Consider the following 57,364-nt stretch of genomic DNA (forward strand, 5'->3'; position numbering starts at 1 on the left):
GCTCTGTAAACCCATAGGCGTAGGACGCCACTCGGTGTGAAAGCCTGAACGTTGCAACCGCCATGTTCTCAAACTCAACGCTGGGCAGATCGTCCGAGGCGATAAACTCCAAAGCAAAGGGTAAGTCTAGCTGCATGGCTTCGCAGGTGGCCTCCAACCAGGTTTTGATGCCTGCGGGCGCGACAATGGTAAGCGGCGCTTTCCGTCCACCCATTCCCGCACTCGCCAATATGCCCGGCAGTCCATAGCAGTGGTCGCCGTGCACGTGAGTAATCAAGATGGCTTTCAATGAATGGAACGAAAGCTTCGTGTGCAAGACCTGATGCTGGGTGCCCTCACCGCAATCAATCAGGAACCAGCCCTTGCCTTTGCTCTCGCGCAAAGCGACGCCGGAGACGTTTCTTGATTTGGTGGGTACACCGGCGGAGGTGCCGAGGAAGAGTAAATTCATATCGCGTCCGTGCTTTCTCTTTAGAAACCTGAAGCTAGGCTGCTGACGCCACACAGATTTCCAATAAGTTGGGTTGCTCAGTTTTTTTACGACAGGATGGCCAACGACAACCGTAGCTATCGTTAAGCGGCTTCAAAATCCAATGGCTGAAGATCGTCTAAATTAATTGTGCTGCGAGCCATCCATAGGTCATACATATCTTGCATGGCCAGCCAGCTCTCTGGGGTGCGCCCGAGAACCTTCGACAAACGCAGAGACATTTCGGGGCTGATACCGCTATCCCCTTTAAGTAACCGCGAAAGCGTTGAGGGTGAAACGCCCAAACTGGAAGCAAGCTGACGGGAGCTGATACCAAAGGGTGCTAGGTAAACCTCTCGGATAAATTCGCCGGGATGCGGTGGGTTATGCATTGTCATCAGTGATAATCCTCATAATCAAGAATGTAGGCGTTGCCATCCCGAAATTCGAACGTCATGCGCCAATTTCCGTTGATCCAAATCGACCATCGCCCTTTGTCTTTCCCATTCAATGGGTGAAGCCGAAATCCGGGAATATCCATGTCTTCCACTGAAATAGCCGTATCCAGAGCAGCAAGCTGCATGCGCAACTTCTTGGCATGATCTATCTGTATGCCAGCGGTGCTGCCAGACGAGTAGAACCTTTTCAGTCCTTTGTGACGAAATGACTTAATCATGAGGAAACTATAGCCTGTTGCGCATCAAGCAACAACCAGGTTTCATAATGATTGATTTATCCTTTTCAGAACCAAAGACTCTGAACACAAAATACGCACTGTAAGTAGGCAGAGCAATGACTACGACGCAGGATAGCGTTTGAATCCAGAGACTTGCGTCTTCTGCCATCAAGCGTTAACCGCCGAAAAGGCTTCAATTAGACAGGCCACAATCCGATCAGCGCACGCTCCGGTAGGATCAAGATCGGGGTCATAGATGGTGACCTCCATGCCAACGCATTTGGGTGATGAGAGGAGTTTCTTTAAGAGCGCGGTGATCAATGCAAACGGCGGCCCCTCAGGTTCTGGGCAATCAACGGCCGGCATTTCCGAAGAGTCAACTACATCTAGATCGAGATGTATCCAAAAGCCATCGGTATACGCAGTCGTCGTCTCCAATACGCTATCAACCACCTCTACGCCACGCTCCACGACTTCATGGCTTGTGGTAATGCTGATTTGACTGGCTGCAAGCTCATCAAGATATTCGTCGCTTGGGCGCACACCAACAACGTGTACGTCTTCATGACGTACATAGGGCCCCAATCCATCAAGATTAATCAGGCGCGCATCTCCATGCCCGGTCACTATGGCGAGGTCTTCTCCTGCCGCCGTCTCAATTTCCGGCGCGTTTTCTGGATGCCGAAAATCACCGTGAGCGTCCAAAAAGACCAGCCCATAACGACCGCGGCGCTTCAAGGCCAGCATGGTTCCAAGAAGAATACTGCAATCGCCTCCCAACACTAAGATTTTGGAATGCGATTTCAAAATGGATTGAAGGCGGTTCGCCAACAGAACTGAATAGCTAGCAATCCCTTCAGCATTACGGTCTCCGTCACCTAGTGCCCATTGTGAACGATATCGCGGGGGTACCAGACCACCGCCATCTTCAGCGCCTATTGCCTTTAGCAATCCACGATCCCGGAGTGCCCAAGGCAGCTTATAGCAACCAGGTACGGCACCATTCTCCGGGGGACGCAAGCCAAGATTAGAGGGTGCGTCGAGGATCATAATGTTTTGTTCAGTCACCAGAGCTCCCAGTTCGAAGGCTGCCGCCTAAATTATGCCCCATCGCGAAGCGGTGTTGGTTTGAAGAAGGTGTTAAAAAAGTCGGGTGAAGGCTCTTGCCGCGACTGACCTGCGCTGCAAGCACTCAAGGAACGGCGGGATGAAATCGGCTATTCGCCCGCCAGTTCAGAAAAGCGGCCCGATTTATCCACGTTGTATTCGCCAAAATCCTGCGCCAGGTAAAGCGAGCCCGAATAGACGCTCTGGGCTTCTTTGCGGATATCTTCGATGGAAGGCGCCGCATGGGGGTTGAGCTGGTAACGGGGGCTAAAGTGCGTCAGCACCAAGTTGGGAAGCTGCACCGATTCGGCAAATTCGGCGACAAGTTTGGCGTAGCTATGCCCCACATCACCGGCCTTTTGGGCCATCTCTTCGGTGTAGGTGGCTTCATGCACCAGCACCTGTGCCCCTGCGCAAGCATCCTTCAACAAGTCAGGCTGGTCATTGTCCCCAGCGATCACTATTTTCCTGGGCTTGTTTTTGAAGATTAAGAAGTCCTGGCTTTTTAACTGCTCGCCCGCAAACTCAACATCAAACCCTTGCTTCAACTGCCCCCACAACGGCCCTCTCGGAATGCCCTTTTGGGTCAGCTTTTTAATATTTAAATCAGCGTCGACCTTTCGCTCCGTAAATCCATAAGCGTAGGACGCCACCCGGTGCGAAAGCGCGAACGTAGCCACCGCCATGTTCTCAAACTCAACACTGGGCAGGTCTTCCGAGGCGATAAATTCCAAGGCGAAGGGCAAGCATAGCTGCGTAGCCTCACAGGTGGCCTCCAGCCATACCTTGATGCCTGCGGGTGCCACAATGGTCAGCGGCGCTTTCCGGCCACCCATTCCCGCACTCGCCAGTATGCCCGCTACCTATCCATTGCACTTTTACTATAACAACAATTTTAGCACTTTAGATAACACTTAAAAAGTAATCACTGCAATTTCACAAGTGCACACTTTACTCCAAACTAAACACTTATATTCAGCTTTTCTTTATAAATTTTAAGCCTACTCTCAGCTCTATCAATAAATTGTTTGTAAAAAAGAACCTCAGAATATAGCTCTCCATACTGAATTCTTGTTACTGGATCTACTATTGGATCCGTACTAAAATAACCTAACCCACTGGGAAATCTTGTGTAGTTCAAGGGCATTCTTGACTCATCCATTGTATCGCCTATTAAGTAACCATATATCTTTTTTATACGCCCGTTTGATTTTGCAGAAATAAGTCGAGCATATTGCGCAAGATCTGAGATATGCTCTTGAATTGGAACCTTTGGCGCTTTAAATTCAATAATTATTGCTGAACCTTCCTGGTTAAAAATCGCAATATCAGGCCTTTTAAGGCTATGATCTTCATTATTTTTCGCAAACAACTCTTCTAGCTGTTTATCTATATCACCTTCAAACAGGTGTTCATTTTCATTCCAAGGTATAGACGCCAATGGCTTATCTGAAGCTATATGCTCAAAGTAATGGTATTCTTCATTTAAAATCCAAATATCATGATCAATGGAGTCTTCGCTACTTTTACCTGATGGAAAAAAAACATTATGAATCATTCTCTCATTTTCTTTTCTACCACCTCTATCATTCTGGCAAATAAGCATCGAATCAACAGCTAGCTTAAGAACTTCAAGCATTGAGGTTCTTCGAACAACAAGTTGCGAAAGATTCGCCATATCCATCTTTTTAATTGTTGATGTATACATCCAAGAAAGATTATTCACCTTCTCTCTAAAATCTTGTGTTCTTGGATCCAGCTTCAACAATTCTTGTTTAAGGTCGAATATTTTTGATGTTTCACTTACAATTTCATCCTGATATTTTCTCAGTACACGTTTAGCAATATTTTGCTCAGTATCACTATAATGAACTTTTACTTTCGCTTGTTCTAACATTGAACGAGAAATTCCAAACTTAATCTCCGTAGAAGCAATCAGCTCTTCCCTATCAAAGTCAGCAGGAGTTAAAATACCAAAAACATAATCTTCTAACGACTCAACCACATCTTGCATGGAAAAATAATTATCGAAATCGTTATTAACAGAACACTCCAGCGAAACATTAAAACCATCTCTTTGCTCATTCACCTTATCTTCTAGAAAATCACTTTCTACAAGCAGAAGCTCAAAACTATCATTTATTGGACGGCGCCTATCCTGACTATTCCTAAGATAATAGTTAGTTATTGATTTTACTAATGCAGAGTTCGCGCACAGCGCGACTTCGTGTTCAGTATCTTTAAAAGATGCATATGGGAGTGAATATCTGGTAATTTTTAAATCGACACTACTATCTGCAACTTCTCGCCCATGGGAGCACGATAGAGGAATCGTTTTAACAGAAATAGGCATTGGCAAGTCTTCCGAAAGGATTTCTTTTTGTTCGGATTCATCCCCTTCCGTAGTAACTATTTTGATTTTGAAGTCACCAGAAATCTCTTTGATTATGATAAATCTTTGCATAAACGTGATATACAAATAACGATATAAAGCATCAACTGAAAAATCGGCTTTTACGTTTTGATATGTAACACCTTTATTATAAAAAAACTTTTTCAAAGAACTAACAGAAACTCGTGTACTCAAAAAACCTTCAACTGAATCCTCAGTATTAAAACTAGCTTCAGTTATTTCATGCACATTTTCATCCGTACTTAGAGTGCGCCGTTTAAGCTTTCCTTGTTGTTCAAAAACACTATCTATTTCAAAATTCTTAAAGAAATGAAAGTACTGTATTCTTCCAGCTCCTTTACACTTTCCAATGCCTTGAATATTTAGATAATCTTTATAAGTAGAGTCTTTTGTAACAAAAGCTCGAATTTGCTCTTCTCCAAATCCCGCTCCGTTATCAACACATGAAATTTTTAAATCATATCTATCATCTTCTAACAAAGACACTGAAAAAAAATCGACATTCAATTCAATTAATAGATCAGGGACATTTTTGACTCTACTTTTTCTAATAAGATATGAATCAATTGCGTTAGAAATCATCTCTTCTACAACTACGTATATATTTGAACTAATACTTGTATTTTTCAGCCCACCTCTTATATCAAGAGTCATAAAATCTCTCTCACAATTAAATTAAGACATTGAAAAATCAATTACTTTCCGCATGAGCGGCTCTCGTACAACAGTTATATAGCCACTTTGTTCGACTCTAACCTATTGATTCACTGCGAGGCAAAGAAAATATTGTCGATAGAATCAAAATTCGTGTACCTGCGCATTTTGTTATCTTAACTATTACCCTAGCGCCAGACACCCCACCCCACCACCAAACCACTGCTGCTTGAGCCCGTGCTGCTTTTCCAGTAATAGTGTCAGGTAGTCGCGCAATGGATGAACTGATGGCAGCGCAGCAAGGTGTTTACGCAGCCGCCGCTGATAAGGAAACTGTTCAGCAGGCACGTGCAATGGTGTGGCGTGTTGAGTAAGCCATTCAATACTGGGCAGAAGCAAATGGGTAGCGCAGCTATCAAGCGCTAGCGTAACGCCTTTTACATCAAAATCACCAGCGTAAATATGCGGTCGATGGGTTTTGCGCCACGCCTCGGCCAGTAACGCAAAGCCGCCGCCGTAGTGGCTGTCGCCGCGGTAGACGACCAGCGGGTTTAGGTAGCCGCTTAGCGCTGCAATATCCGGCGAAAACTCATAGAAGCTGTCCAGGTTTTCGACCTGAATCAAGGCGCCAAACGCGCTCAGTTTTAGCGTGTGTACATCCACATCGCGAATGGCGCGCGGCTCGTTGGCAAGCCCTGTTATTAGCTGCGGCGGAAAGCTGACGAGTACCCGCCTTGCGCGGGGGCTTTCGCGGATTGCTTTGTCTTCTTCTACGCCCTCTTTCGCCTGGGCGGTACTGGTCAGGCCGCTGAGGGAGCGGCCTAGCGGGGCTATTCGGGCGCTTTCTAACACGTCATCAATTTGCGCCAGCAGGGCGGCGTCAAAACGTAGCGTTTTGCCGTTGATGCGCGTGGCTAGGTCAATATCGTGCTGGTGGCACCAGGCCACCACGTCGTCTACCCACTGGCGACGGGGCTTTTCTACCGTGGGCTGGCGGAGCAGTTCGCGGGCGACGCCGTTGAGCCCATTGCGGGCACGACCGGGTAGGTTCATACGGCTAGCTGCAGTTCAACGTCGTGGATCAGCCGCAGGTGGTTAAAGCGGCTGGCCTGGCTCTCCTGCTGTTTGAGTCGAAATGCCTTCTGATCGCTGCGCGGCAGGCCCTGGTATTCGGAAATCACCTGGAAGAGCCAGATCTCATCCGGCCATTCCAGCGGGCTCGCGCGCAGGTATTCAAGGGCGCTGACCGGCTCTGCCTGGGGTTGATCGATTACGCTTAAATAGAAGTGCTCTACATCTTGCTTGAGCGCCTGCTGGCGGGCGGCGGCCAGGCTGCTCTCTTGTGCTTGAGCAGGGGCTGCGGCTTCTACGGTTTGCGTGGTGTGGCGCGGCTGGGGAAGCTGGTGGAGCAGTTCGGCGAGTACTTGGCTATCAAGGTTGCGATCCAGCGCCGGGGCGGCAGCGGCACTTAGTGGGGCGGCTTGGTTCACTAGCGTGGGCACCTCGCTGCGGCGGGCGTAGTTGCCGGGTACAAAGCCGGGGTGTTCGCGCATAAAGGCGGCCATGCCGCTCATCAGGCGGCTGCGGGCCTGCTGCTTACGAAAGCGCGCCATCAGTTCGATCAAGCGCCGCTGCACTTCGCGCAGGCCGGTGTAGTGGTTGCTCAACTGCTGTTGAAGCTGGCTGATCAATAGCTTGCGCAGGCTGCCGTCGCTGCCCACCAGCTCGATCAGTTCGTCGAAGTCGATTAGCGCCAGGCCATCCAGCAGGCGGGCGATCTGCTTCTGAGCGCGGTCGTTTTCGCGGATCTTGTCGTTGAGCTGGCTGACGAAGCCGAAGTCGCTATTGAGCCGCTGCCACAGGCTATCGATGGCATCGGCGAAGCGCCCGTTCAGGTCGTCGATCTCCTGACGCAGGCGCATCAATTGCTGCTCCAGCCGCCAGTGCTCGCCGCGGCTGCGCGCTTCCCGGTAGCTGTGCACCAGGGCGCGAATCAGCTCCAGGGTTTCCGCTACGTCGGCGTTGACGTGGCGGCGGGTCTCGTCGGCGAGCATTTCGGCAATCAGTTCGCGCACCTTGGGCGCCAGCTTCACGCCGCTCTGCTCGTCCGGTCGCCATAAAATACGCGCCGCCAGCAGCTTGCGCAGGGCGCTATCGCTGAGCGATTCCAGCGGCACTTCATCGCGAGTGTAGGCCTGCATCAGCGCTTCAGAATGCTTGCCCAGCAGCGCCAGCCGTTCGCTGCCGGTTTTCAGCAGGCGGCTTTCCAGCTCATTCCCACTGCTGTTCACGCTCTTGTTCACAACAGGGCCTCCTGGGCGCCGGAGCCCTCCTCTTTGTCGGCGTCGATGGGCAGGTTCTCTTCATCGCGGATAAAGCGCACCAAGTCCACCAGGTAATCGATCTTGCCGGTGACCACAAACACCTGCCGCTCTGAGTGTGGTTGGAGCAGGTAGCCATGCTCCTTCAGGCGCTTGAAGACCTGTTTTACCTGGGCATCCAGCTGATCACTTTGCGAGCCGAAAAAGCTGTCGGTGGCCAGGCGCTCCAGGCGCTCGCGCAGGCTTTGGTTGTCTTCGCACTTGGCGCTGAATTCCGCCGGTTTGAGCACGTCGCCGGGGGCGGCCAGGGTGTCGCGGCCTAACGCTTCCTGAACCAGCTGCAGCCACTCCAGCAGCGGCAGCAGGCTGTTGAGCGTATCGCCCAGCTGGCGCGAGAGCTGATCCCGGGCGCTGTCATTAAGCTGCCGCCAGGCCAGAAAGTAGACGCTGCCGTCTTCATTGCTGGCTAGGCGGCGATTCAGGGGGCGCAGATAGACGTCAATCGACTCTCGGGTCTCTTCATCGCTGAGGTGCCGATAGCCGCTTTCATCGCTGATGGGGCAGATAAACTCCCCCGCCAACAGGCGCTCAAGCAGTGGGCCGTGTTCGATCATGCTGTCACCTCCTGCTGACGTTCCTGGAGTCGTTCGGCCAGGCGGCTTAGCCGCGGCTCAATGCGTTTTAGCACCCGCTTATTGGGGTTGGCCTCATCGCGGTCGATCAGGTAGCGGTTGGCGAACAGCAGCAGTACGTCGGATTCCGGGTTGGGGAAGGCGCCGACGATATGAATGCGGTTGCTGTCGCAGGCGTCGAACAGCTTTTCGACGTTGTGGTAAGCCAGGGTACCGATCTCATCAATCGGCCAGTGGATGGCGATTTCCGCGTCGCCGCGCAGTAGGCGGGTAAACGCCAGCAGGAATTTGCACAGAATCAGGTAGGCCATGCCGTGGCTGGAAGATTCCAGCAGCTGACGGTCGTTTTTGATTACCAGATCGGTGCCGCCTTCGTTGAGGTGCAGCTCCAGGCGCAGCAGGCTTTCGAAGCTGTACTGCTGGTCGCTGCGCAGCAAGTCGACCACGTCCGCCAGGGTGTTTAAGTAGTCGTCGCTGGGCAGCGTCTGGCCGGATTCCCGCCACTCTTTGTAGCGTTGGGCAAACAGCTTCAGCGGCTCCCAGAAGCCCAGCTCATCGATGGTGGACTGGATACGCACTTCGGCCTTGCTGATGCCTTCCAGGCGCAGGTCATCGGCGACCTCTTCCGAAAGCCGACGGCTCTGGGCGCTGATGCGGCGGTTCAGATCGCGGAACACGGTAAAGAATTTATCCAGGTCGTCGCTAAGGTTGCGGCCTTCCTGAATCAGCTGTTGCTGTTGGTCTTCGAGCAGTTTGAGCATGTCGCGCAATAGCGGCAGCTGTAGGCGTGGGTTGTCGCTTTGCAGCTTGCCGCGTTCGCTCTCCAGCGCTTCGGCGAAGCCGCTGCTGGCGTCCTTGATCAGCTGGCTTTCGACTTCAAGGCAGCCACGGCGCAGCTGTTCGATCTGCTGGTGGCGATTGCCCAGGGCCTGGCGGGCGCGCTCGATGCGCTCGTCCACATCGCCCAGGGGCGCGCTGGGGGCTTGGCCGTCGGGTTCGATGGCCAGCGTTTCCAACTGGGTGAGCAGTGGCTTCAAGGCTTCCAGGCAGGCGTGTTCGCTCTCCCGCTGGGTTTTCAGCGTGCTGACCGCGCTTTGGTGGGTTTTGCGCGCCGCCTGGAAGTCATTTTTTAGATGCTCTTTATCGCGCTGCAGCTTCTGTTCCGCCTGCTCCAGTTCAGCCTCTTGGGCGACCAGCTGCGGTTTATGCTGGCCCCACTCCACGCGCATAAAGCGGGTGTACTCGGTGAGCTCATCCTGACGGGCGGCGGTGACGCGGATGCGTTCGTCCTGGCTGGCCAGACGCGCCTTGGTATCTTTGAGCTTGGCGGGGTCGACGCCCTGCTCGGCCAGCTCCTGGCTAAAGGCTTCTTCCAGCTCCTCCCGCTGGCGCTGGTGCTCGGCGTTGGCGTCGCTTAGCTGCTGCTTATACTGACGCAGTTGGGCATCCAGGCTATCGACCTGGCTCTGACCGTCGGCTTTTAGCTCTAGCAGTTGGCTTTGATGGGTCTCGCTAAGGGCGGCGAGGGCCTGCTGCTTCTCTTCGCGCAGCTCTTTTTGCGCCTGCTCCTGGCTGGCTAACGCGGCCTGATGGGCGGCGCGGCGCTCCTGCTGGCGCTTGGCGTGACGCTCCTGCTGCTGGCGGCGCGCTTCTATCGCAAACTCCACCTCCTGCTCGGCGCGCTTGTGGGCCATACGGCCCTGATCCTGGGCTTCATCGGCCTGCTGCACGCGCTCGTTGTGCTGCTTGAGCGCTTTCTCGGCAGCTTGGCACTCTGAATGCACGCGGCGCTTGGCGCTATCTGCTTCTTCAATGGCGGCCAGCAGGGTGGCTTCGTCCTGGGCGTAATCCGGCAGGGCGATGGCGGAGAGATCCAGCGCCAGCCCAAACAGATCATCGCTGGCGCCTTCGGCCAGCTGCGGGGCGAGATCGCGGCGCTCCAGCAGCTCCGGGGCAATTACCTTGCCTAGCTGCTGCTCCCAACCGGGGCGGTGGTAGCGCAGGAAGTGGCGCAGGCTGCCCTGTTCGGGGTCGCGCTGCTGATAGAGCGCGTAACAGCGCTGCTCGGCGCGTTCAAGCTGCTGGCGAAGCTGCACCAGCTGCTGTTCGGCGTCATCGCGGGCGCGGCGGCAGCTCTCAAACTCCCGTCGCAGACCATCCAGGGTGGCCGCCGATGCGTTACGCTCTTGCTGGGCTTGATCCAGGCGCGCCTGGGCAAGTTCTGCATCAGCAGCTTCTTCGGCGGTTTGGGTGGATAGCGAGAGCTGCGCTTTGAGTTCGGCGAGCTGCTCAACGCCCAGTTCCAGCTGGGCCTGATACTCGCCTTCAAGGCGTTGGCGCTCCTGCTGGTAGCGCTCATTGAGCTGCTGCTCGGCTTCCCATTGCTGTTCACGACGCAGAGCTTTCTCTTCGACCAGGGCATCGATCAGCTCCTGGGCCTCGCCGGTCTGGCGGGCCAGCGCTTCAGACAATTCGCGCAGGCGACCGTCGAGTCGCGCTTGGCTCTCTTTGACGGCATCCTGCATCACGTTCAGGTGCTTTTGCAGTTGGTCGCGCTGTTCGCGCCACTGGGGCAGCGCATTGATATCCCGTTCCAGGGCGGGCATGTCTGCATCAGAATATCGCTCGTACTGGGCTTGCAAGTCGTTCAAGCGGCGCTGGGTCTGCTGCAGATCGCTGACCACTTCGCTGTGGCGGTCGTTTAGCGCGTCCCGGGCCTCACCGTAGTCGCTCTCCCGCTGTTGGAATTCGCGCTGGTGGTGGGCCAGTTCGGCATCTAGATCGGCCATTTGCCGCTCGGCGCGCTGGCGGTCATCTTCGAGCTGGGGCTTGAGCTGCCAGAGTGTGGCGTCAAGATCGGCCAGTTCGCGGTCAATCCCGCCCAGCCGGGCCAGCGATGCCTGCAGCGGTTCCAGACGCATGGATTGGCGCATCTGGGCAATCCACTCCCGCGCCTTGGTGTTGCGAATCCGCGTCACCGGCAGTTCGACGCCGTCCTCTTCAAAAATCGCCGCCAGCATGGTTTTGAGGGTGTCCATCTTGCCCTCTTTGGCGTGTACCGCCGAGACCAGCTTTTCGATATGACGGATGCGCCGCTCGGGCTTGACCAGGCTGAACTGCGCGGCGATCTGGCGCAGTTTGAGGCCGTCGCGGCTGTTGCCGTGGAGCTGGGTAAAGTCGTTTTGAATCACCGAGCGAAATTCAGAGGTAGCCCCCAGCTTGGGCGACACTGGCGTGCCGCTGCGGCGCAGGCCGCTGGCCCACTGGGTGTAGTCCAGCGCGGCCACGCCCGCCTCGCTCTCCACCAGGTAATCTTCCGGCTGGTAAGGCCCGCCAACAAAGCGGTATTCCACTCCGCCTTCCGCTTTACGGGTCAGCACCGCCTGGCAGATGTTGCCCGCTTCGCGGCGGTATTCGTACACCAGGTAGCTGTTGCGGTTGGGCAGGTAAAACGCATCAAACTTCATGCGCGTTTTGGGCACGACCTTGTTGGGTAGCTCGCCGTAAAACACCGGCACCAGCCGCTGAAGCGTGGTTTTACCGGAGGCGTTGGTGCCGCAAATATTGGTGTGACCGTCCACACTCAGTTCGACCACCCCTTCCAGGTGGCCGTGAATCATCACGATGCGTAGCAGGTGGGCCATGCCGTGTCCTTTCAATGACGATTTCAAGGGCGATCCGGATCGTTTGCTGATCGCTGAAAGCAGCCATTTTGCCAGACACTTTGATGGCTTGTCTTACTGATTAACTCTTAGCGAGCAACCCCTCAAAAAAACTCACCGCATTGGCTTCCAGCCCTTCCAGGTAGTACCCGCCTTCCTGCACTACCAGCGTGGGTACGTTCAGGCCCGCGACCGTGCGGCCCAGTTCACCAAACCCCGCGGTTGAAACGGCCACCTTGGCTTGGGGGTCGCGCTCGTAGATATCAAACCCAAGCGCCAGCACGATGGCGTCAGGCTCAAACAGGCGAATGGCCTGGCAGGCTTGTTCCAGGCGGTCGAAGAACACCGACTCCTCTGACCCATGAGGCATCGGCAGGTTGAGGTTATAGCCCAGCCCTGCGCCCTGCCCACGCTCGTTTTCAAAGCCGGTTACCGCCGGATAAAAGTTGGTGGTATCGCCGTGGATTGAGATATACAGCACATCGTCGCGCTGGTAGAAAATCTCCTGAATGCCCTGGCCATGGTGCATATCGGGGTCGAGTACGACGATGCGCGGGTAGCGGGTTTTAAGGTGCTGCGCGGCAATGGCGGCGTTGTTAAGGAAACAGAAACCACCGGCGGAATCGATACCCGCGTGGTGGCCCGGCGGGCGCGATAGCGCATAGGCAAACCGATCGCCCGCCAGCAAAGCCTCAGCGCCGGCGACCGCACTTTGCGCCGACCAATAAGCAGACTGCCAGGTATCCTGCCCCACGGGAGCGCTACCATCGGCCAGATAGCGGCCTGCTTCCGCCAATATGCCGTGCAAGGCATTGGGCGAACGCACAAAAATATTGGAGATGACCTCTTCACCCCAATCTTCACCAAGGGCATGCCAGCGCCGATGGGCGCTCTCCAGAAAGCGCAGATAGGCCAGCGAATGCACCGCCCTTAACGGCGCTACCCCATAATCCTCGGGTGCTTGAACATCAAACCCCAGCCGCTTGGCTGCGGCCAGAATATGCGTGGCACGCTCGGGCACTTCCTGGGGGGTGCGCATTTTGCCCCGGGAGAAATAGGTTTGCGGCTGATGAAGCAGTTGATCAGCGTGGAAGAACGTCTTCATCGCTATGATCTCCAGTTTCGCCCACGCCCTTGACCACAAATTTACGAGCAACACCGATATGGTAGTCGATCGCCTCAAGGCAGGCGTCAGGGCTGCCGCTATCTAGCGCGTCGAGCAATTTGAAGTGGCTGGTCGCAATAGTGTCGGGGGCTTCATGGGTTTTGGTAATTAGGGTGATGCACAGGCGCAGCTCGTGAGTCAGGTCATCAAAGGCGCGCAGCAGCCGCTCATTGCCTGCGTGGTGCAGTATCAAACGATGAAACTGCAGATCTTCCTCAATGCGGCGAGTGCCATCGTTGCCTTCTGCTGCCTCACACAGCACATCCACCTGCTGCTCCAGCGCGCGCTTAGCCTCAGGCGTATAGCGCTCAGCCAAGCGGTGAATCGCATGGCGCTCAAGGCACAGCCGCAAATCAAAGACATCTTCGAGTTCAACGGCATTCAACGCGCGAACAAAGAAGCCCCGGCGAGGTTTTGAAATTAATAAGCCGCGGCTTTCAAGCAAACGCGCGGCCTCACGCACCGGCGCGCGGCTCACGCCCAAGTCTCTGGAAAGTTGCACTTCAGAAAGCCGTTCACCGGGTAAAAAGTGTTGCTGAATAATCGCTTGGGTCAAATAGTCAGCCACTTGCTCGACCAGGTTTTGCTGTTGGATAAAGGCCCTGGGAGCCGCCGTTGGTAAGGCCATCGCATTCACTCATGGGTATGACATGTTCTTTCCAGTATGACGAAAAATGCTTACTTGTCGACGAACGATTGCCGACTGTCGACAGTTTTACCGCATGCTGCTATTTTTTTAAGAGCTGGCTTTTAAGTGCTAGCTTCTAAAGGCCTCCAACAATCATCACAACAGGGCCTGACACGCCATGCCTCGCTCGCCTAACGACTGCGTAAATTTATTACGTGCAAGGCTTTATCCTAATAAACGAGGAGCAGGAAACATGAAGACACCTTTAGCTTTGGCTATTTCCGCTGCAGCACTCGCTTTTGCCACCGCCGCTCTGGCCGATGACCCCAAGTCGGGAGGAACGGTTAATACCATTATCCAGCCCGAGCCCCCCGGCCTGGTGCTGGGCATGGTTCAAAACGCGCCTACCCGTACCGTGGCAGGTAATATCTACGAAGGCCTACTGCGCTACACCACCGACCTTGAACCCATGCCCCAGCTAGCGGAATCCTGGGACGTCAGTGAGGATGGTCGCACCTACACCTTCCACCTGCGTGAGGGCGTGACTTGGCACGACGGCGAACCTTTCACCGCCGACGACGTGGTGTTCTCTGCGGATGTGTTTCATCGCGAGCTGAATCCTAGCGCCAGGGCAGTCCTGCAACATGTAGAAAGCATTGAAGCCACCGATGACCACACCGTGGTGTTTACCCTCACTCAGCCTTTCGGCCCGTTCCTGCTCTCTTTTGAAGCGGGCACCTTCACCATGGTGCCTGAGCACTTATACGCAGGCACTGATTTCCGCGATAACGAGCACAATGACCACCCGATTGGCACCGGCCCGTTTAAGTTTGCCAACTGGGAGCGCGGTACCGTTATCGAGCTGGTTAAAAACGACGATTACTACGAAGAGGGCCTGCCCTACCTCGACGGCGTTAACTGGCACATCATTCCTGACGGCGCTTCCCGCGCAGTCTCGTTCGAAAATGAAACCATTGATGTGCTGCCCAGCGGCACCGTCGAGAACTTCGACATTCCCCGCTTAGCAGCGATGGATAACGTCTGCATGACCGAAGAAGGCCACGAGTACTTCAGCCCCTTCGCCATGCTGTGGATGAATAACCGCGAAGGCCCCACCGCCGACAAACGCTTCCGCCAGGCAGTGATGTACGCCATGGATCGCGAGTTTGCCAAAGATGTGCTGTGGAATGGCCTGGGCAACGTGCCGCTCTCTGCCTTTGGCTCTAATGCCCGTTTCCAAAACGATGACCTGGAACCCTACGACCACAACCCGGATCGTGCCCGCGAGCTGCTTGAAGAAATGGGCTACGACGGAGAAGAGATCACCATTCTACCGCTGCCCTATGGCGAAACCTGGACGCGCTGGGCCGAAGCCGTGCAGCAAAACCTACGTGAAGTAGGCATTAACGTCAGCACTCAAGCCACCGATGTGGGCGGCTGGAACCAGCGCCTGGGTGACTGGGACTACGATCTCGCCTTTACCTACCTGTTCCAGTACGGCGACCCGGCTCTGGGTATTTCACGCACTTACCTTTCCGACAACATTGCCAAGGGCTCGCCCTGGAATAACGTCGAAGGCTACGAAAACGAGCGCGTTGACGAGCTGTTTAACGAAGCAGCGACCGCCTTCCCCGACGCAGAGCGCGAAAAGCTTTACCGCGAAGTGCAAGAAATCCTGCACGAAGATGTGCCCGTTGGCTGGCTAATGGAGCTTGGCTTCCCGACCCTTTACCGCTGTGATGTGAAAAATCTGGTCACCTCCGGCGTGGGGGTTAACGACGGCTTTAAGGATGCTTGGCTAGACCGCTAAACCCAAGTATACCCAGGCAGCGCGAGCTGCCTGGGTGTTTTAGCCATGTCATGAAGGTATCCGTCAGGAAAGTATCTGTCAGGAAAGTGCCCGTCAGGAAGGTGTCTATGGTCTACGCTCGCCTAATACTTATGCGGCTGTTTAAAGCCGTGATTGTGCTGTTTTTAATCGTTATTTTTAATTTCCTGCTGATTCAATTGGCCCCCGGCGATCCGGCCGCCATTCTGGCGGGACAAGCGGGCGCCGCTGACCAGGAATTTCTTAATCAGCTGCGCGAGCGCTTCGGCCTTGATCAGCCGATGTACGTGCAGCTGTGGCGCTATGTGTCGGGCATTGCGATGCTCGATTTTGGCTACTCCTATCGCTTGGGCGTACCAGTATTTGATCTGATTATGGCGCGTCTACCCGCCACCCTGCTGCTCACCGGCACCGCCTTTGTGCTTTCGCTGGTACTGGGCATTGTGGCGGGTTCTATGGCCGCGGCGCGGGTCAAGAAACCCTCCGGCTCGCTGATTATGGCGCTAGCGCTGGTGTTCTACGCTACGCCGCTGTTCTGGGTCGCGCTGATGTCGGTAGTGGTGTTTTCGGTGTATCTAGGCTGGCTACCCGCCTACGGCCTTTACACCGTGGGTGCAGGCCATACAGGGTTTGCCCTGGTGCTCGATATTGCCAAGCACTTAGTGCTACCGGCAACCACCTTGGCGCTGTTCTTTATGGCGATTTACACCCGCATGACGCGCACCTCCATGCTCGATGCCGCCCAGCAGGATTACGTTAAAACCGCCCGCGCCAAAGGTTTGAAACCCAGCATTATTCAGCGCCGCCATGTGCTGCGTAACGCACTTCTACCCATTATTACTCTTGCTGGCCTACAGGCGGGGCAGATGGTCGGCGGGGCGATCCTGACCGAAACCGTGTTTGCCTGGCCCGGCATCGGGCGGTTGATGTTCGAAGCCCTTGAGCAGCGCGACTATAACCTGCTGCTGGGAATTTTCTTCTTCTCGGCGGCGCTGGTTATCGTCTTCAACATCATCACCGACTTGGTCTACAGCCTGGCTGATCCACGCATCAAGAAGGGGGCCGCATGAGCTTTTTCGCACGCTTCGCGCAAAACCGTGGCGCCCTGGTGGGGCTGATTATCCTGCTGGTAATTATCGCCATGGCGATACTCGCACCGCTGCTGTTCCCTGAATCACCTTGGAGGATGGTGCAGCGGCCTTTCTTACCGCCGCTTTCACAGGATGGCTTTCCGCTGGGCACCGACACCATGGGCCGCAACGTGGCATCCGGCCTTATGCACGGTGCTTGGGTGTCGCTGCTGATTGGGCTGGTATCCACCAGTGTGGCGCTGCTGATTGGCGTACCGCTGGGTGCCATTGCCGGTTACTACGGCGGGTGGATTGACGACCTCCTGATGCGCTTTACCGAGTTCTTTCAGACCATTCCCAACTTCGCGCTGGCAATCGTGCTGGTGGCCATCATGCAGCCCAGCATCAGCTCGATTGTGTTGGCGATTGCGATTGTCAGTTGGCCGCCGGTGGCCCGCTTGGTACGCGCCGAGTTTATGTCGCTGCGTAACCGCGAGTATGTCGAAGCCGCGCGCTTGGTCGGCCAGTCCAACACCACGATTATTCTGCGCCAGATTCTGCCCAATACCCTGTCGCCGATTATCGTGCTGGCCTCGTTAATGGTCGCGACCGCCATTCTGCTGGAATCGGCGCTGTCGTTTCTGGGCTTGGGCGACCCCAACGTGATGTCCTGGGGTTATATGATTGGCGCGGCGCGCACGGTAATTCGTCAGGCGTGGTGGCTGAGCTTCTTCCCCGGGGTGGCGATTCTGCTGACGGTACTGGCGCTGAATCTCGTCGGTGAAGGACTAGATGATGCGCTTAACCCCAAACTTTCACGCGAGCGCTAGGCGTTTGTTATGGCTGGAGAGCTTGTTATGAATGAAGCATCAACAGAAACCGTGCTTAGCATTCGCGACCTTCATATTGCGCTGCCCAAAGGGGCGGATCGTGCCCTGGCGGTGGAAGACGTTAGCTATGACGTTAAGCGCGGGGAGATCATGTGCGTGGTGGGCGAGTCGGGCTCGGGCAAGTCAATGGCTGCCAACGCCGTGATGGGGCTGCTGCCCAAGGGCGTGCGCGCCACCCAGGGCGAGGTGCTGTTTGAAGGGCAGAACCTGCTTGCCATGACCGAGAAGCAGCACCGCGCCCTGCGTGGGCTAAAAATCGGCATGATATTTCAGGAGCCGATGACCGCCCTCAATCCACTGATGCGGGTTGGTGCGCAAATTGCCGAAGTGTTCGAGGCTCACGGCCAGTTCAATGCCAAAGAGCGTCAGGCCCGCGCCCTGGAGCTGTTGATTGAAGTGGGTATTCCCCAGCCGGAAAAGGCCATTCGCGCCTACCCTTTCGAGCTTTCCGGCGGCCAGCGCCAGCGGGTTATGATCGCCATGGCATTGGCGCTGGAACCCATCCTGCTGATTGCCGACGAGCCTACCACGGCGCTGGATGTGACTACCCAGGCGCAGATTCTTGAGTTGATTCGCGATCTACAGCAGCGGCGCGGTATGTCAGTGATGTTTATCACCCACGACTTTGGCGTCGTGGCTGAAGTGGCTAACCGCGTCTGCGTGATGCGCCACGGCAAAATTGTCGAACTGGGTGACGCCAAATCGGTGCTTGAAAACCCTCAAGATGCCTATACCCAAGCGCTGATTGCCGCCATCCCCAGCAATGCGGTGCCGCCTCACCGCGAGACCAGCCAGGTGGCGCCGCTGCTGGAAATCAAACAGCTTAATAAAATCTTTCGCTCCCGTGGCGGCTGGCTTAAACCCTCCCGCGAGGTTCGCGCACTGGAAGATGTCTCGCTCACCCTCGCCCGCGGCGAAACCGTGGGGATTGTGGGCGAATCCGGTTCAGGAAAATCGACGCTCGGCCGTTGCGTGGTGCGTTTGGAGCACCCAGACAGCGGCGAGCTGCTGCTGGATGGTATCAACCTTTCTCAGCTTAAAGGCGATGCGCTGCGCCGTGAGCGCCACCGGGTGCAGATGATCTTTCAAGACCCCTACGCCTCACTTAACCCACGCACCAAGGTGGGTATGGCGATTGCCCAGGGGCCGATTGCCAACGGCACATCCAAAGCCGCGGCGCTCAAACAGGCGGGCGAGCTTTTAGATATGGTTGGCTTGGGCGCCAGCGCCGTGGAGCGCTTCCCCCACGAATTTTCCGGTGGTCAGCGTCAGCGTATCGGCATTGCCAGGGCGCTAGCGCTTAACCCTGAGCTGATCGTGGCGGACGAAGCCGTGTCAGCGCTGGATGTATCGATTCAAGCCCAGGTACTGGAACTGTTGGAGGAGCTAAAACAGCGGCTCTCCCTATCGCTGCTATTTATCACTCACGACCTACGCGTCGCTGCGCAAATTTGCGACCGTATTGTGGTGATGCAGTATGGCCGTATTGTCGAGCAAGGCAGCGCCGAGCAGATTTTCCTCGCCCCAAAAGAGGCGTATACCCAAGACTTGCTCAAGGCGATTCCCGGCCGCGAAGCGCCCGTGGCGGCAACTGCATAAGTTTGCAAAGCAGGTTTTTCAAAAGCTAGTTTACCGAATGGACAAGACACGTTAAGGAACACACATGCACATAACCCTGGAGACGCTGCGCGCCATAGTCGGCCCGACCCACGTATTAACGGGCGACGATGTCAGTAACCGTAGCGTCGATTGGATGACCGGCGCGCCCTGCCAGGCTGGCGCCATTGTACGCCCCGCCAACACCGAGCAAGTGGCTTCAGTAATGAAGGCTTGTCACGACGCTCAGCAACCGGTGGTGACCCACGGCGGTTTAACCGGCCTAGTGCACGGCGCGGAAGCAAGCCCTGCGGAGCTGGTAATCTCTCTTGAGCGGATGACGGCGATTGAAGAGATTGATCAGGTGGGCGGTACGCTTACCGTGCAGGCCGGGGCACCGCTGCAGCGGGTTCAAGAGGCGGCTAAAGAGGTCGGCCTGCAGTTTCCGCTGGATCTGGGCGCCCGGGGCAGTTGCACCATTGGCGGCAATATCGCCACCAACGCCGGGGGCGTTCGGGTCATACGCTACGGCATGATGCGCCAGCAAGTCTTAGGGTTAGAAGCCGTCATGGCCGATGGCCGCGTGGTCAGCTCCATGAACCGTATGCTGAAGAACAACGCCGGTTTCGATTTAAAACAGCTGTTTATCGGCAGCGAGGGCACCCTGGGCATTGTCACCCGGGCGGTGCTGCGCCTGCAACCGCCTACTCCCAGCGAGCAAACGGCGATGGTGGCCTGCCCTTCGTTTGAGGCGCTCACCGGGCTGCTTAGCCATATGGGTAAAGCGCTTGGCGGCAGCCTGGGCGCCTTTGAAGTGATGTGGCAAAACCACTACCGCCTACTCACCGAAACCCTGGGTCGCCACACCCCGCCGATTGCCACCGAGCATCCGTTTTATGTGATCATTGAGTCCCTGGGCAGCGACGCCGAGCGCAATGCTAACCAGTTCAGCGAAGCATTAGAAAGCGCGTTAGAGAAAGAGTTGATTGTCGATGCGGTGATTGCCCAATCCAGCACCCAGCGCGACGGACTATGGGCCATTCGAGAAGATATTGAAGGCTTGGTCAAAGGCCTCGCGCCGGTGCTCACTTTCGATGTCAGCCTGCCGATTGCCGATATGCAGCGCTATACCGATGCCTTAGAAGCACAGCTAACCCAGCGTTGGGCCAATGCACGCATGGTAGTGTTTGGCCACCTGGGCGACGGCAACCTGCATATTTCCGTCAGTGCGGGCAGCGCTGAACCCGAGGTGCGCCGCGAAGTGGAAGCCATGGTCTACGAGCCACTTCGTGTTCTGGGCGGCTCGGTCTCTGCAGAGCATGGTATTGGTTTAGAAAAGCGCCCCTGGCTAAGTACCTGCCGCTCAAGCGCCGAGATCGAGCTAATGCATACGCTCAAGCAGGCCCTCGATCCGCTTAATCTGCTCAACCCCGGTAAAGTACTTTCATAAACGCTTTAAGTTAAACATTCACTGCATTGTTAGGAATCACCATGCCCCGCTACCCCAACCACTTACTCAGTGAAGGCCCTGTTAATCCGTTTCCGGGCATTAAGGTGCTGGAGCGCCGACTTGGCAAAGAGATTCCCCATCGGCTGGGTTCTAACGAAGGCCTGGACATGCCCCACCGCGCCCTGCGCGAGCATTTTGGCGATGCGCTGGCTGAACACGTTTACTGCTACGGCGATTCTGAAGCGCTCGGTGTTCGCCAACGCTTGAGTGCTCAGCAAGGTATTGCGCTGGAAACGCTGCTGGTAGATGCCGGTGCCGATAGTTTAATCGCCCTGGCCCTTCGCACCACCTGCGAACCTGGCGAAACCGTAGTGAGTACCGCAGGCACCTATCCCACCTTGGGCTATTTTGCCAAAGGCCAAGGCTGTCGTTTGGTGGAGCCCAGCTATTTTGAAGCGCCCGGCGTGCTGGCGCCTGATATGGAAGCCTTAGCAGCGGCGGCCCATCAGGAAAACGCCCGCTTGGTCTATCTGGCTAATCCGGATAACCCCAGCGGCCATTTACATAGCGACAGCGCCATCCTCAAGCTGCGCGAAGCGCTGCCCGACACTTGCTGGCTGCTGTTAGACGAGGCGTACGGAGACTTCCGCGACGACGCCAACAGCGAGTTCGCCGCTAAAGCCATACCGGGAGTGATTCGCCTGCGCACGCTCTCTAAAGCCCACGGCTTGGCGGGGCTGCGCATTGGCTACGCGATTGCCGACCCAGACGTACTGGCGATGATGATGAAGGTGCGGATTCACTACGCGGTATCGTCGCTGACCCTGGCCGCCGCCGAAGTGGTGCTCGATCATACAGATGAGGTGAATCAGCACGTCGCCGATGTAAAAGCCCGCCGTGAGCAATTGGCAGCGCACTTTCGCGCCCTAGGGGCCGATGTGTTACCCAGCGCCACCAACTTTATCGGCATTCGCCTACCCAGCGCCGAACTCGCTGCCGAGGTGCACCAGCAGCTCCTCGCCGAAGGCGTGTTAGTCGCTCGACTCGCACACCCTGAGCTGGCCAATGTGATTCGTATTACCGCCGTGCAAGCCGCGCTCAAGCCTGGACGATTGGCGGCGTTAGAGAATGCGATTAAGGCTTAAGCTGACGTTAGCCAGTGATGGAAGTCATCCAACTCACCCCGCACTGCTTGGCGATATAAGCCCTGCAGTTGAGCCGTCACGCTATCTGGGCTGATCGGCTCATTGACAGGCGGCGCACCCGCGCGGGTGCCGATATGGCGACCATCTAACTCCCTCAGCGGCAGTATCTCAGCGGCGGTGCCGGTTAAGAACGCCTCGTCGGCTGTATACAGCTCGTCGCGGGTAATCCGCCGCTCGCGCACTTCGATGCCCAGTACCTTTTGCGCCAGCTGAATCACACTGTCCCGAGTGATGCCTTGCAGGCAGGAGGTCACTTCCGGGGTGTGCAGCACGCCATCGCGGAGTAAAAAGACGTTGGCCGCCGAGGCCTCGGCCACATAGCCTTCCGGGTCGAGCATGATGGTTTCATCGAACCCGGCTTTGATCGCCGTGTTCAGTGCCAATATCGAGTTAACGTAGTGGCCGTTGGTTTTCGCCCGACACAGGCTAATATTGACATGGTGGCGTGCCCAGGATGACGTTAGCGCACGCAGGCCATGGGTCGCGGCCTGGGGCGAAATATAGGGGCCCAAATCCCAAGCGGCCACCATGACATGGGTGGTTAACCCCTGAGCACGCAACCCCATGCCTTCCGCGCCGAAAAACACCGTGGGCTTAAGGTAGGCGCTATTCAGGTTGTTTTTCGCCAGGCACTGGCGCTGGGCTTCTATCAGTTCCGCTTCGCTAAACGGCAGCGGCATATCCAGCGAATGGGCGCTCTCCGCCAACCGGCGGGTGTGCTCGGCAGCACGAAAAAGATGCGTGCCGCTGGGGCCTGCGTAGGCGCGTACGCCCTCGAAACAGCCCATGCCGTAGTGCAATGTATGGGACAACACATGCACCTTGGCGTCGCGCCACGCGCGCCACTCACCATCCTGCCAAATCCAGCCATCGCGATCATAAAGCGGTGTCATTGTTTGCGTTGCTCCCACTGTAGGCACCAGTCATCGATTAAGGCTTGCTGGTGTGGTTGCAGGGCCTGATAGCCCCAGGCGGCAATTTCATCGTTTTGCGGGTCGGGCACGCTAATCGCACTGCCCGCCAGGGTTTGGATCACTGCGTGGCCGCAGAGCGGCACATAGCCTTCCGAATAGCCGCCTTCGTGAATAAATACCAGCTTGCCTTCACAGCAGCGCTCGGCCAGCGCTTTCAGTTGGGCGGTCATGGTGGCGAACGCCTGGCTATTGAGCAACATTTTGCCTAATGGATCTTTGGCACAGGCATCGTAACCACAGGCCACGACGATGAGTTCGGGGTTGAAGGTTTCCAGCGCAGGCAGCACGAGTCTTTCCATGGCGTAGGCGTAAGCCCCCAGGCCACACCCCGGCGGCAGAGGTAAGTTAAGGTTGGCACCCAGGCCTGCGCCTTCGCCCTGCTCGTCAAAGCCGCCGGTTTCCAGCGGATAGTTGGCCGCCTGATGAATCGATATAGTCAACACATCCGGCTCGCCATAAAACGCCGCCTGATGACCGTTGCCGTGATGAACGTCCCAATCTAGATTGTATACCTTGTCTGCAAACCATTGATAACAAAGGATTAAATTGATAAGTAAGGATTTTATACCCCTTTTTGTACCCCATTTTGATAACCATAGAAAAAGCCCCACTGAGGGGCTTTTTCAAAATGGTAGGGTGACCATTTCGATTATAGCAAAATTGCTGCTTTGAAATTTTCGTAAATTGCATGCATGAGTGATGCGTTTTGTGCAACACGAATGTCAGCTTTCGCTTTGATGCGTTCGATCTCTATCTCATGCGTATGTGCACAACGTTCAGAATGCCGCTGTATGACGTTTTCGCACAGTGTCGCAATGTCTATATCAAGTACATCAGCTTCCGCTTGTAGCAGTGCCCCACCGCCGCCTTTGGCTTCTATCAATTTTTGGCGGTATAAGTCAGCTTGAGTAGCATCAATTTTGCGTGCGTCTGCTGCTGCATCATCGATCTTTTGAAGATATCGCTTTTCAGCATCATCCCGATTTTGATAAGTATGCGCGTTAAGCCGTGCCATTATTCGCCCCCTTCCACTGGGGGTTCAACCACTGGTTCTGGTTCTGATACTTCTACATCAATTGTTGTTTCTAAATATTCAGCACGTCCAGAAATTTCAATTTTATAAAGCCCTGGTATATCATATTCGATAATCAAATCTTCATTATCTGTTTGAGTATGCATGTTATTAGTGTAAACATTTAAATCAGTCGGCAATCCAGTTATTGTAACTTCTAATCCATTAATTTGAATGTCATATTGTAAATCCATTTTATGCTCAATCTCTTGAGAATCAGTATTATAGTAATGCGTGATATCACTAACAGTATCAATACACTCAACATATAAATACGGCGTAGTCATCATCTGCATAATTTCTTTATCTTGCACAACTGCGTATGTGTAATTCATTATTTAATTATCTCCTTTTATTATAGTTATCGTTGAACGCCCATCACATTTATATACCTGCTGTTTACTGAATGCCCGCCAAATTGATCACCATTGACTCTTCTAATTTGTAAAAATATTGCTTTACCACTATAAGATGACGGTAATTGAATTGATGCCGAAAATGAACCGCATGTATCCCGCTTACTAGTAAACGCACCATTGAAACTATCAGTCGTACCAATATCAAAATAAGTCGGCGAAAATAATTCTGTTGTACTTGTAAGCAATCGCACTTGACAACTGATATCCCCAGGCGGTGTAGTACCAAACGCGAACTGATGTCTATATAAAAATCCAAACGTAACATAAAACTTTCCGTTTGAATCAATAGTTGGTAATATCATAGATTGTACATTTAACCACCCCCCGCCAGTTGGTGTTCCAATAGTTCCCGCTGTTACAACCGCCATTGGGATTACAACAGCATTACCCTTAATTTGTAATGTATCGACATATGCGTCACCTGTCCAAATTTTATTTCCGTATATTAAAGTTGTGTTAGGTCTTGTCCAGTTGGTCACTCGGGCATGAGATAAGTTTGCACGCTCTAGCACGATAGGGGCAGTGCCACCCATTAGCTCTTCATACGTTATACCATTTTTACTTGCTAAATCACCTGCACCTGAAACATTCCCGAAACTAATAGGGAAATTAATCTCACCACCATTTAAGCCCAAGCGCCAACCTTGTTGTCCTGCAATATAATTATTTGACTGGCCCTGATTTACTACTAGAGAATTTACGTTGATGTAATTAGCATTTAATTTACCACCTGCAAAAACTAATGAACCATCGCTTGAGCGTAATTTAGTAAATAAAAGCTTATCGATAATTGCATCATCAATAATTACTTTATTATTAGTAACAATAAACGGCGCTACTTTGTTGTTAAGGTCACGACCAATATAGAATTTATCAACATTGAAACCTGCATCTATAGTATTGCCATCATTATAAACACCGAACCCCCCTACTAGCCCATTTGTTTGAACTTGCGCAGTCCACGAACTTCCAGCAACAATGTCAGTACGTGATGCAATAATATTAGCTAAAAATAAAGTACCGCTGCCGTTTGTTAAGCGTCGGGGCCACATGTATGCTTCTATAGCCCCAGGCGGTGCTGTTGCACTTGAAACGCCGCTGTTAACCCAGTTGGTTGATGTTACTGTTGCTTGATGAACTCGTTCTGTGATTGTGCCCCCGCCTTCTAACAACCATACAACATACATTTGAATATTAATATTAACGCCGCTGCCGCCACCCGCATAATCATATTTAAAACTATAAGATTCACCCGCTACCGCTGGAAATATATCGCCCCGCATATAACGTATTGCATCCCAGCCATTTCCCGCAAATGATGCAAAATATTTGGTCGGTGCTGTCTTAATAGCATTAGTTCCCGAATTACCATTTCGTTGACCTATCGAAATTCCTGACCAAATCGAACGCCATCCGGTAAAATCGCCAGTATTAAAGTCGCCGTTTGTAACTAGCCCACCAGTTCTTGCTATTGCTTCAACTTTAACAGCAGTTAAACCAGCCCCTAAATCCGCTTGAACATTTTGAACTGCTGATGCATTCGCTTGCACACTACCATTTAAATTTGAAATACTTGTGTTTAGTTGGTTTTGTGCTGTTGTTAATGCATTATTCCACTGCGTCTGTGCTGTAGTAATAGCATTTGAATTAGCAGTAACTTTATTATCTACAATCTGAACTTTCGCATCCATGGATGTACTAACACTTGCTAAGCTTGAATAAAATTGTGATTGTACTGATGTTATTTGTAATGCTAATGCATTATCTGCATCAACACGTGCATCTTCTTCAGTTTGAATTAGTGCTGTTATATCATCATCAATGCTCGCTGATAAAGTATCGACACGTGTTGTTAATGCATCGACATCAGTTACAATTGCATTTGTTTTATTAACAGCGAATGCATGATTAGAATTAACAGTTGATTGTAAAGTATTAGTTCTAGTCGTTTGCGCTGAATTATTACTAACAACTGTTTGTTCTAAATTAACAATGCTAGAAGTAGCATCATCAATTTGAGAAATGATAACAGTTTGTTGTTGTGCTAATGCATCATCTTCACTTTCACGAATCGTAGCTTCATTACTTATTAGTGCTGATAAACTATCACTTGCTGCAAGTATTGCTTGCGCTCGATCTTGTGCCTCTTCTGCAACTTTATAATTTACAGAACCAACTAGTGATTCAGGGCCACTTATTTTTTCAATTTCAGCATTTAATGTTTGATATAGATGTGACTCACGAATTTCACCTGTTAGCATTTCAATGTATTCTGAAATGTTATTATCAGTTGTTACTTGCAATGGATAGAAGTCAGAAACGCCATAAGCATTCCAGCCCCTGATATAATAAAAATATGTGGTATCACGTTCTAGATTATTATCAGCAAGTGTTGTTGATCTGCCTAGATTTACAGCATTCGATAAAATATATTCTGTTTGTAACGCAACATCAGAACGATAGAATTCATATAGCTGGCCGGGATGAGTGGCGGAAATAGGTATCAATGTAATATTAAAATTACCTCTTTCAACTTGCACATCGTCGGGCATCACTGGCAATAACAAAGAATCAAGTGATACTGTTCTAGTGGTCCATGCACTACGATTACCGATTGAATCGACCGCTGCAACGCGGAAAGTATATTCACCGTTGGTGATTCGCTGAACGTCTACTGATGTTTTTGATGTATTAGCAATTGTTTCAAAAGTGGTGGATGTCGGCCTTAAAATCTCTGCAATATATGATTTAGTTCTAGGATCGTCAGAAGGTGTCCAACCGACTAAAGCGCCCTGGTGTTCTGTACCACCTTCAAGATATTTGTAAGTACGGACGTTGATATTAAGAGGTGGTGATAAGCGCCCGCTTGGTAGCAAAGTTGTCGGACTATCAGGAATTATTAAGCCTTGCTCTACCCTAGCGTACTTATTCTTGTTGTGTTCTAAGCACGAAATTGTAAACGTATTATCATTGTTATCTGTTACTGCTAACACTCTAAATTCTTGCAATGCAATATCAGAACTTGATAGAGCAAATGCAGCATTATCTAAAGGTGCTTCATTCAGAGATTGTGAAAGCGTAACAACATTATTTGAAATATTAGAAACGGCTTTATGAACTAAAGAACCATCTGGCATTTGAATACTGATAGTTTTATTGTTACCCGTGAAATTTTCAGGTGCTTTATCTAGATATAATGTGTTTGCTGTATTGTTAGACTTTAAACGACCACCCAAGCGATATCCGACATGACTACTATCATTAATACTAATTACGTCACCGGGGCGCACATCAGCATCAGCAACACCAACTGAGAATTCAACAGTTTCAGTTTCTAACTGTTCTGTATATAGAGTCCATAGACCTAAACGTCTAGCTTGCCCGCGTGATGTACAACCGAAAGCTGTAATTTCTTTTGTTTGAATTCCATATTTTTGTAGTGCATCACTATCTTCAACTACTTCGGTTGTTAATTTATAATTATTAGATGGATCATTCCAACTAACTGCACAGCGAGTGTGCCTTGTACGTATATCAGAATCAGAACGTTTAAATTCTCCATTTATTACATTTGCATCAGTGAATACCCGCGATGAATTTTTGGGAGCATCTTGAACAGCAGTGATTGTGCCTGCGCCATAATAAGTCATCCCCATAAACGCGGATGATAAAGAATTTAAGACGTTGTAAACATCGTCACGTGTATTAAGAACAGTATTGATAGTAAAACGTGGTTCTGTAGAGCCATACCCATCATCTACGTATTCATCACAATAACGACCTATCTGATACAATGACCACTTATCAACATCTTTAAGCCCAGCGCCATAGCGCGTATTAGTAGCTAAATCGTAGAAAATCCAAGCGGGGTTATTAGTCCATACACGCTTAAAGTTACCACCCCACAAGCCGCTATATGTACGTGTTTCAGGATTATAATTATCAGGAACATTTACAATTAATCCGCGAACATGATAAGCCCTCTCAGGAATTGAGTTACCAAATTGCTTAGCATCAACTTTAAATGCTATATATGCTGTGTCAGGATATGTAAGTTTAGAATCAATTATTGTTGTATAACTTGCAAAGTAAGTCTTGTCGTTAATAAGACTAGAATCACTATCATCAGTAATACGACGAAAGCGAATATCCCACGGCCCAACGCCATTAAGATCGATTCGATATGAACGTTGATAATGACTAGTTGTTTTACCGCTTATTGTGTCTTGTTTTACCTGATTCCAATTGCCACCATTTTCACGCACATCGATAGCAACTGATACTTCACTTTCATTCAAGTCACCATTTTCAGCGTTCTGTTTAGACAACGCTGGAATTTGTAAAGTCATACGAACAGCATCAGCACTTAAATTAGAAATGGTTCTAATTACAGGATCAGCAGTTGTTATTTCAGTTGATACATCTGTAGTGGCCTCAATCCCGTCAAATCCACCTACATGATTTTGAACTGTTAAACCAATGCGCTCATCTATTTCAACACCTGAAAAATTGTAACTATCATCATCATTCTGAAGAGGTGTGTTATCGATAAAGACAGACTTTAAGCCATCAACTAAGCCATAGATTTCGCCCTCGCCAATTAAATCAATAATCCGTGCGACTGCATTAGACTGTAAATTGTTTGGGTCTTCTTGTGCTATACGTGCACTACCACCACCGCCTTTACCACCACCACCAGCACCTTTAATTTCTATATTGTTTTTGTTATCAACATTCATTGTTTCACGTGTTCCATTTTTATTATTCTTTATAATTGTTTGTGTTCTTTAAATTAGTTATATGAAATATTAAAGCTGTTCTGAATCCAAACCGCTTGATACAACAATCGATCCTGTCTTTACCTCACCTATAATTAAAGGAATTGCTATACCTTCCCCTGCCCGATTTACGGGGCCATCAAATAGATAACTTGCTCTTTGATCAGGTTTTTGCTGGGATTCATAATCAGAGTTCGATTGAGGTGCTAGTGATTGCGCTACACCTGTCAGCATTAACGATGTACCCACTACTGCGACTGTTGTTGCTGATAGCGCTGATATGCCTGCAATGCCCGCCCCAGGCACAAAGAAAGACGCACCGATTAACGCAGCCCCAGCTATGATTTTGCCTGTGTTACCGCCCGCACCTGACGCGCTAGGGATGATATGCAGTTCTTTATTTTCAATATTCAGTGATAGTGATTCTTCATCTAGTTCACGATTACTTTTTAAATCACCCCAGACAAGGCGTACATCTGACTTAAACATTTCATCATTAAAATTTTCTAATTGAACTGATAAAGCGCGTATGCATTCACGTGCATCAGTTGCATTCAATTCGTAAGATTCACCAAATTTCTTTTTAAGCTTTCCATATAATTTAACATTTATCATATTTATAACATTCCCTCTTATTGTTAGTATTTAGGAATTTATTATAGAGCGAACATAAGAAAAGCCCCTTTAGGGGCTTTTCTGTAAATGTTTTCAATGAATGAAATGTATTATTTGAACATTGATTTATGTCTATAAAAATGTGTGATGAAATTCCTATATCTAAAAATAGGTTCTTGCGTTGATATGCGTGTAGAGTCAACAGCTTTAGAACTTGTTATGTGATGTAAGATTAGATCATTGCCGACATAGATAGCACCATGATTTGGCACATCAGAACGGATTTGCATGAATATCATATCGCCAACTTGTGGCTCTTCAACTCTTATAAAACCTTCATCAAGTACATTCGATGAATATAAATCTTGTCCATTATTCCACCATTCCCACGAACGCGGGAACTCATTTAATTCAATATTAAGTTCTGATGCGTAATAGTCTTTTATCAATGAATAACAATCTTGAATTCCATGAATAAAACCACGTCCGATTAATGGCGCTTTCTCAATACCACCACCCCAATAATTAATATTCGATGCATTAAAACCATCTGTTGCACATATACCATAAGTTACATCAACAGACATTTGAGAATGCATATCCGCTTCACTGGGGCATGCTTCAAAATCGGGATGACTATGTATTACAGCTAACAGATTTTCAGACAATGCTTGTTGCATATCACTTGATGAAACACGAAACTCTTTAGTCGTGTCATCAGCAATATTAGTAACTTTATATAGTTCCTTATCTTCAGTTAACAAGAAAATAATTTCATTGGGATATGCTTTAATCGACTCATCTTGAACGTATTGTGTTTGTTCATTTGTTAACATATTAGAATCTACCTGCGCCGGGAAAGCCACCGAAAGGCAGAGGACTATCACCATATCTTAGCTTGCAGCCCTTCAAATCTTTTGAGCATGCGTCTTTATCTGCTGTTGTTGCTGTGCCATTCCTATCAAAATAGTTAGAACCACTATACGGGCATGTAGCATTCACGTAATTGAATTGATTTGTCTCAGCATTCCAAACTCGATAAGAAAACATACACGTACCTTTTATTATTTGTCTGCCAGGGATTTGCTTACCCCTCATATCGATTTTGCTAGCTAGTGTAAATGTTACAGATTCTTTTGTTTTAGCTGACATACGTGCAATGTAGAATTCATCAACAACTAAAGTGGCAGTGGGTTGTGGATCTGAGCCATCATCTAAAAATTTTCTATATGTCTTGATACGTCTAACATCACAATTTTCTAAGTTATTAGCGCTTAATAGTTGCGCAGTGAATGCTAAATCAAGTACGGATGCTGTTAAAGTTGGTTGTGGTGCTTGCCCCCTGCCCGTATATTCAAACCCTGATGCTGTTATTGGATATGGAAAATATTCATAACCATTAAACATTAAAGTTTCATTGCTACTACTTTGAAAGCGCAATACACCGCCGCCGTAGAAGGTTGCATCTATTTCGTATAGTGTTATCAAAGTGTCGTGATATAGTTTTTGTGATTCAGTTGCAATTAATTCACTCATGCGAAACACTCTCTTAATTGCATAGCAATTGTGTTTCTGCCTTTTTCAACAACAGTTTTTGAGAATGATTCACACGTATATAATTTTGTTTCGTTGATATAGAAAGTAAAATAAAACGGCTTAGCGTTACTGTGTTCTTTTATGAAATTTAATACCAACAACATATCTGCATCTGTTAGTAAGCTTAACGTTACATCAATTGTTTCACGTACCGAATTAATTCCATTTTCAGAACGTTGCTCATATCCATCACCAAAATTTACGATATTAGTATTGAAATTAAATTGTAATTGCGCACCCACATCGACATCAGCACGACTTAAAATCGGAAATGTTTCATACATATTATTATTATTCCTTTATTCTTATTGTTATTTATCTTATTAGTAAACATAGAAAAGCCCCTTAAGGGGCTTTTTCGACAATGTTAAAATGATTGAACTAAGATGATTAAGCTAAGATACCGCCGTTCAATTTTTCTTGAATTAACATTGATTTGAAACGCGCTTGTTCGTTTTTCATTACTGCTTCTAACTCAGCACGTGTAACACTACTACCCGCACCAACAGTGATGTTCGGTGCAAAGACAATCGATGAATTATTCGTATTATTATTTTGAATATTATCTAATGTCTTATCTAATTTTGCTGATGTGTTAGCAGTTGTTACACGTTCACCTTTTTGTAGTAACCATGTTCCTTCCCTTGGTATTGAATCGATACCATCATGAGCCATCCCCATTATTGTAGTAGCGCCAATTGCTGCTACTGATGCATACCCACTAGCGCGTACAATCGTAGACATTGGAATACCAGCGATCCCGCCACCTTGTGCTAATGCTAGCGTTGCGGCTTGCTCTGTATTCACTATTGCTTGCGCCATTGATGCCGCTTTGCTGATCAAGAACATCGCTTTATAAGCAGCACTTGATTCATGTCCCAGCGTTGATAAGATACCTGCTGTGCTGTCTGCTAGATTACTCATAACGCTCAATTGAGCATTTTTACTTGCTACAGCTACATCATTAGTTCTATCTGAATACTCTTGTTCTAGCGCTGCTTTTCTTTCAAAATAATCAACATCTGACAACAGCTTTGCATCATTCATATCTTCAAGTGCATTTAGCTCATCAGTACGCCATTTGTTTAAATCTTCTTCATATTTCAAAATATTTGAAACGTCAGAACTAACACCACCGAATTCAGCAGATATAGATAATGTCGGTGCATCAGTACCTTTCACCGCCTCTGCTTGCTCTTTCTTAAGACGTGCTAGTAAATCAAAATATTTTTCAATTGATATTTTATTCTGCATCATTGCTGTTTGTAGCAGCATTTCATCTGATTTCAAATCTCTAAATTTCTTGCTAAGCGGATCTAGTCGATCTGTTAATGATTGAATTGAATTATTAAAATCATCAATCTTTTTCTGTGCATCAAGTAGCTCTTTCGATGATTCTTTAGCTGCTTTTGCTGCCGCCTTAGCTGCCGCCTCAGCCGCTTTAGCTGCTGCCTCTTGATCCTTCTTGTTCAACCCACGATTACCACTACCCCTGGCAGTGGTAGGCTCAACTTTAATAGCATTAGCAACTTCACGTGCTTTTGCAATGTATTCATCAAGTCGCTCGGAAGGCGGTGCTGCTGTTGATAATTCTTCTAATTCATTGCGAGCGGATTTAAGTGAATCTTCTAAAATTTGCAATTGATCTCGCATCACATATGCAAAATCGGGTTGCTCTGCAAAATCAATATCAATGCCCGGAACTTGATTCATTTTCTCAATTAGAAAATTTAACGCATTAACTGGCCCTTCTATAATTGCTACAGTTGCTGATGCCATCGATCTTGCAACACTAATTGCAAATTCACGTGTACTAACGCCCGCTGTTTGTATGCTTGTATCTATATCCCAGAACGCATCTAAGAATGTGCCTAGAAATTTAATTGATGTGTCAACAGTTGAGCGAACAGCATCTTGTATATCACCGACATTATGAACTACATCCATCAAATTCCCGCTAAGAGCTACAACAATCGGTGCTAGTTCAAGTGCAAATGCATTGCCCACGCTGCCAGCAATTGCGCGTGCTTTATCAAGTTCTATTGCTACTGCTGAAAGCTTTGCTACATCAAGCGCTGACAGTACAACACCTAGATTTTCAGCTTCATCACCCATTTCTTTGATACGTTCACCGCCATTTTTTAAAAGCGGTATTAAAGCCGTTGTATCACTTGCCATTGCTTCAAGATAAAACGTCATATCTTCTTGCGATAAGTTAGCTTTTTCTAAACTGTCATAGTAAAGCTGTAAGGCGTCAGGGCCTGAGAGGCGCTGAAACTCATCAGCAGTAACACCAATTTTAGGCGCTATATTTTCAAAGAAGTCCGCCATTGGGCCGCCGCCAGTTGCAACAAAATCCCCTACGCGATCATTCACATCTTTAAGAATGTCAGCTAGTTTGTCTTGTTCTATACCGACATCACGACTTGCATAAGCAATTTTTTGAAATTCTTCTACTGTCGCATTAGCAACCGCCGCTTGATTTCTAAGTTCTCTTGCGCTTTCTGCTGCACGATCTGTGAATGCAACAATACCAACTGCTGCCGCTGCGATAGATGCAGCAACAACAACAGCCCACTTTTGAACTGTTTTTAATGATTGAGATAATCCCTCACCTCTTTCCGCTGCGTCATCATAATCATCATTCAAACCTTGAATCGATTTTCTTTGTTGTTCTAATTTCTTTGTTAAATCGTCGTACTGTTGTTGATCGATTGTGCCGTTTGCTTGCGCTTTATTAAGTACTTCTTGTTGCCTTTCTAATTCTTTTAATTTACCGACCACTGGGTCTATTTTTGTAATTACACGTTCTAACTCTTTATTTTGTCTCTTTGTTTCTTCTTCAAATCTTTTTGTAGAACGTTCAGCGCGATCCATTCCCGCCGTCCATTGCGAATCATTTGCAACTAAATCGACTGTTAGTGTGCCTAAACTTTTCATTGACATTAAGTGAATTCCATTATTATTATTTTTATTAATTCTTATTGTATTTATCGAATGAAATTCCTATTTATCAATTTAAATATTTCAAACTACACACATGAAAAAGCCCCTCAGCGGGGCTTTTTCTATTCACTTAAAAGTCTATTCACTTATTTCAATAATCACTTGATATCATTATTTAGCATTTTCATCATTTCAATAATCTCTTCTTCAGTCGCTGGACGTTCATCATCTTTTGTTCTTTTGATGAATAATTCTAAATCTTCAATTGTTAGTTTCTTATCACCTGCAATTTTTACTGTTGCAAATGTTAAATGTTTTATGTATTCACAAATCTTAGATGATGTATCCAGTGGCCCGAATTCATTTCTATACACACACCACTGATGAAATTCACGTAATGACATATTTGCTTTTGCATCTTCTATCGTATTACCACCGATTCCATTTAAAACTAATTCGTGCCATATTTGTTCATTACTTACTTTTTTTTCAAGTCTTTCTCTTCTTCATCTTGATCTACAACTTTATTGCCTTGAATTTCATGAATTGCATCAACGATTGCTGCTAGTTCATCTATAGAAAATGCATCACGAATTACAGTAACATCAATAGTTACTAAGTCGTCTGTATCGCTTTTTACTTTAACTGATCGATGAATCATGTTTACTAACATTGCTATAATGTAAGATGGGTCATTAGTTTCTAAATGTTTAGGTAAGCTATCATTGATAAATTCATTATCCGAAACTGTAAGTTTGCGTTTTACAAATAGCTCATATTCATCATCACGAATTTTTACTATAGTTTTTTCGTAAGAATCTTTGTTGTTAAAAAGTGCGGATAAGTTCATCATATTAATTTCTCCAAATTATTTTTGTTATTGCTTATTGCTTTCAAAGTTATTTATACTTTTTGAGAAATTAATATTTTATTCATTGCAAAAAGAAAGCCCCTTAAGGGGCTTTCTATATGATCAACTAATTGTTGCTTTTATTATCGCTTAGGTTTTATAAATGAATTCGTAAGCGCTTTCCATTTGTACAGTGATGCTACATTCAACTACGCTATCAACAGCAAACTCAAGTGGAAAGTCAGTGATGAAACCGCTGAACTTAGCGAATGAACGAGATTCAGGTAATGTAAGCACACTACCCGCTAAGGTGGGAACATTTTCTAAATCTGGGTCATCAGTCAAACCAACATAAAAATCAACAACTTTTGCAGTTTTATAAAGTTGATAAAGTGCTTTTTGTTCAACAGAACCAGTATCTAAATAAATTGTAAATGATGCGGCTGTAGGCGTGATGGCGCCAGGGATTACAGTTACTGATTCATCTTGTAGGTTTTGAATATTACTAGTTGCGCGAGAACCACCCACCCCACTTATTGCACTAGATTTCACGTTATGAATTTCATCTGCATCTACATCATGAACATGTAGAGTTGTACCGGTGGTACGTAAATAATTTGCCATTCTTTTCTTTCCTTATTATTATTTTATAATTGTTATTATTTTCTTTTTAGTAAATCGATTCACTATTAAAACGTATTTCTTGTAGTTAACAATTAATAGCTAAATGTATTTATAGTTTTTAAATTGCTATTTATGTAAAATCCACAGCTTGAATAAAATGGATTTCAATGGCATAGCGATAAACTAGCGCTGTGTTATCAAAATCTTCTAATCGAAATTCCACTTTAGCAATATCTTTAAATGTCTTTCTTAATTGTTTTGCAATAGATGTAACATCAGAATGTTTCTTTGCAAATATATCAACTTGTACTCTTACTTGATCTGCAACATCATCAGCATTGATAAGTGAGTAAGTAGTAACAGAAATAGTTTGATATTTGATGTATGGGTATTCTGTATTTTGTGGTGCTAAAATTGGAAATATTTTTAAGTCGTTATTTGAATCATTTAACAACAATTGTATTTCATTTGATTGACTGCATATATAGTAAAAATCTGTAATCATTTTATTGTTTTTAATTTAACCTTCTGTTAATACCTGCTCTTAATTCGTTCATAAATGTTTGAAAAACTTGCTGATGATTGTTATCAATCGCTGGCCTCAAAAATGGCTGTGCTGCTGAATGTTCAGTGCCGAATTCGACATAACGCCAATAGCTTGTAATTCCCTTTTCTTTGTCACCGCGACGATATCTTGCACCGCCCAATACACCGACTTTAATTGTTAAATCACCTGACACGCGGGAATAGCTCGTTTTGATAGCTATATTTTCTGCTATCGATGCTGCGGTATCTGAGTTATCAAAAGATGATGCTGTTCGTGCTGCGTCATCAGCAACGATTTTCATTGCTTTACGTCCTGCTGTTCGTGTCGCCGTTACGATCTGTGATTCTTTTAGCTCTGATAAGCGCTTCAATACGTCAACTGTGCCGTTTAGATTTCCATTATTATTATTGTTACTCACCTATTACGCCCTCTGAAACGGGCATTGTGAGCCACTTTAAGCCGTTATCGTTGTCGGGTATTACGCCGTGAATATCATAATATTTGTTTTTATGAACAATGCGCATTGATGAATCAATGCTGTCTGTTCTGTATCGAATTTCTATACGTGCTGTTATTTGTGTTTGTAATGCGCTTGCAGCCATTCTTTCAGTAGCACTGAGAAAATGAACGTTAGCTCTTATGTCTTTAAGATGATCAATCCAGCTAGTTGTGACCTCGCCTGTTCGCGGATCTTTCACTGTGGTTTTTTTCTGTATAGTGATGACATGCATATATTTTGCAGCATTGTTATTATTAGACAACAGTTGGACTCCTTAAATTTGAAATAAGTGATGTAACTGCTTGAGGTAAACCCCTAGAATTTTTATTATTCAAATCCGTTTCATCACGGTTTCGATAAAGAATTGCAGAATATACAGCTATTGCTGCTATGAAATTGGGTTTAACAATTGTTTCTTCGTCGTCTTGATACACTGATTCAGTTACATAATTTTCTAAAATTTGTTCAGCAGCGCATGCATGTAAAGTGATAATCATATCGTCTAAATTATGATCAACAATTATGTGATGCTTTAACTGTTCTAACGTAATATATTTTAATTCCATTTTTATTTTCTCCCACTTTTCACAGCTAATTGCCAGTGTTCTGATTGCCCAGGCTTTTCAGTTGTTATTTGTTTGCAATGCCACAAAGCCCCTTGATGGGTCACTGTATCGCCTTTATGATATTCTTCGTTTTCTATATGGACGCCTTGATATATTTGTGCTGGAATTTCAAATGTTTTCACTTGATCATTTACAGTAACTGATAAAGTACGTTCACCATCAAATTCAAAATTAATGTCTGGCATTGTCTGGGTATCTAGTAACAGCTTATTGATAATGTCTGTTATTTGAGATTCATCAATTTCAAATACTGATTCAGTGCTTTCAAGCTCATCAACTTTTAATTTTAGCTCATTGATAACAGCAGCTTGAGATTCTATAGTTTTAACCAGCAGTTCTTTATCTGTACTTATTGTCTTGTCAATATACGAACGTAAGCCGTTCATTAACTTTTCTACATCAAATTTCATATTATTGTTCTCTCAAAAAAGACAGCATATAATCCGTTACGTCTTCATCATCATTAAAATTCTTATTAATACTGTTTGTTTCAGTTGTACTATGTGTAAGTGTCTTAGTAGCAAATGCATCTTCTTGCTGATCCCGCTTGTTAAGCGCTGATAAACTGTAATTCTGTTGCTGTAAATACGGCGTATCACCACCGTCAACGGGTTTCAAATTTAAGCGTGCACGGGCTTCGTTAGGGGCCATAATGCCGCTGCTTGTAGCAGTTGTAAGCGTTGTGACTTTACTTTGCATATCCATTCGTAACAGTGCATCAAGATCAAACGACACTGATAGATTTGAATTTGATGTCTTACCGATACCTAACCCTTCACTTAATGACAATTCAATACTTTCTAAAAGCGTCTGTAGCGTCTGTGAATAGTAAGATTGACTCATCGACTCTACATTATTGACAGTTGGGAATGCACCAACACCAACTAAGAATGGGGCTATATGAAACACACGACAAATACTAGATGCTGACATTGCGAACTGTTCAACTAGTTGTGCATCAAGTGCAGACATTCCCGAATTTGATAAATCTGTGTACTTCACATCATCACCAAACACAGCTAATTGACCACTTCCACCGCCGCTGAATTTAGTGCGCCATGCCTCTTCGACTTTCTTAGCTTTTTCTTCATCTAAATTTTCAACAACTAAAATACCGCCTGGACGTGCATTATTTTTGAAAAAGGCATCAGCGAATTGTTGTATTCTCACGTTCTGCGTTGCTGCTAACATACATGCAGCGATTGGGCTTACGCCTAAAAGGGGATGATTTAAGCAATTAAAGCGGTCGTGTATGATGTAACGCGAAGGAATTATTACAGTGCTTTTATCTTCAGATTCTTCAATGATATTACTCAAATCAACAAGATTACGTGCAGTATCAACGCGATACTTATAGAAAATTTCACCATTGGGGGTTACTGCTACTGTTACTCTATCTGAATCTAATACATATAAAGACTTAACAGTATTACCCACATAGTTTTTAAGTACGTATGTGTTACCCGTTTTTAGCTTTGCCATCGCCCAATTTGCTAAAAATTGTTGAATATTTTGAAATTCGTTGGGCTTATTAAGAACTTTGTTATAATCGTTATTCGCATTAACAACTGATTGAATGCCTGCATCATTTTCTATTAAATTAAGTGGCAGTTTAGAAATGTCATTAGTTATCATTGTGATACAACTGAACAAGACATCAGACAAAACGATATCATCATATGAAATATTCTTTGTGCTGTTAGTACTAAGCACCCGATCAAACATATTGCTATTATTTGAAACACTAGTACTTGTCACATCAGTAGCGAACATTTTCTTTATTCTTTTAAACATTTATTATAATTCCTTTATTATTATTTTTATTTTGAATCGCTATCTGAATTTGTTTTTTTAGTTGTACGTTTAGTTTTTGGTTTTGTGTCAGGTTCTTTTACATCTTCATTATTTGTTTCTTTATATTCGTCATTGATGTAATTATTAAATTTCATAATTGCAATGTGTTGCTTATTGTTCACATTTACAATATCACCTTTCTTACCCATATGAGGCGCATCTTTAAGTAGTTTAAATTTCATTATCATTATTCCTGTATTATTGTTATTTATGCTTTTTAATTCCTTTATTTATAAATTTCAGATATAAAAATGCCCAGCCTTAAGGCTGGGCAAATGTTATTACTTACTTATTATTATTTTTGTTATTACTATTATGCAGGAATATAAGTTAGATCAATATAAGCTGCTGCTGTAGCGCGTGCTTTCTTCCAGCGAATGTAACGTTCTGCGCGAATTAGCACTAAGTTATTTTCCCATGCGCTTACTAGATCCCCAGCGGTATTAGTATAAGATGCTGAATCATTAACGCTAAGATCAACACCGCCCTCATCTGCAACTAAGATATCACTAGGACGCATCAGAACAACTTTAGTTTGAAGTGTAGCTGAGTTACTAGTAACTACAGGCAGACCAAATAGAGTACGTTGATTATTAATAAGTCCTTGCATGCCCTCATATACAGGACGGCCCATGGCGTCTTTCATCATTCCCAAATTAATTGCAGAAATTTCAGACATTACAAAGTAACAACCCTCGAAACCGCCATATTCTGAGAATGTCGCAATTATAGTGCTTGCTGCTTTATCGATTGCATCTACAAAACTTAATGTATTATCTAGCGGAATTGCAGTTACACCGTTCAAAAGTGATGCAGGTACATCAGCGGTTTCAGCTTGAGTAGCATCAAATAGAGTATCATCGATGCGGCTAGCGATTTCTTTAACAAGATCGTCACGAACTAAAAGTTCAGCAGATGGTGTAGAGAAACGCGCTAGTTCTTGTGAAATAGGTACAATAGCAGCAATCTTAGCAAAGCCTAACGATACAGAACTAAGAGACATTCCAGTTTTAGGTTTTACTTGACCTTCACCAACCCAGTTTGCATTAGTGCCGCTGTTAGCAACGGAAATTTTGGTATTAAAGGGTACGTTGCGAAAACCTTGAATCTTGCCAAAAACGGTAGCTGGGCGAAGCAATTCAACAAATTCATCAACAAGATGAGTATCATTAACGAGTGGCCCACCCCATACTTCACTATCAGTCATACCTACAGCTTTAGCTTTGAAATATTCAGCTACAGCGGGAGTATTTTCGAATTTTTTAGCGATCTCAGCAGCAAGTTGGGGATTGCCTTTTGTCGCAGCCATTAAGCCAGCGATACGTGCAAAGCCGACGCCTTGTTCTGCATCTTTATGCTTTTTGATATTAAAGGAAGATGGTGCATATGATTTAGTGGTTTCAACTACATCACTAGCATTCTCTGCGCTCATCTTTTCTAAGTCTTGAATACGCTTTAGCTGAGCGTCTAGAGACTTAACTTCAGTTTCTAGAGTCTCATACTGTGCAGTCTGTGCTTCATCTAGAGTTGCATCTTCACTAGTTAAAAGAGTTTCCATTGATTTAACTTTGTCAGCACGCGCAGCTTTAATGTTTTTAATTTGTTCTGCAAATTTCATGTTATTATTTTCCTTATTGTTATTATAATTAACTTTTATATATTTAGTCTTTTCAAAATCATGAAGCTGACGCGCTTCTTCTTTTTCAATTTCTTTATTTTCAATTACTGTTTGTTCTTGTACTTCAATTACGTCTACATTATTATTATCTAATGCAGTAGTTAAATCTTTTTGATTAGCTGACGCGCTATCGTAAGATTTAATAATTTCTATAGTTGCTGCTGAATTGCAGGGGATAGTGACTAGCGATAATTCAAATACTTCAGTTGACGTATATAAGATGCCGCCATGTTCTATATTTTTCATCTCACCAGTGGGTCTAAAACCGATGCTTACACCTCTCACCAGTCCCGCTTTAACTGATTGCCAAGCCTCATCACAGCGGTCTTTAAGCGTTCCTTTTTCTTCAATATTCGCTATACGTGCAACAAACTTGATTCCTTCATCAGTTGGATTCTCAAAATAAACAGTGCCAACCGGCTTTTCATGATCATGATGAAATAGAAGAGGTAACGGATTTTGAAAAGTAACACCGTTACTATCAATTACATCAAAAACCCTGTCAGGGGATGGAGTTGTAGCTATACCGCTTATTACTCGTTCATCTGTTTCAGAATCGATGTATTTCTTATTAACTGTAAGAATTGAATATGCTTTATTTGCCATTTTTATTATTATTCTCTTTAATTCTATTTATACTTTTAATTCATATAAAGTTATTTATACTTTTAAAAAAAGAAAAACTGTCCATTAGCTTTCTTTGATGTGTGTTTATTATCTGCACATCCCCGCGACATTGCAGCGGCAACTATTCCATCTATTCGATGGGTAGCTTTATTCTTATTGAATATTCTGTTGTCTTGTCGATCTGCTTCTATCACTGCCCCACTTACACACCAGCGAGTAGCGGGATTCTTTTGAAATGTAATTGATTGATCGAGAATATCTTTTTCAATTAAATCAATACTATGAGGCATCCAGAGGCCGTTTTGGCTTTTACCATAGCCCTGGCCATGACTAATTAATTCAATATCAACAGCGAACTCATCAAGGAAAGGGGTTAGATGTGAAATGCGGTAAGGGTCAAATGCTATTGCTTTTATTTCAAATAACTGTTGTAACTCTGCAAGACGTATCGCAATGTCTCTATAATCGACGCTCTGACCGCTGGGGGCATGCATAAAGTTTTGTGTTACCCACGCCGCATAGGGTACGTGATCCCTACGTGAGCGCTCTTCTAATGTGTCGCCAGGTGTCCAATACTCAATGATGACTTTTTGGATTTCAGGAAAATATAAAGCAAGCGCTGTTAAATCTTTTGTCCCTGACAAATCCAAACCGCCATAACATTCTAATCCCTGTAATTCATCATAATTAAAATCACTCCATACCTTCTCGAATACATCGCTAGTAATCCAAGGGTCTATAGCGTCTACCCACTCACAGAAATTAAGTCTTCGTACAATAGATTCTTTTGAAGGCATACCGCGTGCGCTATCGACTTGCTCTTTTAAATAGTCATACTTTATTGTATGACCTAAACTTGGATTAGCTTTACCCCAACACGACTCATCTTTGAACGGGTCATCACCTTTGTCCAAGGAACATATATAAGTGAAAAACGTGTCATCATTTATTACTTGTGCAGCAATTTTTTTACAATGATCGTGATATTCATAACACACTGATGATCTATCGTGACCGCTGTTTGTAATCATGAAAATTAAAGGTTGTTCACGGCCTTTCGTGCCTGCTATCATCATCTCTATTAAGTCTGAACTTTTGTGTTCATGTAGCTCATCGATCAATGCAATGTGTGGTCGTGGCCCTGATTGCCCACCTTCCGATGAAATGGGCTTAAAGAATCCGCCGTTGAACGACATATTCCATACTGGATTTTTACCACTTAGATGAATTGCAGAACTTAAAGACGGTGACTGCTGCACCATTTTAGTAGCGTCGCGAAATAAGATCTGGGCTTGATCTTTCTTAGACGCTGCTGCATAAATCTCTGCCGATCCCTCACGATCTGCAATCAATCCATAAAGTCCAATACCAGCAGCTAGCGGGCTTTTACCGCTACCCTTTCCGCTTTCTATATACGCCTTTTTAAAGCGTCTCTTATCATTGTTTGTACGTAACCACCCGAATAAATTTCCAATAATAAAGCACTGCCAATCAAGCAATTTGAAAGGTTTATTTTCGAATTCACCGCCGTTTAATTTCAAAACATTTTCAAAGAATCTAAACACTCTTTCTGCTGACTCTTCATCGAAATAGAAACCGAGTTCATTTGCTTTTAATAAGTCATCTAGATGGCGAGTACATGCATTCCTTATGTCAGGTCCAGCTATGATTTCTTTTTTGACTACAGCTAAAGCGTAAGCATGAGTTCGATGATTATTCTTGCCCAACAATTTCAGATTATTTTCTATTTTTGTTATTTGTGTTTTATTCATTATTATTATAAGAACTCGTCTAGCGGGTCTTCATCTCCTTTTGCGCTACCATCGGTGTTAAATTTCGAACGGGAGGATGGTGTTAATCCGAACTCTACAAGCCAAGCGCGCAAGCGCTTGTCTGCGTCCGACAATTCAGCTACAGCAGGATTTCTTTTAATAAGTGTTGATCCTGTGCGATCTGTACTGATAAACGTGCGTCCATTAATTGCTATTTCTTCGCGTAGTTCTCTGATGTCTGCGTAGACTTCACACAAAGATTCAAGCGCTATTTCGTCTGTGATCTGCACTACTTTAGTGTGCGAATAATGCTCAACAATGCGAAGCCAAGCCTCTTTAGCTCTCTCTGAAAGATGTGATGGGGGTTCAAAATTTTGAATTACATCGCTTTCGATTTCATTTTCGTTAAGTGGTCTACCGCCTGGATTTCCAGCAGCACGTTTAACATCAGTGGGTTTCGGTCTTCGTCCCGCCATATTTTCTAATCTCCTAATTATTAGTATTTATAGAAATTAGAAATTAAGGTGGTGGCTAAGAATGAGCTTAAAGGTGGGTAACTTTGGAAGATCTTAAAAATTGCTATAACTTGTTGATAACATTAACTAATTTCTTAAAAGGTGCTGCCAAATTAGGTTTAGATTTCGCTTTTATGCAAACGAATGAGGATGTGGGATGTTCGCTTGCGTTCGATACACAGAAACAACATATCCCCCCACTTTTATAGACAATCGACACATTTATAAATTAAAATTATTATACAGGATGCAAATGATAATGTTTGTTATAACAATGATGCAAAGCTAAAAGCCGCGCGGTCTGTATCAAATTTAATAGCATCCGTTTTGTACGTGCGCTCTATAGTAGAGCTATCATCTAATGTCATTGTGATCTTAACTGCATCAACATAAACATCACTAAAAGTTTCAGCATCAAATGATTTAATCTTAGTCTTGATAATGCTCATGCTTTGAATATCCATTTTATTTGTTGTAGTGATGATCTAGACTAAGCGGGTTACCGTCGATGTCACAGCCGATAGCATTCACGCCCTGTTTTTCTAGTCGTTGCTTGTAGCTGTCATGATGAAACTTACATAGTGATTGTAAATTGTCAGGATCATACATTAATTCTAAATTACCCTTGTGAGGTATCACGTGATCAACGACTGTTGCTTGTGTGTATCTCTCATCGAATAGAATACAGTAAGCGCAAAGGGGTTCTTTGTTTAATTGTTGTAGTCTGAGTTTCCTCCAGCGGCTACAGTTATACAACTTACCGTATCTCTCCCTTGCTGTATCATTTCCTATATTCTTGTTATTACTTGTCATATATTATTATTGTCTCTAAAAGTTTATTTCCTTTACTGATGTTATTAAAAGCGGGTATTACTTGTAGATTCCAAGGTACATGTAGACCTGATACGTTTTCACCATTAATAGGAACTATATGATCAACATGATGTTTAATACCTGTTTCTTTAGTAAGTTGAGTAGATTCTTCATAGTACCTTAACATCTGATCATTCCAGTTTTTGTTTAGATTGCGTTCCCGCAACTCACAATTACTTCTATGTAGATTAAATTGAGCACGATTATTCTTTTGATATTCCTTTATCTTTTCAGCGTGTCTATGTCTATATTTCTTTTTGCCTATTTTAATTTTTTCAACGTTATCGATTCTGTATTTCTTTATCTTATCAGCCTTATCTATTTTGTATTGTTTATCTAATATATCTCTACATGCAATACAATCCGCTTGTTGTGTTCTGCGTTCTGATAAATGACCGCGCTTACATTTCTTACCGGTATAATAACGTTTCAATCCTTGCGCCTTAGCTTCTGCTCTTGTAATTATCTTATTCATGTTAAATGTTTTCCGTTGTTATGTAGTTATGAGAACATCAAATCTTATTTTGTAAAGCTTCAAAATTACTTATAGTCATCTTCTTTATCTCTCATTAATTTTTGTAAAATAATCTCTGCTAATTCATATTCACCGGATTCCATTAGCTCATTATATAAGCCGCTGTTCATTGCTTAATATCTTCCAAAAACAATGCACGTTCATCAGTACGTCTGTTCACTAATCCTTGAATTCTCTGACCACCTGCATGAACCCACTTTAGAAATTCATTAGCTGCTGTTTGATAATCCGATTGATTTAATTTCTTTAGTAGTGTCGATGTTTTAAATGCGTGACTACCCACATTATATGTAAATGAGACTAATGCATTATATTGTGATTGAGATAGATAAACTTTAACTGATTCATTTACTGCATTCTCGAATGTTTCTAAATCCTGAATCATTTGATTGATTGCTTGATGTTCTGTTACTACATCATCAGATTTAACGTGTCTGTCATGAATTCGTGTAGAGCCATACCCAATCGTCCAAATTCCAGCAGAATCTTTATATGCAGTTGTACTAAAACCTTCATGTTGCTTGATGAAATTAATTCCTGCTTCATCTATTTTTCTTTTAAATTCTATTTCGTTATACATTATTATCTGCACCTTGTTGATGCAGATATTTATTCTTTTTAAACTTTCAACACAGTACCATCCATTAATTTTATTTCTTTTGATTTTACTTCATCTTCATTATCTTGATTCGTAAGCATGACGTTCTGTTCATCAATCAATCTTACTAATTCATCGATGGCTCTTGTTTGATCTTTGATTACAATTGTTAGTTCTGTTTGTGCTGCAACTAACTGTGCAAGTAATTCGCTATTGTCTACCATTATTGTTATCTCCTATTTCTTTCTTTATTTATGTTTATTCTTTTTATATTTGTTTTGATGTAGAGATAGATAGACACATGCGAGAATGGGGATATGAATCGATTTAAAAGGTTTTAGCTATTTACTGGTATGTTGGTATGGGTAGAGAACTTAGGGGCTTAAATCGTATGATATTGATTGATGTGGGGCTTGAATGGGTATTTGATTGATACATCTATGTACAGTAGTTCTATACGGCTCTATACATCGTTTTAAAGCGTTTTAGTGTTACCCCTAATGCTACTATTACTTTTGGATTTAAATGGCTTACATCTAATCATAGACAGTCATTGTAATGCTTATAGCTTTTATTTTCTAAATTGATGTGCATCACTAAATTACAGACAAAAAGAATCCCGCTTAAGCGGGATTCAATTATATCTAAATTAACAATAAAAAGAATTAGTTTTGAATTTCAATCACTACTCACTATGTGTATTCACTAATCGGAGAACCCAGGTTTATAACAATGATTGATACCCCTTTAAAATATCAATCACTAAATTACTTTACTACAAATTCTATATCTGTCTATCTATTTATAAATCTTAAATCACTTATCGAATGATTCATTTAGTGAACGTTGATGCTCATCAATTAGCGCTTGAGCATGATCTATATCTTTCTTTATCAAATCTTGAAGATTCCACTTTGAAATTGTTTCAGCTTCGCGGGATGCATTACGTTCAATAATATTTATACTTTCTTTCATTTGCTGCTGTGACTCATTCAATACTTTAATATTTTCGATATAATCTTGAAAATCTTTTTCAATTCGATTGTAACGAATTTCCTGCTGTTTAATTATCTGTTCCTGATGTTCTTGTTGCTGTTCACGTATGTCATCACGAAATGAATTGATTCTAAATTCTTGGATTGCTATAGCAGAAACTAGAGCAATGACACCCATCCACTTGTAACTGCCTAATATATTTTTAATCATTTACCAATTCTTCTATTATCTTATTAGATTTTATTTTGTTATCTTTCTCGGTGACTACTCTTAAATTCCAGTGGACATGTAAGCCACTTACCTTCTCGCCGTTCAAGGGTACTATATGGTCAACGTTATGTTGGATTCCTGTCTCTTGCGTCAGTCTGTTTGACTCTTCATAATATTTCAGTATATTTTCATTATATCGACCGCCTAAAGTACGTTCTTTAAGTTGAAAGTTTTTAGAATGGAAGTTGAACTTAGCTGCATTTTCTTTTTGATAATCTTTCATATTTCCTTTAATTCTATCTACATTGTCTCGATAATATTCTTTGGCATACTTCTTAGCTTTCTCTGCATTGTCTCGACGATAATCTTTAATTTTCCCTGCATTGTCTCGACGATAATCATTCCAACGTTCTTTATCACACTCTACGCAACTCCGGTTATTAACAAGTCTTTCAGCTACATGACCTCGTTTACAGGGCTTACCAGTATAATACCTTTTCAACCCCTGTGCTTTAGCTTCTTTCTTCGTAATAATATTATTCATCGTCCAATGCTCTCCTTTGTTATATTTATAATATGAGAACACCGATTTATGATTTGTCTAGTCTTCAACTTTCTTTTTAAATTGTCTCATCATCCTTTTCAGTTTCAATATCCGCCTGTTTCTCTTTGGCCTTTTGCTCTTCTATCTTTTTAAGTTGTGCTTTGTTAACGCGCTCAGCTTCTTGTTGCTTGTGTAAATTGTCCACCTCTTCAAACGCTTTCTGTAATTTTTCAGGTAAAATAGTTTTAATCAGGCTCTTAATATAGGAAACAACTGAATCGGTGCCGTGAAGAGCTACGGAGATACCCACGATGGTGGCAAAATTTGGATCAATCGATAAAAGTAATGCAATAGGTTCTGATGATGCAACAAGGATCAATGTTAACGCTGATTGCCTACCCATTTCTACGTAAGTGGGTCGGGGGGGTGGTGGTTGCTTTAGCAGTATCAAGATGCGGACTAAGGCCGCAATAAGTGCAGCGATGAAATAGGGCTGAGATATATTTGCAAGTAGTAGTAGCTCGAACATTATGTGGTTTCTTCTTATTATAGTTATTATTATATGTCTTACACGTAATTACCTGTTTCGGTTTTGTGATGCGACTGAATTGTGGGGTTTAGATCTTATATGTATTTATGTAAATCTATATGCCTTGTCTCATTATGTCTTATTTGAACAAGTCACATTAAAGCGAAAATTCATCGATCTGAGTGGCTTTAGACGGAATTGGCTATCTACCTATTGGTTTTGTACGAAATGGCTTTAAATCGGTTGTTATGGCGATTGTATGGGTATTTTTCTATTTGATGGCGCACTGTAACAAGTAAATTTGAGCGCGCACTATTGCATGTGATAATTATTTTAGTGGTTTTGTATATCACTGATGTGTCTTGTGATGTGATGTATGTAAAAGCTCTATAGATGCCTGTAGTTCGATATGAGTGGGTTTAGATGTAATTGGCTACGTAGGTATGGGTTTTGTATTGAATGGCTTTAAATCGATTAATTGGTGGCTTGTATGGCTTATAGATGCATGTGATGTTATTAAAATGAATTATTTGTTTTTATGGGTTTATACAACACCCGCATTTGTCAAAGACAAGCATACATACTAAGCAGCAATGCGCGTGTGTATGCGCGTTGATGTGTGTATGTATGCATCGTGCTATTCATTTACGAATGAGTGAAACGAATGAGTCAATGAATTAGCCGATCTTATTATTGTTTTGTAATTCATTAGTAATTGATTAATAACAATAATGGATGATCAATCCTCGATTCGTTCGTTTCACTCACATCATCTCGAATTGCTCTTGCAACTGCATGTCATATACGTGTTTCTCGTTTCACTCAAAACAGTCTATGACACGCATTTGCTTTTCTATTGATGAGTTGGTTTTTATATTAATAGAGCACCCAAATCACAACACCTATTAATTACACATTATATTTTTGGCGAGGTTTCCTAAGAAGTATTATTAGGAATTGTCGCCATTTTTAGATTAAGTGATTAACTAGCAATAGTGGCCGCGCAAATTTATTTTACATCACCCTTGAAATTGAATTTGTTGCCCCCGTATTAGTGGTATACAGAGCATAAAAATAATTATGTATGGGTATAAAGATTATTTTTACAAGCTAAATACAAATACAATCATTCTATCAAACATTAAGGTATGTAAAATGAACTCATCTAACAACACAATCAATTTATACAATACAGTCGCGGGTAGTGGTAAATCATCAAAGGCACGTACTGATATTGCTGAATCTAAAAACAAAACCCTCGTAATTGTTCCTTCACGAAACCTCTGTAATGAGTGGAAAGAAAAGCTTATCGAAATTGATAGTGATATATCTATCAAGCTAATTTATCGTGACGATAAGAAAGAAGGAATGTCTTCATCATCTACAAAACGTTTTCTAAAAGAAATGGTTGATAGTGAATCACGTGTTGTCATTACTACTCATGCAACATTCAACTTAGCAGTTAGAGATGGTTTCAAACTGCTTGATCAATACGATCTCTATATTGATGAAGCTATGAACACACATGAAATTCATGATTTTAGATTCTATAAAGATGGTTTCAATTACATCAAAAATTATGTTGATTTCAAAGCTGATGCAAATACTAATTTATATCGTGTCGTTGCTAATCGTGAACTAGATAACAGAATGAAAGGTATAGCGAGCGGTGATGAATCGAAAGTTGATTCGATCATGAATGATAAAGAGGGTAAGTTTAAATCATTATTCACTTTCTTATTAAGCGCAGGTCATGACACATACGTATCTAAAGAAACAGTTGAAAAATTTGAAAGTATAAACGATGGTACTGAAACAACTACAACAGAATTCGGTTTAGTTTCAGTTGTTAAGCCTGACATTTTCAAACAATTCTCATCAGTTACTATCTTAAGTGCTTTCTTTCACTTCACTGAGTCATATCATGTTTTGAAATTTTTGGGGTATGACTTTGTTGAACTTGAAAAGTCTCTTACTCATGATCGTGAAAACATTCACATTCACTATTACATCAATAGAAATTTCACTGCAAAAATCCGTGATGAAATGAAAAACTCAAGGGGCAATGGAATCATTGATTACATGCTTGAACATGCTATGTCTGTTATTCAAAATGAGAAATATATAGCGTGTATGAATGATTCATCTATAGACAAACTTAAAGGTAACTATGAAGTTGTGAACGCGCCTCACGGCTTGAATGACTATGACACTATTCAGCATGCTATTAAATTTCAAAGCGCTAATGCCAATTCATCAGTTGCATCTGCGTTTCTATCAATTTTTGGTATCACTAGAGACATAATCGATAGAGATAGAAATGTTTTGCTTGCGTATCAGTTTGTCATGCGTACTTGTATTCGTAACCGCGCCGCTGCTTATGCAAATAAAGTTGTTAACTTGTTTGTTACTGATAAGCGACATGCAGAATTTTTACAACAAGCATTCACTAACGCAACTATTAGTAAACACGATGTACCCCAGATTTTGAGTATTATGAAAGCATACAACATTAACGATAATGTTAAATCTACAATTCCTAAATCGGCATACGATTTTAAATCTAAATTTGAAGCAAAAATCAAAAACAATCTAAAAATTACTGATAAATCTTTAAAGAAATATCATGAAATAATGGATGAATTCTATCCAACTTATATCAAATTAATCTAATCTAATCGGAGAATAATATGAAAAACGAAAACAAAAAAACTATTCACATTACTGTAGAACGCAAAGAACTAGATCGTGTTGGTGATATCGCACGTGAACACAACATGACTATCACTGACGTTATCAATTTGTATATGCAGAAAACCACATCAGAAATGGTAGGAAAGCTTCTTGATGAATAAATTATAGAACAAGCCCCGCTGAGGGGCTTTTCTTATGCTCGCTTATAATTCATAAAATCATTGATCGAATGATTGCACCACCCTGCCCTCTCCCCTTTTCATAAATACATATCCAGCATTTAGAAAATAAGGATAGATATGAAAGCAGTTGTATATTCAAAAGAAAATTGTGGTTATTGCGTTCGCGTGAAAGCACTACTGAAAAATAAAGGCGTTGATGTCGAAGAAATACTAATTACTGATGAGAACAAGCAACAAGCGATAGACGCGCTTACAGCAGCAAATGATGGTGTTCAAGTCGTCGTTAAGCAAGTACCCCAAGTGATTTTAGAAAATAAATTCATTGGGGGTTATCAGCAAGTTTGTCAACATTTTGGCATCAATGTTTGAATTCTAAAAACATGCATAAAAACAGCTAAAATTAGCACTTTTTTCAATAATACATAAATACATATGTAAGCAAAACGGAGAACTTACATATGTCTACTAACAACAAACAAACAACAACCACTTTAAATTCTAAAACCTACACTCACACGGACGCTTGTAAGCGTTGTAAGACGTTTGAACGCTATATACAGCGTGATGTATGTGTAGCTTGTAAGAAAGCTGACAACAGCAAATTCAGGACTACAAACGAAAATTATATGAAAGATTATTTTTCTGATCTAGATAACAAGCTGACTAATAAATTATATCTTTCTATGTATCGTCAACTGAAAACCATGAAACGTTTAAAAATTGATAGTGAGATTAATAGCATTGTAAACGCATTTCATCATGTTGATTATACGTTAGCTGAATTGAAAGCTCATTTAGAAAGTAAGTTTGTCGGTGAGATGAAATGGGAAAATTACGGTGATGTATGGGAATTAGATCATATTATTTCAATCAATTCCTGCGTTAAGAATAATATTTTAGATTTTAATATGGTTCATTCATTAGTTAATTTACAACCACTTTTCTCAGCACACAACAAACAAAAACGTTGTAAGTCGATGCAAGAATTTTTATCAAACAATGCATCACTGTCATCTTTATACACTCAATAAGGAATTTAAAAAATGAAAGCATCTGACATTAATTATTACGAATTAACTGATGAAGAAATCCAAGATTATAAAGATCAGCTTCAAATTAAAAATTTAAATGATGATGTGACTGAATCAGAAATTCGTAATAACGTCAAAAAAGATTTGAACTTTGCGTATGATCATTTCACATTTCATGCAAGAGATCTTTTTATAAACAAAGCATATACAACAATCAAAACTATGTTTACGGATAAATCAATTAAATTAAAAAGATTTCGTTTTAGATTTGAAAATCGGCACGGCTTTAATAACAGTGAAGAACTAATGATTCATACAATCTTAATTCACAATCCTGAATTTTTATTAATGCTGCATGAACAATATCATACTGTAGATCGTGTGCTTTATGCTTATAAAAAAATAGGTATGCACAACGTTGAAATTCATTATAAGAATTTTCAAATTAATGAAAATATATTGAAAGATGCATACTTTCAGAAACAGCTTAACAAATTGAAAATGATTGCACCATGATTTTAGATTAGAAAAATACCTTTAGAACACGACTTAACAAAAAACGGAGAAACAAAATGAAATCATCTGATATCAACTACTACGAATTAACTGATGAAGAGATTCAAGCGTATAAAGATGATATAAAATTAAATACTTTTAATAAAATTAAACATATGGTTCTATCTGATAGTGATGTGAAACATAATATACATTATGCATATTTTTATGTTAGTCGCTCTGCGAAAGATCATATGATCGGTAATTCTAGAAATAGTGCTATGTACAAATTAAAGAAATATTCTACATCATTTTATAAGCCCCTCGAATTGCAAAAATATGGTTGTAACTTTTATAATTTGCATGGCTTTGATGATAGTGAAGAACTGTTAGTACATTTAATAATGATTCATAATCCTGAATTTTTAATAACGTTACATGAAAAGTATCACACAATCGATAGAGTATTATGTATGTATAAAAAAATTGGTATGAATAAAATTGCATCTGTTTTTAAGGATTTTGAAATTAAAGATGAAATTGCTGATGATCCATATTTTCAGCGAGAACTTAGAAAATTAAAAATGATTGCACCATGATTCTTATGAAAAAGCCCCGTTAGGGGCTTTTTCAATGGTGACTAGATGATCATAAAAATTCTGCTATGCTTACATCATCTATCTTTTGTTGATTTTGACTATGAACAATCCGAATAAATTGAAAAAATTTGATTATAAGATTAAGCAGTCGTTAGACCTGACTAGCTATTATATTCAATTTGATATACGTCATGTAAATCATAGTGCGAAAATCGGGTTAACATATGCTGATACTTTAGAACTCTGGCTCACATATGCTGAAATGCCTGAAATTTTATCTAGTCATCTAGATGAGAAAATATGGGAAGCGCATCGAAAATATATACTTGCAATGTTAGCTGATCACTTTCATAAAGATATTAAATAACTATAACAACAAATGGAACAAGAAAGCATGAAAACATTAAAAATTCAAGGCGCAAAAATAGATAAAGATTATATCGAAAAATTTAAGCGCAAATTGAATGATAAAACTATTGATAGTCTAGACTTTTTTTCGACTGAAAAAAACCATGATGGTAATCCCATTTTATATTTGTATATTTTTCTGTATGATACGACTGCTATCGTATTATCATCATCAGAATCAGTAGTTGAAATTGATTTCAACAAATTGTTATGTAAACATCAAAAATATGATGACACTGATGAGGGTTTTGAATTATTTAAAAGTGATTATTTTAACGATACATTAGATATACCTTCGTTTGATAATACCATTTTGATGGATCTTTTGATTGTTCATGCGCCTCAATTTTTAAAATACACACTTATTAAAAATCCAGATATTTTAATGAATGCATATAAAAGCTTAGGCATTGAATTAATAAACAAATGCGGTGTAGAGCTCTTTGATAAAGATTTTGAAAGCATTGAAACGTTAGAACGTGCAGTTTTAAAACATAAATTGATTTATCCGTGAAAATTTATAACAAATATGAAAAAGCCCCTTAAGGGGCTTTTTCAATATGGTTTTAACTATTATGCTTTTTCGTCAATGATCCAGCTAACCACTTCTTCATTGCCAAATTCTGCTTTCCAGTTTTGAATTACTTTATGATTACCACCCCTCGTTTCAACAATCTCTTGAGTATGTGGGTTTTTGTATACCTTTAAAGTACGTTTTTTGCGTCCGTCATCACTGCTTGTAGCTTTCTTGCCCGATTTTGAAGCTGTGTAAGAAGGGTCTAGCATTTCACAAACGTCTTTATATACTTTCCCATATTCTGTCATGAGCGCTGTGAGCGCGTCTTTAAATTCTAATTCTTGCTTTAGCTCTTTGTTATTTTCTAAAGCTTGAAGCTCTTCTTGAAGCTGCTTTAACAGCTTTTCTTTTTCCATGTAATTGCTAAGTACTGACATTTTCTCACCCTGATTTTGAATTAATTTCAATCACACGTTTGATATTAATATCAAAATAACAACGAAGCAAGATGCCAAGCGTCTGCAAGATCGAAACGTCCTTTAGTTTTGCCGTATTTTGACAATTGTTCACGATCATCTTCTCGTACTGCATCAAGCATTGCTTGTTTGTCAGCCCTGCCGCTGCCAGTGGCTGCCTTTTTAAGCGCTGTGGGGGCTATCACAGCAACATCTATGCTAGCACGCATCAATCTATCAACGATGACGTAATGCAGTCCTGCTAGCGTCCTTGTTGCTTGCCCCACGCTAGCGTAGCTAAGCCCTTCAATTCTGACTGATGTGACTTTGTACAAGTCACACAAAAATTCTATACGGCTAGCTATTTCTGCTACACGCTTGAAGCTATCTAAAGCATCTGTTCTATCTAATTTCGTTTCTATAATTTCATGATGAATCATCGTTTGAGAATCATTATCGAATATGACAATACCTGTTTTTGTTAGTGATTGATCTATCCCACACTTTCTTGAAACTTTATTAATTTTTTTATTCATGCTTAAACGCCCATAGTTGTAGGGCTATTTAAGCTAATAATTTCGGGTCTATTTAATGCTAAATTCTGAAGGATTGACCATCTTTGAAATAAGCGTATAACAGTAAACATCACTTAGGAACACTATAAGACAATAACTAATACCAGTTGTTTAAAACATGCATAAAAACGGCTAAAATTGGCACTTTTTTCATTATGGAATAAATACATATGTAATCAAAACGGAGAACTTAAAAAATGACAAATAAAAATGCAATGCTAAACGACTTACTACAACATTATAAACAACATGGTACTGACTCGACTATAAAGCTTGCTGTTAAAAATGGGATTAAAAACCTATTGGAATTAGAAGATATTGTGGAATTTATAAATACTGAATACATCAAGCAACCAAACATTGAAGATGTCAAATTAGAAATTAAAAATTTTAAATTCTTGGATACAAAAGCAAAGGTTGAAACAACAGGATTTTCAAGTGAGCTAAGCTGGTTGAAACAGAATTTAAAATCTTTACTATATACATATACTTTTGATTTTGAAATGTTATTTGAGATTGAAACACCAGCATTTTCAGATTTATCACTTAATATTATTCTGGCAGGCAAGTCTACACTCGATTTAGGTTTTGAACGAGACTTTAATTTGTCGAGTGTAACTACCTTTTCGTATGATGATCTTATTTATTCTGTCAAGATTTTAAAAAACGATTTTTATGAAATGCTTAAGAATGTGTTGGATATAAATTTAGATAATTACACTAGATACATTGATACACAACTTACTAAAATGCAGATTAGATTTTGTATATTAAATCATTTAAAAACCAGTGATGAAATGAAAAACAGTTTTGATTCGGCACTTAACGAATGTGAATTTAATATAAGAGTTATTGAGCAATTTTAACAACTAAAAGTGTGTCACGCCTTGGCGTGACACTAATATAAATTCAAAATGGATGATACTAATGTGGGCGATATAACATTATTGACAGTAACTGAAACAGCAAAACTTTTATCTGTGCATAGATCGACAGTCTACCGCTTAATTTTAGAAGATTCAGAATTCCCAGCGGTTTACGAATTTGGATTCGGTAAGCGGTTTAATAAAGAAGATGTGTTGAATTATATACTAAGTAAACGCACATAACTACTTATATCACAAAAAACGGATAGCAAACATGACAACTAAAAAGAAAGCTAAAAAGAAACTTACGGATCGAGATATTGTAGAAAATCATATTGATTATATTAATAATGAATGGCCGCATCAGTGCCTGCGCCGCAAAACAAAAATTCGTGAAAGGGTCGGTGAAGTGGATGTCGGTAAAAGTGTATTGACGTATTTATGGAATAACGCTGATTGTGTAGAAAAATATTATTATGGTACGACGCGGGGAGCATTTCACTATTTTGCACCCATCGGCTTTAATGAATTTATTCAAAATTTAGTAAAGAGTGAACGTGAAATAGAAACAATGTTAGATAATCTTAATAAAGATTGACCAACATGAAAAAGCCCCTAGCGGGGCTTTTTCAATAATGATTCACTATCAACCATTTTACTCAACCACTTCATTCAATATATTTTCAATATAGTCTCCCCAGCTTTGCAACATTTTTCTTCTTTCATCAAGATAGTCAGCATGATTGTATGAACCACGAACTTTATCTTTTGTCGAATGTGCTAATTGTTTTTCGATGATATCAGAACGAAACCCTTTCTGATTTAACATTGTACTTGCTGTTGCTCGGTATCCGTGCGGGCCAAAACTCAAATCTGTTAGCCATTTTCTGTATTTTGTTATAGATGAATATACAGTTTTTGTACGCATGGGCTTGCTATTATCTAGAGCGTTCGGAAACACATATTCACTATTTGATGAATATTGCTTCATTTCTTCTAAAACATCTAAAGCTTGTGTTGAAAGCGGGACTACATGCGGAATTTCTTTCTTCATTCGATCCCCGCCTATCATTATAATATTTTCTTTAAAATCGATATCATTCCATTTCGTTTCGCAAAGCTCAATTGTTCTCATCATCGTTAATGCTAAAAACCTATTAGCAAGAATTGTTACTCTTTTCGCTTTAGAGTTTTCATATTCTTGAAAAAGTCGTGTTAGCTCATGATGTTTTAATGCTACTGAATGTTGTGTCTTTTTGGTTTTAATAGTGTCAACTGCTAAAGTCGGGTCTGATTCACATCTTAAATTACGTATCGCATATTTGAAAATTGAGTGAATAATACTTTTAACTTTATTTGCTACATGCTTTTTATCTTGTTCGCTTAAATCATTCATTATTAGATAAACGTCTTTACTTGTAACACGTGCTATCTTTTTATTTTTAATACGTGCATATATATCTCTATCGATCATAAGACGAACACGATTCGCATAACTT

The 57,364-nt window shown here is 43.6% G+C and carries 61 protein-coding genes and 2 pseudogenes (2 of these 63 only partly in view); 16 read left to right on the forward strand and 47 right to left on the reverse strand.

Annotation, left to right across the window (positions count from 1 at the left end):
- The 12 genes from J7J49_RS04820 to J7J49_RS04875 all read right to left on the reverse strand — a co-directional run.
- Positions 1–451, reverse strand: partial view of a ribonuclease Z gene (locus J7J49_RS04820; RefSeq protein WP_215090640.1) — the 5' end (the start) only. It extends 509 nt beyond the left edge of the window; 451 of the gene's 960 nt are visible here — the first part of the coding sequence; the start codon lies at positions 449–451; its stop codon lies off the left edge, out of view.
- A gap of 122 nt (positions 452–573) precedes the next feature.
- Positions 574–867, reverse strand: coding sequence for a HigA family addiction module antitoxin (locus J7J49_RS04825; RefSeq protein WP_022520037.1), 294 nt, complete (start codon positions 865–867; stop codon positions 574–576).
- Positions 867–1,145 carry a type II toxin-antitoxin system RelE/ParE family toxin gene (locus J7J49_RS04830; protein ID WP_215090642.1) on the reverse strand — a complete coding sequence of 93 codons (279 nt, stop codon included), beginning with the start codon at positions 1,143–1,145 and terminating at the stop codon, positions 867–869. Before J7J49_RS04830 ends, J7J49_RS04825 begins: the two co-directional genes overlap by 1 nt.
- Positions 1,146–1,313: 168 nt before the next feature.
- Complete coding sequence (locus tag J7J49_RS04835; RefSeq protein ID WP_251048155.1) at positions 1,314–2,195, reverse strand: arginase family protein; 882 nt, start codon at positions 2,193–2,195, stop codon at positions 1,314–1,316.
- 167 nt (positions 2,196–2,362) lie between these two features.
- The gene (locus J7J49_RS04840) at positions 2,363–3,088 is read right to left on the reverse strand and encodes an MBL fold metallo-hydrolase (RefSeq protein WP_251048146.1); all 726 of its coding nucleotides are present in this window, start codon (positions 3,086–3,088) and stop codon (positions 2,363–2,365) included.
- Between the two features lie 125 nt (positions 3,089–3,213).
- The gene (locus tag J7J49_RS04845; RefSeq protein ID WP_215090646.1) at positions 3,214–5,319 is read right to left on the reverse strand and encodes a type I restriction enzyme HsdR N-terminal domain-containing protein; all 2,106 of its coding nucleotides are present in this window, start codon (positions 5,317–5,319) and stop codon (positions 3,214–3,216) included.
- Positions 5,320–5,502: 183 nt separating this feature from the next.
- Positions 5,503–6,372 (reverse strand): DUF7281 domain-containing protein, encoded by an 870-nt coding sequence (locus J7J49_RS04850; RefSeq protein WP_215090648.1) that lies wholly within the window; start codon positions 6,370–6,372, stop codon positions 5,503–5,505.
- Complete coding sequence (locus J7J49_RS04855; protein ID WP_215090649.1) at positions 6,369–7,622, reverse strand: hypothetical protein; 1,254 nt, start codon at positions 7,620–7,622, stop codon at positions 6,369–6,371. Before J7J49_RS04855 ends, J7J49_RS04850 begins: the two co-directional genes overlap by 4 nt.
- Positions 7,619–8,254, reverse strand: a complete 636-nt coding sequence (locus J7J49_RS04860) for a hypothetical protein (RefSeq protein ID WP_215090651.1) — start codon at positions 8,252–8,254, stop codon at positions 7,619–7,621. Before J7J49_RS04860 ends, J7J49_RS04855 begins: the two co-directional genes overlap by 4 nt.
- Entirely contained in the window at positions 8,251–11,916 is a 3,666-nt protein-coding gene (locus J7J49_RS04865; RefSeq protein ID WP_215090653.1) for an ATP-binding protein, read from the reverse strand. The genes J7J49_RS04860 and J7J49_RS04865 overlap by 4 nt, the downstream gene beginning before the upstream one ends.
- Before the next feature lie 100 nt (positions 11,917–12,016).
- Entirely contained in the window at positions 12,017–13,039 is a 1,023-nt protein-coding gene (locus J7J49_RS04870) for a histone deacetylase family protein (RefSeq protein ID WP_215090655.1), read from the reverse strand.
- Entirely contained in the window at positions 13,017–13,727 is a 711-nt protein-coding gene (locus J7J49_RS04875; protein WP_215090657.1) for a GntR family transcriptional regulator, read from the reverse strand. Before J7J49_RS04875 ends, J7J49_RS04870 begins: the two co-directional genes overlap by 23 nt.
- A gap of 253 nt (positions 13,728–13,980) precedes the next feature.
- On the opposite strand from J7J49_RS04875, the gene J7J49_RS04880 reads away from it, so the two are divergent.
- The 6 genes from J7J49_RS04880 to J7J49_RS04905 all read left to right on the forward strand — a co-directional run bounded on the left by J7J49_RS04880 (position 13,981) and on the right by J7J49_RS04905 (position 21,706).
- A complete protein-coding gene (locus J7J49_RS04880) occupies positions 13,981–15,537 on the forward strand; it encodes an ABC transporter substrate-binding protein (RefSeq protein ID WP_215090659.1) in 1,557 nt (518 codons plus the stop codon).
- Positions 15,538–15,644: 107 nt separating this feature from the next.
- Entirely contained in the window at positions 15,645–16,625 is a 981-nt protein-coding gene (locus J7J49_RS04885) for an ABC transporter permease (RefSeq protein WP_064235845.1), read from the forward strand.
- Positions 16,622–17,455, forward strand: coding sequence for an ABC transporter permease (locus J7J49_RS04890; RefSeq protein WP_007111564.1), 834 nt, complete (start codon positions 16,622–16,624; stop codon positions 17,453–17,455). The genes J7J49_RS04885 and J7J49_RS04890 overlap by 4 nt, the downstream gene beginning before the upstream one ends.
- Positions 17,456–17,482: 27 nt before the next feature.
- Positions 17,483–19,114 carry an ABC transporter ATP-binding protein gene (locus J7J49_RS04895; protein WP_215090661.1) on the forward strand — a complete coding sequence of 544 codons (1,632 nt, stop codon included), beginning with the start codon at positions 17,483–17,485 and terminating at the stop codon, positions 19,112–19,114.
- A gap of 64 nt (positions 19,115–19,178) precedes the next feature.
- Positions 19,179–20,561 carry an FAD-binding oxidoreductase gene (locus J7J49_RS04900; RefSeq protein ID WP_215090664.1) on the forward strand — a complete coding sequence of 461 codons (1,383 nt, stop codon included), beginning with the start codon at positions 19,179–19,181 and terminating at the stop codon, positions 20,559–20,561.
- 41 nt (positions 20,562–20,602) lie between these two features.
- Positions 20,603–21,706 carry a pyridoxal phosphate-dependent aminotransferase gene (locus J7J49_RS04905; RefSeq protein WP_215090666.1) on the forward strand — a complete coding sequence of 368 codons (1,104 nt, stop codon included), beginning with the start codon at positions 20,603–20,605 and terminating at the stop codon, positions 21,704–21,706.
- Here J7J49_RS04905 and J7J49_RS04910 read toward each other — a convergent pair.
- The 32 genes and pseudogenes from J7J49_RS04910 to J7J49_RS05060 form a co-directional block, all read right to left on the reverse strand.
- Positions 21,703–22,659 (reverse strand): branched-chain amino acid transaminase, encoded by a 957-nt coding sequence (locus tag J7J49_RS04910; RefSeq protein WP_215090668.1) that lies wholly within the window; start codon positions 22,657–22,659, stop codon positions 21,703–21,705. The two genes, J7J49_RS04905 and J7J49_RS04910, sit on opposite strands and share 4 nt — an antisense overlap.
- Positions 22,656–23,258 (reverse strand): annotated as a pseudogene (locus J7J49_RS04915) (arginase family protein); the annotation flags it as partial. The gene J7J49_RS04910 and the pseudogene J7J49_RS04915, both read right to left, overlap by 4 nt.
- A gap of 131 nt (positions 23,259–23,389) precedes the next feature.
- Positions 23,390–23,755, reverse strand: a complete 366-nt coding sequence (locus J7J49_RS04920) for a hypothetical protein (protein ID WP_215090669.1) — start codon at positions 23,753–23,755, stop codon at positions 23,390–23,392.
- Positions 23,755–24,147 (reverse strand): hypothetical protein, encoded by a 393-nt coding sequence (locus J7J49_RS04925; RefSeq protein WP_215090671.1) that lies wholly within the window; start codon positions 24,145–24,147, stop codon positions 23,755–23,757. Before J7J49_RS04925 ends, J7J49_RS04920 begins: the two co-directional genes overlap by 1 nt.
- A 26-nt stretch (positions 24,148–24,173) precedes the next feature.
- Positions 24,174–28,970, reverse strand: a complete 4,797-nt coding sequence (gene gpJ, locus J7J49_RS04930) for a TipJ family phage tail tip protein (protein WP_215090673.1) — start codon at positions 28,968–28,970, stop codon at positions 24,174–24,176.
- A 69-nt stretch (positions 28,971–29,039) separates the two neighbouring features.
- Positions 29,040–29,624 (reverse strand): tail assembly protein, encoded by a 585-nt coding sequence (locus tag J7J49_RS04935; protein ID WP_215090675.1) that lies wholly within the window; start codon positions 29,622–29,624, stop codon positions 29,040–29,042.
- A gap of 110 nt (positions 29,625–29,734) precedes the next feature.
- Entirely contained in the window at positions 29,735–30,460 is a 726-nt protein-coding gene (locus J7J49_RS04940) for an NlpC/P60 family protein (RefSeq protein ID WP_215090677.1), read from the reverse strand.
- Position 30,461: 1 nt separating this feature from the next.
- Complete coding sequence (locus J7J49_RS04945) at positions 30,462–31,160, reverse strand: phage minor tail protein L (RefSeq protein WP_215090679.1); 699 nt, start codon at positions 31,158–31,160, stop codon at positions 30,462–30,464.
- On the reverse strand, positions 31,157–31,504 hold the full coding sequence (locus J7J49_RS04950; protein WP_215090681.1) for a phage tail protein: 348 nt from the start codon (positions 31,502–31,504) through the stop codon (positions 31,157–31,159). Before J7J49_RS04950 ends, J7J49_RS04945 begins: the two co-directional genes overlap by 4 nt.
- A gap of 106 nt (positions 31,505–31,610) precedes the next feature.
- Positions 31,611–34,166, reverse strand: a complete 2,556-nt coding sequence (locus J7J49_RS04955) for a coiled-coil domain-containing protein (protein ID WP_215090683.1) — start codon at positions 34,164–34,166, stop codon at positions 31,611–31,613.
- A gap of 158 nt (positions 34,167–34,324) precedes the next feature.
- A complete protein-coding gene (locus tag J7J49_RS04960; protein ID WP_215090685.1) occupies positions 34,325–34,570 on the reverse strand; it encodes a hypothetical protein in 246 nt (81 codons plus the stop codon).
- 74 nt (positions 34,571–34,644) lie between these two features.
- On the reverse strand, positions 34,645–35,019 hold the full coding sequence (locus J7J49_RS04965; RefSeq protein WP_215090686.1) for a hypothetical protein: 375 nt from the start codon (positions 35,017–35,019) through the stop codon (positions 34,645–34,647).
- Positions 35,020–35,166: 147 nt separating this feature from the next.
- Positions 35,167–35,640: a phage tail tube protein gene (locus tag J7J49_RS04970; RefSeq protein WP_215090689.1), complete on the reverse strand. Its 474-nt coding sequence runs from the start codon at positions 35,638–35,640 to the stop codon at positions 35,167–35,169.
- Positions 35,641–35,770: 130 nt separating this feature from the next.
- On the reverse strand, positions 35,771–36,145 hold the full coding sequence (gene gp17 / locus J7J49_RS04975) for a tail completion protein gp17 (protein WP_285222404.1): 375 nt from the start codon (positions 36,143–36,145) through the stop codon (positions 35,771–35,773).
- A 10-nt stretch (positions 36,146–36,155) separates the two neighbouring features.
- The gene (locus J7J49_RS04980) at positions 36,156–36,605 is read right to left on the reverse strand and encodes an HK97-gp10 family putative phage morphogenesis protein (RefSeq protein ID WP_215090693.1); all 450 of its coding nucleotides are present in this window, start codon (positions 36,603–36,605) and stop codon (positions 36,156–36,158) included.
- Positions 36,598–36,948, reverse strand: coding sequence for a phage head closure protein (locus J7J49_RS04985; protein WP_215090695.1), 351 nt, complete (start codon positions 36,946–36,948; stop codon positions 36,598–36,600). Before J7J49_RS04985 ends, J7J49_RS04980 begins: the two co-directional genes overlap by 8 nt.
- Complete coding sequence (locus J7J49_RS04990; protein WP_215090697.1) at positions 36,941–37,252, reverse strand: head-tail connector protein; 312 nt, start codon at positions 37,250–37,252, stop codon at positions 36,941–36,943. The genes J7J49_RS04985 and J7J49_RS04990 overlap by 8 nt, the downstream gene beginning before the upstream one ends.
- A 2-nt stretch (positions 37,253–37,254) precedes the next feature.
- Positions 37,255–37,722 carry a hypothetical protein gene (locus J7J49_RS04995; RefSeq protein ID WP_215090699.1) on the reverse strand — a complete coding sequence of 156 codons (468 nt, stop codon included), beginning with the start codon at positions 37,720–37,722 and terminating at the stop codon, positions 37,255–37,257.
- 1 nt (position 37,723) lies between these two features.
- Positions 37,724–39,106, reverse strand: a complete 1,383-nt coding sequence (locus tag J7J49_RS05000) for a phage portal protein (protein WP_215090701.1) — start codon at positions 39,104–39,106, stop codon at positions 37,724–37,726.
- Between the two features lie 26 nt (positions 39,107–39,132).
- Positions 39,133–39,348: a hypothetical protein gene (locus J7J49_RS05005; protein ID WP_215090704.1), complete on the reverse strand. Its 216-nt coding sequence runs from the start codon at positions 39,346–39,348 to the stop codon at positions 39,133–39,135.
- A gap of 131 nt (positions 39,349–39,479) precedes the next feature.
- Positions 39,480–40,784 carry a phage major capsid protein gene (locus J7J49_RS22435; RefSeq protein WP_285222405.1) on the reverse strand — a complete coding sequence of 435 codons (1,305 nt, stop codon included), beginning with the start codon at positions 40,782–40,784 and terminating at the stop codon, positions 39,480–39,482.
- 210 nt (positions 40,785–40,994) lie between these two features.
- A pseudogene (locus J7J49_RS22440) lies at positions 40,995–41,450 on the reverse strand (HK97 family phage prohead protease); the annotation flags it as partial.
- Between the two features lie 62 nt (positions 41,451–41,512).
- Positions 41,513–43,243, reverse strand: a complete 1,731-nt coding sequence (locus tag J7J49_RS05015) for a terminase large subunit (RefSeq protein WP_215090707.1) — start codon at positions 43,241–43,243, stop codon at positions 41,513–41,515.
- A 5-nt stretch (positions 43,244–43,248) separates the two neighbouring features.
- Positions 43,249–43,719 carry a phage terminase small subunit P27 family gene (locus J7J49_RS05020; protein ID WP_215090709.1) on the reverse strand — a complete coding sequence of 157 codons (471 nt, stop codon included), beginning with the start codon at positions 43,717–43,719 and terminating at the stop codon, positions 43,249–43,251.
- A 305-nt stretch (positions 43,720–44,024) separates the two neighbouring features.
- Complete coding sequence (locus J7J49_RS05025) at positions 44,025–44,207, reverse strand: hypothetical protein (protein WP_215090710.1); 183 nt, start codon at positions 44,205–44,207, stop codon at positions 44,025–44,027.
- Between the two features lie 16 nt (positions 44,208–44,223).
- Entirely contained in the window at positions 44,224–44,571 is a 348-nt protein-coding gene (locus tag J7J49_RS05030) for an HNH endonuclease signature motif containing protein (protein WP_215090712.1), read from the reverse strand.
- Positions 44,561–45,106, reverse strand: coding sequence for a hypothetical protein (locus J7J49_RS05035; protein WP_215090714.1), 546 nt, complete (start codon positions 45,104–45,106; stop codon positions 44,561–44,563). The genes J7J49_RS05030 and J7J49_RS05035 overlap by 11 nt, the downstream gene beginning before the upstream one ends.
- Before the next feature lie 166 nt (positions 45,107–45,272).
- Positions 45,273–45,746: a lysozyme gene (locus J7J49_RS05040; protein WP_215090716.1), complete on the reverse strand. Its 474-nt coding sequence runs from the start codon at positions 45,744–45,746 to the stop codon at positions 45,273–45,275.
- A 38-nt stretch (positions 45,747–45,784) separates the two neighbouring features.
- Positions 45,785–45,988: a hypothetical protein gene (locus J7J49_RS05045; protein WP_215090718.1), complete on the reverse strand. Its 204-nt coding sequence runs from the start codon at positions 45,986–45,988 to the stop codon at positions 45,785–45,787.
- Positions 45,989–46,580: 592 nt separating this feature from the next.
- Entirely contained in the window at positions 46,581–46,970 is a 390-nt protein-coding gene (locus J7J49_RS05050; protein WP_215090720.1) for a hypothetical protein, read from the reverse strand.
- Entirely contained in the window at positions 46,963–47,514 is a 552-nt protein-coding gene (locus J7J49_RS05055; RefSeq protein ID WP_215090722.1) for a hypothetical protein, read from the reverse strand. The genes J7J49_RS05050 and J7J49_RS05055 overlap by 8 nt, the downstream gene beginning before the upstream one ends.
- Before the next feature lie 76 nt (positions 47,515–47,590).
- Positions 47,591–48,043 (reverse strand): hypothetical protein, encoded by a 453-nt coding sequence (locus tag J7J49_RS05060; RefSeq protein ID WP_215090724.1) that lies wholly within the window; start codon positions 48,041–48,043, stop codon positions 47,591–47,593.
- 1,155 nt (positions 48,044–49,198) lie between these two features.
- Here J7J49_RS05060 and J7J49_RS05065 point away from each other — a divergent pair.
- The 7 genes from J7J49_RS05065 (at position 49,199) to J7J49_RS05095 (ending at position 53,966) form a co-directional block, all read left to right on the forward strand.
- The gene (locus tag J7J49_RS05065) at positions 49,199–50,716 is read left to right on the forward strand and encodes a DEAD/DEAH box helicase family protein (RefSeq protein ID WP_215090725.1); all 1,518 of its coding nucleotides are present in this window, start codon (positions 49,199–49,201) and stop codon (positions 50,714–50,716) included.
- A 17-nt stretch (positions 50,717–50,733) separates the two neighbouring features.
- A complete protein-coding gene (locus J7J49_RS05070; protein WP_215090727.1) occupies positions 50,734–50,898 on the forward strand; it encodes a hypothetical protein in 165 nt (54 codons plus the stop codon).
- Between the two features lie 138 nt (positions 50,899–51,036).
- On the forward strand, positions 51,037–51,288 hold the full coding sequence (locus tag J7J49_RS05075; RefSeq protein ID WP_215090729.1) for a glutaredoxin family protein: 252 nt from the start codon (positions 51,037–51,039) through the stop codon (positions 51,286–51,288).
- Between the two features lie 89 nt (positions 51,289–51,377).
- Complete coding sequence (locus tag J7J49_RS05080; RefSeq protein ID WP_215090731.1) at positions 51,378–51,950, forward strand: hypothetical protein; 573 nt, start codon at positions 51,378–51,380, stop codon at positions 51,948–51,950.
- A gap of 12 nt (positions 51,951–51,962) precedes the next feature.
- Positions 51,963–52,466 carry a hypothetical protein gene (locus tag J7J49_RS05085; RefSeq protein ID WP_215090732.1) on the forward strand — a complete coding sequence of 168 codons (504 nt, stop codon included), beginning with the start codon at positions 51,963–51,965 and terminating at the stop codon, positions 52,464–52,466.
- A 56-nt stretch (positions 52,467–52,522) separates the two neighbouring features.
- Positions 52,523–53,044, forward strand: coding sequence for a hypothetical protein (locus J7J49_RS05090; protein ID WP_215090734.1), 522 nt, complete (start codon positions 52,523–52,525; stop codon positions 53,042–53,044).
- A gap of 394 nt (positions 53,045–53,438) precedes the next feature.
- Positions 53,439–53,966, forward strand: a complete 528-nt coding sequence (locus J7J49_RS05095; RefSeq protein ID WP_215090736.1) for a hypothetical protein — start codon at positions 53,439–53,441, stop codon at positions 53,964–53,966.
- A 59-nt stretch (positions 53,967–54,025) separates the two neighbouring features.
- On the opposite strand, the gene J7J49_RS05100 is transcribed toward J7J49_RS05095, so the two are convergent.
- Together J7J49_RS05100 and J7J49_RS05105 are read right to left on the reverse strand one after the other, a co-directional pair.
- Positions 54,026–54,406, reverse strand: coding sequence for a histone-like nucleoid-structuring protein, MvaT/MvaU family (locus J7J49_RS05100; protein ID WP_215090738.1), 381 nt, complete (start codon positions 54,404–54,406; stop codon positions 54,026–54,028).
- A gap of 50 nt (positions 54,407–54,456) precedes the next feature.
- The gene (locus tag J7J49_RS05105) at positions 54,457–54,960 is read right to left on the reverse strand and encodes a crossover junction endodeoxyribonuclease RuvC (RefSeq protein ID WP_215090740.1); all 504 of its coding nucleotides are present in this window, start codon (positions 54,958–54,960) and stop codon (positions 54,457–54,459) included.
- 236 nt (positions 54,961–55,196) lie between these two features.
- Between J7J49_RS05105 and J7J49_RS05110 the strand changes: the two genes are divergently transcribed.
- The 3 genes from J7J49_RS05110 to J7J49_RS05120 are packed head-to-tail and all read left to right on the forward strand — an operon-like array spanning position 55,197 to position 56,463.
- The gene (locus tag J7J49_RS05110) at positions 55,197–55,865 is read left to right on the forward strand and encodes a hypothetical protein (protein WP_215090742.1); all 669 of its coding nucleotides are present in this window, start codon (positions 55,197–55,199) and stop codon (positions 55,863–55,865) included.
- A gap of 48 nt (positions 55,866–55,913) precedes the next feature.
- Positions 55,914–56,108 (forward strand): helix-turn-helix domain-containing protein, encoded by a 195-nt coding sequence (locus J7J49_RS22760; RefSeq protein ID WP_215090744.1) that lies wholly within the window; start codon positions 55,914–55,916, stop codon positions 56,106–56,108.
- A 31-nt stretch (positions 56,109–56,139) separates the two neighbouring features.
- Positions 56,140–56,463 carry a hypothetical protein gene (locus tag J7J49_RS05120; RefSeq protein WP_215090746.1) on the forward strand — a complete coding sequence of 108 codons (324 nt, stop codon included), beginning with the start codon at positions 56,140–56,142 and terminating at the stop codon, positions 56,461–56,463.
- A gap of 57 nt (positions 56,464–56,520) precedes the next feature.
- Here the strand turns inward: J7J49_RS05120 and J7J49_RS05125 are convergent, their stop codons facing one another.
- A protein-coding gene (locus tag J7J49_RS05125) for a tyrosine-type recombinase/integrase (RefSeq protein ID WP_215090748.1) crosses the window boundary here: on the reverse strand, positions 56,521–57,364 show its 3' portion. Its footprint extends 317 nt past the window's final position; the window shows 844 of its 1,161 coding nt (coding positions 318–1,161); the start codon falls outside the window, past its right edge; it ends in the stop codon at positions 56,521–56,523.

It is taken from the genome of Halomonas sp. ISL-56, from assembly GCF_018612805.1.
Classification (GTDB): domain Bacteria; phylum Pseudomonadota; class Gammaproteobacteria; order Pseudomonadales; family Halomonadaceae; genus Vreelandella.

What these genes read in the sequence shown, in the direction of transcription:
- J7J49_RS04825 (WP_022520037.1), bottom strand. Translation starts at nt 867, where the DNA reads ATGACAATGCATAACCCACCGCATCCCGGCGAATTTATCCGAGAGGTT.
- J7J49_RS04870 (WP_215090655.1), bottom strand. Translation starts at nt 13,039, where the DNA reads ATGAAGACGTTCTTCCACGCTGATCAACTGCTTCATCAGCCGCAAACC.
- J7J49_RS04970 (WP_215090689.1), bottom strand. Translation starts at nt 35,640, where the DNA reads ATGGCAAATTATTTACGTACCACCGGTACAACTCTACATGTTCATGAT.
- J7J49_RS05090 (WP_215090734.1), top strand. Translation starts at nt 52,523, where the DNA reads ATGAAATCATCTGATATCAACTACTACGAATTAACTGATGAAGAGATT.
- J7J49_RS04960 (WP_215090685.1), bottom strand. Translation starts at nt 34,570, where the DNA reads ATGTCATTACGTGAATTTCATCAGTGGTGTGTGTATAGAAATGAATTC.
- J7J49_RS04905 (WP_215090666.1), top strand. Translation starts at nt 20,603, where the DNA reads ATGCCCCGCTACCCCAACCACTTACTCAGTGAAGGCCCTGTTAATCCG.
- J7J49_RS05065 (WP_215090725.1), top strand. Translation starts at nt 49,199, where the DNA reads ATGAACTCATCTAACAACACAATCAATTTATACAATACAGTCGCGGGT.
- J7J49_RS05035 (WP_215090714.1), bottom strand. Translation starts at nt 45,106, where the DNA reads ATGAATAAGATAATTACAAGAGCAGAAGCTAAGGCGCAAGGATTGAAA.
- J7J49_RS04935 (WP_215090675.1), bottom strand. Translation starts at nt 29,624, where the DNA reads ATGATAAATGTTAAATTATATGGAAAGCTTAAAAAGAAATTTGGTGAA.
- J7J49_RS05055 (WP_215090722.1), bottom strand. Translation starts at nt 47,514, where the DNA reads ATGAATAATATTATTACGAAGAAAGAAGCTAAAGCACAGGGGTTGAAA.
- J7J49_RS04890 (WP_007111564.1), top strand. Translation starts at nt 16,622, where the DNA reads ATGAGCTTTTTCGCACGCTTCGCGCAAAACCGTGGCGCCCTGGTGGGG.
- J7J49_RS04990 (WP_215090697.1), bottom strand. Translation starts at nt 37,252, where the DNA reads ATGGAATTAAAATATATTACGTTAGAACAGTTAAAGCATCACATAATT.
- J7J49_RS04925 (WP_215090671.1), bottom strand. Translation starts at nt 24,147, where the DNA reads ATGAATTACACATACGCAGTTGTGCAAGATAAAGAAATTATGCAGATG.
- J7J49_RS04835 (WP_251048155.1), bottom strand. Translation starts at nt 2,195, where the DNA reads ATGATCCTCGACGCACCCTCTAATCTTGGCTTGCGTCCCCCGGAGAAT.
- J7J49_RS22760 (WP_215090744.1), top strand. Translation starts at nt 55,914, where the DNA reads ATGGATGATACTAATGTGGGCGATATAACATTATTGACAGTAACTGAA.
- J7J49_RS04940 (WP_215090677.1), bottom strand. Translation starts at nt 30,460, where the DNA reads ATGTTAACAAATGAACAAACACAATACGTTCAAGATGAGTCGATTAAA.
- J7J49_RS05005 (WP_215090704.1), bottom strand. Translation starts at nt 39,348, where the DNA reads ATGAAATTTAAACTACTTAAAGATGCGCCTCATATGGGTAAGAAAGGT.
- gp17 (WP_285222404.1), bottom strand. Translation starts at nt 36,145, where the DNA reads ATGATTACAGATTTTTACTATATATGCAGTCAATCAAATGAAATACAA.
- J7J49_RS05075 (WP_215090729.1), top strand. Translation starts at nt 51,037, where the DNA reads ATGAAAGCAGTTGTATATTCAAAAGAAAATTGTGGTTATTGCGTTCGC.
- J7J49_RS05045 (WP_215090718.1), bottom strand. Translation starts at nt 45,988, where the DNA reads ATGGTAGACAATAGCGAATTACTTGCACAGTTAGTTGCAGCACAAACA.
- J7J49_RS04945 (WP_215090679.1), bottom strand. Translation starts at nt 31,160, where the DNA reads ATGAGTGAATTAATTGCAACTGAATCACAAAAACTATATCACGACACT.
- J7J49_RS05030 (WP_215090712.1), bottom strand. Translation starts at nt 44,571, where the DNA reads ATGACAAGTAATAACAAGAATATAGGAAATGATACAGCAAGGGAGAGA.
- J7J49_RS05080 (WP_215090731.1), top strand. Translation starts at nt 51,378, where the DNA reads ATGTCTACTAACAACAAACAAACAACAACCACTTTAAATTCTAAAACC.
- J7J49_RS05040 (WP_215090716.1), bottom strand. Translation starts at nt 45,746, where the DNA reads ATGTATAACGAAATAGAATTTAAAAGAAAAATAGATGAAGCAGGAATT.
- J7J49_RS05095 (WP_215090736.1), top strand. Translation starts at nt 53,439, where the DNA reads ATGAAAACATTAAAAATTCAAGGCGCAAAAATAGATAAAGATTATATC.
- J7J49_RS04850 (WP_215090648.1), bottom strand. Translation starts at nt 6,372, where the DNA reads ATGAACCTACCCGGTCGTGCCCGCAATGGGCTCAACGGCGTCGCCCGC.
- J7J49_RS04950 (WP_215090681.1), bottom strand. Translation starts at nt 31,504, where the DNA reads ATGTATGAAACATTTCCGATTTTAAGTCGTGCTGATGTCGATGTGGGT.
- J7J49_RS05025 (WP_215090710.1), bottom strand. Translation starts at nt 44,207, where the DNA reads ATGAGCATTATCAAGACTAAGATTAAATCATTTGATGCTGAAACTTTT.
- J7J49_RS04965 (WP_215090686.1), bottom strand. Translation starts at nt 35,019, where the DNA reads ATGATGAACTTATCCGCACTTTTTAACAACAAAGATTCTTACGAAAAA.
- J7J49_RS05085 (WP_215090732.1), top strand. Translation starts at nt 51,963, where the DNA reads ATGAAAGCATCTGACATTAATTATTACGAATTAACTGATGAAGAAATC.
- J7J49_RS05100 (WP_215090738.1), bottom strand. Translation starts at nt 54,406, where the DNA reads ATGTCAGTACTTAGCAATTACATGGAAAAAGAAAAGCTGTTAAAGCAG.
- J7J49_RS05060 (WP_215090724.1), bottom strand. Translation starts at nt 48,043, where the DNA reads ATGTTCGAGCTACTACTACTTGCAAATATATCTCAGCCCTATTTCATC.
- J7J49_RS05050 (WP_215090720.1), bottom strand. Translation starts at nt 46,970, where the DNA reads ATGATTAAAAATATATTAGGCAGTTACAAGTGGATGGGTGTCATTGCT.
- J7J49_RS04885 (WP_064235845.1), top strand. Translation starts at nt 15,645, where the DNA reads ATGGTCTACGCTCGCCTAATACTTATGCGGCTGTTTAAAGCCGTGATT.
- J7J49_RS05120 (WP_215090746.1), top strand. Translation starts at nt 56,140, where the DNA reads ATGACAACTAAAAAGAAAGCTAAAAAGAAACTTACGGATCGAGATATT.
- J7J49_RS04910 (WP_215090668.1), bottom strand. Translation starts at nt 22,659, where the DNA reads ATGACACCGCTTTATGATCGCGATGGCTGGATTTGGCAGGATGGTGAG.
- J7J49_RS22435 (WP_285222405.1), bottom strand. Translation starts at nt 40,784, where the DNA reads ATGAAATTTGCAGAACAAATTAAAAACATTAAAGCTGCGCGTGCTGAC.
- J7J49_RS04995 (WP_215090699.1), bottom strand. Translation starts at nt 37,722, where the DNA reads ATGAAATTTGATGTAGAAAAGTTAATGAACGGCTTACGTTCGTATATT.
- J7J49_RS04880 (WP_215090659.1), top strand. Translation starts at nt 13,981, where the DNA reads ATGAAGACACCTTTAGCTTTGGCTATTTCCGCTGCAGCACTCGCTTTT.
- J7J49_RS05015 (WP_215090707.1), bottom strand. Translation starts at nt 43,243, where the DNA reads ATGAATAAAACACAAATAACAAAAATAGAAAATAATCTGAAATTGTTG.
- J7J49_RS05000 (WP_215090701.1), bottom strand. Translation starts at nt 39,106, where the DNA reads ATGTTTAAAAGAATAAAGAAAATGTTCGCTACTGATGTGACAAGTACT.
- J7J49_RS05110 (WP_215090742.1), top strand. Translation starts at nt 55,197, where the DNA reads ATGACAAATAAAAATGCAATGCTAAACGACTTACTACAACATTATAAA.
- J7J49_RS04865 (WP_215090653.1), bottom strand. Translation starts at nt 11,916, where the DNA reads ATGGCCCACCTGCTACGCATCGTGATGATTCACGGCCACCTGGAAGGG.
- J7J49_RS04895 (WP_215090661.1), top strand. Translation starts at nt 17,483, where the DNA reads ATGAATGAAGCATCAACAGAAACCGTGCTTAGCATTCGCGACCTTCAT.
- J7J49_RS05070 (WP_215090727.1), top strand. Translation starts at nt 50,734, where the DNA reads ATGAAAAACGAAAACAAAAAAACTATTCACATTACTGTAGAACGCAAA.
- J7J49_RS04840 (WP_251048146.1), bottom strand. Translation starts at nt 3,088, where the DNA reads ATGGGTGGCCGGAAAGCGCCGCTGACCATTGTGGCACCCGCAGGCATC.
- J7J49_RS04875 (WP_215090657.1), bottom strand. Translation starts at nt 13,727, where the DNA reads ATGGCCTTACCAACGGCGGCTCCCAGGGCCTTTATCCAACAGCAAAAC.
- J7J49_RS05105 (WP_215090740.1), bottom strand. Translation starts at nt 54,960, where the DNA reads ATGAATAAAAAAATTAATAAAGTTTCAAGAAAGTGTGGGATAGATCAA.
- J7J49_RS04955 (WP_215090683.1), bottom strand. Translation starts at nt 34,166, where the DNA reads ATGTCAATGAAAAGTTTAGGCACACTAACAGTCGATTTAGTTGCAAAT.
- J7J49_RS04830 (WP_215090642.1), bottom strand. Translation starts at nt 1,145, where the DNA reads ATGATTAAGTCATTTCGTCACAAAGGACTGAAAAGGTTCTACTCGTCT.
- J7J49_RS04845 (WP_215090646.1), bottom strand. Translation starts at nt 5,319, where the DNA reads ATGACTCTTGATATAAGAGGTGGGCTGAAAAATACAAGTATTAGTTCA.
- J7J49_RS04920 (WP_215090669.1), bottom strand. Translation starts at nt 23,755, where the DNA reads ATGGCACGGCTTAACGCGCATACTTATCAAAATCGGGATGATGCTGAA.
- J7J49_RS04860 (WP_215090651.1), bottom strand. Translation starts at nt 8,254, where the DNA reads ATGATCGAACACGGCCCACTGCTTGAGCGCCTGTTGGCGGGGGAGTTT.
- J7J49_RS05020 (WP_215090709.1), bottom strand. Translation starts at nt 43,719, where the DNA reads ATGGCGGGACGAAGACCGAAACCCACTGATGTTAAACGTGCTGCTGGA.
- J7J49_RS04900 (WP_215090664.1), top strand. Translation starts at nt 19,179, where the DNA reads ATGCACATAACCCTGGAGACGCTGCGCGCCATAGTCGGCCCGACCCAC.
- gpJ (WP_215090673.1), bottom strand. Translation starts at nt 28,970, where the DNA reads ATGAATGTTGATAACAAAAACAATATAGAAATTAAAGGTGCTGGTGGT.